The following is a 56019-nucleotide window of genomic DNA, read 5'->3' on the forward strand; positions in this document are numbered from 1 at the left end:
GCGCTGGCTGCGCGGCGACGCCGGCGGCGCGCTGCCGATCAGCCGCGCCAGGCTGGGCGCGCTGGGCTGGATGGTCGGCGTCGGCATCGCGGCCACGCTGGGCTACGGCCTGATGCTGCAGGCCTACACCAACGCCTACGCGCCGTTCATCGATTCGGCGGTGCTGATGTTCAGCATCGTGGCCCAGCTGCTGCTGATGGGGCGGCGCCTCGAGACCTGGCCGTTCTGGCTGCTGGTCAACACCATCTCGGTGCCGCTGTACGCCAGCCGCGGCCTGCACCTGACCGCCCTGCTGTACGCGGCCTACTGGATCAACGCGCTGGTGTCGTGGTTCTTCTGGCGGCGCCAGATGCGCCAGGACGACGCACTAGCCACATTGCGCGCATTGAAAGGGTGACATTCCCGGCCGCCCGACATATGATGATATTTCCATACGGAATGGCCTGAGGAGATACCATGCAATGGTTTTATGATTTAAGAATCGGCAAGAAGCTGATCGTTTCATTTGGCGTGGTGATCGCGCTGACCTGCGCGCTGGGGTTGTTCACGCTCAGCCAGCTCGCCAGGGTCAACCAGGCCTCGACCGACATCGCCACCAACTGGATGCCGGCGGTGCGCTACCTGGGGCAGATGCAGGCCTCGCTGTCGCGCTTCCGCATCTCCGAGGCCACCCACATCCTGCTGGCCGAGGATGCTGAAATGAGCGCCACCGACAAGTCGTTGGCGACCCGCCTGGAAACCTTGCGCAAACAGCAAGCGTCGTACGCGGCGCTGGTGTCCGAGCCGGAGGAGAAGCGCATCTACGCCGAGCTGCAGAAATCGCTGGACGACTACCTGGCCACCAGCGGCAAGCTGACCGCGCTGTCGCGCGAGGGCAAGAAGGACGACGCGCGCGCGCTGTTCCGCGGCGGCTCCAACAAGCTGTTCCGGCAGGTCAACGAGCAGCTCGACGCGCTGGTCAAGATCAACGACGACGGCAGCGCCGCCGCCGACAAGTCGGCCTCCGACACCTATTCGATGTCGCGCAAGATGGTGCTGGGCACGCTGGCGCTGCTGATCGTGGTCAGCGCGGTGCTGGCGACGGTGGTGGCGCGCATCGTCGCCGGGCCGCTGGAGGAGGCGGTGGCCATCGCCCAGCGCGTGGCCGACGGCGACCTGACCGGCCACATCGTCAGCCACGGCAACGACGAGACGGGCCAGCTGATGCAGTCGCTCAAGGCCATGAACGACAGCCTGCTGCGGGTGGTGGGCGAGGTGCGCGGCGGCACCGACACCATCGCCACGGCGTCGGCGGAAATCGCCAGCGGCAACCTGGACCTGTCGGCCCGCACCGAGGGCCAGGCCAGCTCGCTGGAGGAGACCGCGTCGGCGATGGAGGAGCTGACCTCGACCGTGAAGCAGAACGCCGACAACGCGCGCCAGGCCAACCAGCTGGCGCAGTCGGCGTCCGGCACGGCGGCCGACGGCGGCAAGGTGGTGGGCGAGGTGATCGCCACGATGGAATCGATCAGCGCCTCGTCGCGCAAGATCGTCGACATCATTTCCGTCATCGACGGCATCGCCTTCCAGACCAACATCCTGGCGCTGAACGCGGCGGTCGAGGCGGCGCGCGCGGGCGAGCAGGGCCGCGGCTTCGCGGTGGTGGCGTCCGAGGTGCGCAACCTGGCCCAGCGCTCGGCGGCGGCCGCCAAGGAGATCAAGGGCCTGATCGACGATTCGGTGCAGCAGGTGGACAACGGCACGGCGCTGGTGCAGCAGGCCGGCAGCACGATGGAGCAGGTGGTGGCCAGCGTGCGCCGGGTGACCGACGTGGTGGCGGAGATCTCGGCCGCCAGCAGCGAGCAGAGCACCGGCATCGAGGAGGTCAACAAGGCCATCACGCAGATGGACGAGGTGACCCAGCAGAACGCCGCGCTGGTCGAGCAGGCGGCGGCCGCGGCCGGTTCGCTGCAGGACCAGGCCGCCAAGCTGGCCGGCGTGGTGGCGGTGTTCCGCCTGCGCTGACGCGCCCCGCTCCGCCAGGGAACGCCGCCGGCATCAGCCGTGCGGCGTTTTTTTATGCTGGATGGCCTGGCGGAAGGCGCTCGGCGTCACGCCCAGGCGCTCGCGGAAGGCGGTGGCGAAATTGCCGGCGTTGTTAAAGCCGATCATCAGGGCGATGTCCTGCACGTCGATGTCGGTGTCGCGCAGCAGCTCCTCGCCGCGCCGGATGCGCGCCTCGCGGATGTAGGCGAACACGGTCATGCCGGTCTGCTCGCGGAACACCTGCGACAGCTTTTCGCGGTAGGTGCCGACGCTGCGGGCGATGTCGGCCAGGCCGGGCAGCGAGGCCAGGTTGTCGGCGATCAGGCGCTTGGCGGCGTTGACCAGCACCGCGTCGGGGTCGGCCTCGGCCGGACGGCCCTGCGCCGGCGCGGCGGCCGGCGCCGCGCGCTGCCGGTTGGCGCGGCGGGCCAGCTTCAGGTGGACCTGGATGCGCGCCGCCAGCTCGCCCGGCGAAAACGGCTTGGCGACGAAATCCACGCCGCCGATCGACAGGCCCATGATGCGCTCCTCGTCGGCGTCGGCGCCGCTGAGGAAGATGATGGGAATGTCCTCGGTGACGGGGTTGGCCTTGAGCAGGCGGCAGGCGGTGTAGCCGTCCATATTGGGCATGCGGACGTCGAGCAGGATCAGGTCGGGATGCTGGGCCAGCGCCAGCTGGTAGCCTTGCAGGCCGTTGACCGCCACCGACACCTTGTATGGCAGCTCGCTCAGCAGATCGACCAGCATGCGCTGTTCGAACGCGGAGTCGTCCACGATCAAGATGCTCTGTTGTGTGTCGCTGGCAGTCATGGGCTCCCACCTTCGATACCGGGTTGATAACGTTTTATCACGCCTGTGACTATTATGCCTATCTTTTGAAAATTTTTAATAGATTCGACCGCTGGCGAAACACGCTGGTTGGTACTGGATTGGTACGTCCGGCTTGCATGGCTGTTGCATATTCCTCCTATCCGCCAATTTTTTTTAATAGATTTCTACGCAATCAAAACTGTAGTCTCTTGTAGCAAAAGCGCATGTTTCTTGGATAGATAATAATGAATTCAGCCGTGACGCGAAGGCGGTCCGTCCGCCCTGAAGTGCTAACCCTGGAACAGAGGAGTCAAAAAAATGAAACATACCGATTTTGGCCGTATGCCTTGCCCCATCGCCCGCAGCCTGGGAAAAGTGGGGGAGTGGTGGAGTATCCTGATCCTGCGCGACGCGTTCTACGGCCTGTCGCGTTTCGACGAATTCGAGAAGAGCCTGAAGATCGCCCCCAATATGCTGACCCGCCGCCTGGCCGGCCTGGTCGAGGGCGGCCTGATGGAGCGCCGCCAGTACAGCGCCCGTCCGCCGCGCTACGAGTACGTGCTGACCAAGGCCGGCCGCGCCTTCAAGCCGGTGCTGCTGGCCTTCATCGCCTGGGGCAACGACCACCTGGCGCCGGAGGGGGCCAGCCTGCTGGTGGTCAGCCGCGAGACCGGCAAGCCGGCCGACCAGGTGCTGGTCGACGCCAACAGCGGCCTGGCCATCAACGACGAGGACTACATGTTCGCGCCCGGCCCCGCCGCCACCGACGTCATGCGCTCGCGCCTGATCGAGATCAGCAAGCACGCCTCGTAGGCGTTCACAGCGCCGGTTCCAGCTGCGCGTAGACGGCGCTGGCCAAGGTGGCCAGCGCCGCCTTGTCCAGGTTGCCGGACAGGGCGTAGCCGAAGCGCCCGTCGATCCAGTAAAACACCCCCACCTGTCCCTCCTGCGCGAAGCGGAAGCCGGTTTCCTGGTTGTGGGTCTGTTCGGTCGACACATACAGCGTCAGGCGCGCGCCGGCGCCGTCGCGGTACATGAACTGCGCCACCGGCCCGCTCTGGCCGGGCAGCAGCCTGCCTCCCTCCAGCGCATAGCCCAGCGACGCCAGTTGCGGCGGCTTCAATTGCGCCCCCAGCCGTTTCGACAGCCAGGCCACCAGGTGCGCCTGCTGGTCGGCGCCCACTTCGACCGGATGCCGGATTTCCGGCGTGTAGACCACGTGCGCCAGCGCGGCGCGGCGCGGCAGCGCGGCCAGGCTGGCGTTGCCGCCCAGGGCGCCGTCGTCGCCGGCCGCGCCGCGGCGGCCAGCCGGCGCCGCCGGCGGCCACGCGTCAGCGCCAGCATGGCGGCCAGGCGCAAGGGTCGGCGGCCGGTGGGCCGGAGCCCGGGGCCAGCCAGCCGCGCCAGCCGTGGGGTTGCGCGGGCGGCGTCACGCGGGCGGTCATGGCCGGCGGTACAGGCTGCTCCAGCACCGGCCGGTACAGCGCGCGTAAGGCGTCGTCGTGGTCGCGATAGGCTTGCAACCGCGCCGCGTCGGCCGGATGCAGCGCCAGGTGGGCGTCGACCGCGCCGCGCCGTTCGGGCGGCAGGCGGCCGTCGACCCAGGCTTGCAGTTCGGCTTCGGTAACAGGGGAGTTCATTTGACGACCTTCAGCGTGGAGGGCAGGGGCTGGCCCTGCAGGATCAGGCGCAGCCGCTCCCTGCCGCGGGACAGGCGCGACATCACCGTGCCGAGCGGAATATCGAGGGCGGCCGCCACCTCGTCGTAGCGCATCTCTTCCAGCGCCACCATCAGCAGCACCTCGCGCTGCTCCGGCGGCAGCTGTTGCAGCGCCTGGTCCATGTCGCGCAGGGCCAGGCCGTGGGAGGTGGTGTCGGCCATGGCCGGCTGCAGCGCGTCGTCGAGCGGCTCGGTGGCCAGCGACGGCCGGCGCTGCTGGTCCGCGTGCAGATTGTGCATGATGCCGAACAGCCAGGCGCGCATGTCGCCGCCGCGCCGCCAGCTGGCCAGCCTGTCCCAGCCGCGTTCGACCGTGTCCTGCACCAGGTCGTCGGCCTCGGCGCGGCCGCCCAGCAGCGCCCGCGCGTAGCGGCGCAGGCGTGGGATGCAGGCGATCAGGCGGTCGCGTTCGTCTTGCATGGACGGCGCTTAGTCCTTGACCACGTGCCAGATGTCCTTGAAGTTGTCGCCGTTGCGGTCGCCCGGCTTGAGGTCCTTCTTGAACAGGTACAGCGGCTTGCCCTTGTAGGCCAGCTGCTTGGCGCCGTCCTCGCGGGTGATCGCGGAATACGGCGCGGCCACGCTGGCCGCCGGCACCACGGCGGGCCAGTTCTCGCTGCAAGGGCCGTTGCAGGCGCTGGTGCCGCTGCCGGCCGCGTCCTTGTCGAAGGTGTACACGGTCATGCCGGCCGCGTTGACCAGGATGCCGTCTTTTTTCATGACGGAGTCGGCGTGGGCGGCGCCGGCCAGCAGCGCGGCGGCGAGCAGGAGGGACAGGCGGGGGGCGATCTTCATGGCTTGGGTCCTTTACGGTTGGGTTGAACGGCGACGCGAAGCGGCGCTGTCATCGGGTATACGTAAGGTACGACCGGATTATTCCCTCGACCGTAAAATAAATTTTCCGATCAATGAACGGGAGATGGCAATGAAAAAACAACTCATCATTGTCGCCGGCCTGGCCGTGGCGGCCATGTCGCCATCCTACGCCCAAACGTTGAACAAAGGCGACCAGCACAAGACCGCCCTGCAAAAGGCCAGCAAGCACGCGACCACCAAACAGTGAGCGATCGGCGGCGGAACATTTCTCTGGGTTAAAATAATTTCTCTTGGGAACTAAAATCTCTTTGATTTCAGGGACTTAAAAAGGGCTGCCTGGACAGTCCGTAAACTGTGGAATAATGCTGTAACAGCGCCTACATGCGCTAAGGCAATGGCGCCTGCCGCTCCGACCGGGAGCGGGTAGCACACAGTAAAGGGAAGTTATTTGGTGAATATGTTTGCGCACGATGTGGAGCTGGCGCGCTGGCAGGCGGAGTTGTCTGAAGCGCAAGGTTCGTCGCGTCTGCCCCTGTTGTCGGCGCTGGCCTGGCACCTGCGCCAGCGCGACCCGTCGCGTGCGCAAACCCTGGCCGCCGAGCTCACGCCGCTGCTGGCCGCGCTGCCCGACGCCGAGTCCGCCCTGCAGCGCGCCCGCCTGCTGCTGGTCGGCGCCGAGGCCGAATGGCTGAACGGGCGTCTGGACGCCGCCCAGCACCAGGCCGAGCAAGCCCTGCGGCAGCTGGAGCAGGCCGCCGCGCTGCCGGCCAGGGCCAACCGCGTGCGCGCGGACGCCTGCTGGGTGCTGGCCTGGGTCGCCAACGATCGCGGCAACAGCAGCGCCGGCGACCGCTGGCTGGAGCAGGCCGCGCTGGCCGCCCGCGCCGGTGGCGACCCGGTGCGCATCGACGTCATCGACGCCGCCTCCGGCATCTGCGACACCTTCCGCGACTGGAAGGCCGCGCAGGAGCGCTGGAGCGGCCGCTTCGGCACCGACCTGAGCGGCGTGGCGCCGGTCGCGGCCGGCTGGATCAGCGACTTCTTCGGCACCTGCGCCTTCCAGCGCAGCGACTACGGCCGCGCCATCGGCCACCTCATGCTCAGCTACGAAACCGCGCTGGCGACCGGACAGATACGGCGCGCCATCATCGTCGCCACCAACATCGGCAACGGCTTCACCAGCCTGAACGCGCACGAGGCGGCGCTGGACTGGATGCAGCGCGGCCTGGACCTGGCGCGCCCGACCGGCTGGCCGCTGAGCATCGGCATGTGTTTGATGCAGACGGCCGAGACCCTGCGCCAGCTGGGCCAGCGCGAGGCGGCGCAGACGCTGCTGCGCGAGGCGCTCAACACGCTGGCGTCCTTGTCCGGCTCGCGCGCCTACGCGGTGGCGCTGGAATACCAGGGCGACCTGGCGCTGGACCTGGGCAACCACGCGGCCGCGCTGGAGAGCTTCACCCGCCTGGCCTCGCGCGGCGACGCGCTGGGCCAGACCGACTTCCGCAGCAGCGCGCGGCGCGGCCAGGCGCACGCGCTGTCGCACCTGGCGCGGCCCGAGGAGGCGCTGGCCGCCGCGCAGGGCGCGCTGGCGCTGGCGCACGAACACGCCGACGCCTCCAGCCAGATCGCCGCGCTCAACGTGCTGGCCGACATCCACGCGCGCCACCAGCTGCCGCCGCCGGCCGACATGAAGGCGGCCAATCCGGTGCTGCACTACCTGCAGCTGGCGCTGGAGATCGCCGCCACCATCGAGGGCTACACCGTGCCCGGCGCGCTGCTCGACGCCACCGCGCGCGAGTACGCGGCCATCGGCGACCACGCGCGCGCCTACGCGATCGCGCTGCAGGCCAGCGCCGCGCGCGACCAGACCCACAGCCAGCAAGCCACCAACCGCGCCATCGCGATGCAGGTGCAGTATCAGACCGAGCGCGCGCAGACCGAGGGCGAGCATCACCGCCAGCTGGCCGCCGCCGAGGCGCAGCGCGCCGAGGTGCTGCAACAGACCAGCGCCACGCTGGAGCACCTGAGCGCCATCGGCCAGGAGATCACCGCCCACCTGGACGCGGCGGCGGTGTTCCGCGCGCTGGACCGCCACGTGCACGGCCTGCTCGACGCCACGCACTTCTCGGTGTTCCTGCTGGAGCCGGGCGGCGAGTGGCTGGCCTGCGCCTTCGGCGTGGAGGCCGGCAATCCGCTGCCGCCGGTGCGGGTGCCGCTGTCGGACCCCAACGCCAACTCGGCGCGCTGCGTGCGCGAGCGGCGCGAGATCCTGATCGAACTGGGCGAGGCCGATGTCACGCCCAACCTGATCCCCGGCACGTTGCCGACCCTGAGCCTGATCTTCGCGCCGCTGCGCGTGGGCGACCGCGTGCTGGGCGTGATGACGGTGCAGTCGCTGCATGAACGGGCCTACGGCGAGCGCGAACGGCTGATCTTCCGCACGCTGTGCGCCTACGGCGCCATCGCGCTCGACAACGCCAGCGCCTACCGCCAGGTGGCGGCCACGCTCAAGACACTGAGCGCGACCCAGGAGCAGCTGCTGGAGAAGAACCTGGAGCTGGAGCAGGCCTACAAGGCGCTGGAGGAGGTGAGCCTGACCGACCAGCTGACAGGCCTGCGCAACCGCCGCTTCTTCCTGCAGAACGTCGACGCCGACGTGGCCATGAGCCTGCGCGGCTACGACACCTGCCAGCACCGCGAGCTGACCGAGTGCGACCTGCTGGCGCCGAACGACCTGGTGTTCTTCATGGTCGACCTGGACCACTTCAAGGAGGTCAACGACCGTTACGGCCACGCGGCCGGCGATTCGATCCTGGTGCAGATGCAGGAGCGTTTGCGCGAAGTGTTCCGCGAATCGGACTATGTGATCCGCTGGGGTGGCGAGGAGTTCCTGGTGCTGGCGCGCGCCACGCATCGCGACGAGGCCCACGTGGTGGCGGAGCGCATGCGCCGCGCCGTGGCCGACCGCGATTTCCTGCTGCCGGACGGCGCGCGCTTGTCCAAGACCTGCTCGATCGGGTTTGCGTGCTTCCCCTTCCTGCCGGAGCAACCGCGCTTGCTGTCATGGTCGCAGGTGGTGGAGCTGGCCGACCAGGGCCTGTACATCGCCAAGCGCTCCGGCCGCAACGCCTGGGCGGCGCTGTACAGCACCGCGGCCACGCGCCCGGACGGCATCTTCCCGCGCCTGATGCAGCAGCTGGACCAGGCGGTGGCCGATGGCGAGGTGCGGCCGGTCAGCAATCTGACCGGGCCGCTGGTGCTGGGCGGCGAGCGCCGCCGCGTGGGCCTGTCCAGCGACCTCGAAACTTAGGGGACTTCGACCACCACCTCGCAATTGAGCGTATTGGCGATGTAGCACTTGTCGTGCGCCTCGTGGTGGATCGCCTCCAGTTCCTCGGCGCCCGGCGGCGCGGTGCCGGCGAAGGCGATCACCGGCCGCAGCGCGATGCGCGTCATCGCCATTTTTCCGGCGGCGTTCTTGCCCATCTCGCCGACGGCGTGGTCGAGGTAACTGTCGACCGTGTGGCCCCGTTTGGCGGCGATCGACAGGAAGAACAGCATATGGCAGCTGGAGGTGGCGGCCACCAGCGCCTCCTCGGGATCGACGGCGGAGGCGTCCGACATCGGCAGCGGCACCGACAGCGGCGACGACGAGGCGGGCACGGTGGCGCCGCCGTCGAACCGCCATGCGTGGGCGCGGCTGTAGCGCTGTCCCAGGAAGTCTTGCCCGTTGCGCGTCCATTCAATCTTCGCTTCGAATTGCATGCCAAGCTCCATCGAGGTGAGGGGCCTATATGATAGCCCACTGCTTGCTATACTGCTGTCTTCTCCCCGATCTCACTCCGCCATGACCAAGACGCGCTGCAGCTGGGCCAATCCCGCCAACCCTCTCTACCTCGAATACCACGACAAGGAATGGGGCGTGCCTTGCCACGACGAGCGCCGTTTATTCGAGATGCTGAACCTGGAGGGCGCGCAGGCTGGCCTGAGCTGGGAGACGATACTCAACAAGCGCGAGAACTACCGCGCCGCCTTCGACCAGTGGGATGCCGAGAAAATCGCCGCCTACGACGCCGACAAGGTCGCGTCGTTGCTGGCCGATGCCGGCATCGTGCGCAACCGCCTGAAGGTGGCGGCGGCCATCACCAACGCGCAGGCCTACATGCGCCTGCGCGCCAGCGGCACCACGCTGGATCAGTGGCTGTGGGCTTATGTCGGCGGCAAGCCGCTGGACGCCGCCGAGGGGCCGCGTCCGGCCAAGACCGAACTGTCGGACCGCATTTCCAAGGACCTGGCCAAGCTGGGTTTCAAGTTCGTCGGCTCGACCATTATCTACGCCTACATGCAGGGCATCGGCATGGTGAACGACCATGCGCCGGACTGCTTCTGCCGGGCGCGCAAGCGATGACGCGGCGCGTGGTGCTGGACACCGACTTCGGCCACGGCGAACGCTTCATGGCCGAGTGGCGCGCCTTGTCGCCGCAGGGCATGCTGCACTATCTGGCGGTGACGCCGCACGTTCCCAGCGTGGACGCGAGCGCCGACGAGCAGCTGCGCGCCCTGTGGCCGCTGGACGTGCCGGGCTTCCACCGCATCCTGCTCGACGACGGTCGCGTCACGCTGGACCTGCTGGTTGGCGCGCTCGATGCCGTGCTGCCGCAGATCGCCGCGCGGGTCGGCGCCTTCCATGTCGACGCATCGTTCCCCGCATCGCAGGCGCGCGGGCTGGCCAAGCTGGCAGTGCTGGGCGCCACCCTGCGCGCGCGGGCACCGGACGAAGCGCTGGCCTGGGCATTGACGGCGGCGGGCTTCGTTTGCAAAGCCATCGAGGGCACGCAGGACATCGGCGCCGTCTACCAAAGCCGCAAGCCGCAGCCTGCGCCGCCGCCGGAACCGGTGCGCCGCGCGATCGTGATCGGCGCCGGCGTGGCCGGATCGGCGGCCTGCCATCGCCTGTGCGCCGGCGGCTGGGACGTCACGCTGATCGAACGCCACGCGGCGCCGGCGCAGGAGGCGTCCGGCAACGTGGCCGGCATCTTCATGCCGCTGCTGTCGAAGGACGACAACATCCCTACGCGCCTGAGCCGCGCCGCCTACACCTTCGCGCTGCGCGAGTGGCGGCGGCTGGGCGGCGTCGGTCGCGTGTTCGACGGCGCCAGCTGCGGCGTGCTGCAACTGGCGCGCGATGCCGACCATGCGATCGTTCAGCAGGACGTGGTGGCGGCTTGGAACTACCCCGAGGAATACGTGCGCTGGCTGGATGCAGGCGCCGCCGGCGAACTGCTGGGCGGTGCCACGCCGCATGGCGGCTGGCTGTTCGGGCAGGGCGGCTGGGCGCGTCCCGCGTCGCTGTGCGCGGCGATGCTCGATGCCTGCGGTGAGCGTCTGCGGCGCGTGTTCACCACCGAGGCGCTGGAGCTGCGGCGCGTGGACGGCGAATGGCAGGTGCGCGGCGGCGACGGCGCCTTGATCGCGCAGGCGCCCACCGTGGTGCTGGCCAACGGCACCGGCGCGGTCAACATCGCGCAGGCGGCGGAACTGCCGCTGTCCCGCTTGCGCGGCCAGGTCACGCACCTGCCGGTGCGGATGCCGCCCGCGCCGCCGCCGCGCCGGTGCCGTCGATGTCCAATGCTGCCAGCGCCACGCCCGCACCCGCGCCGATGCCGCCGGTGCTGCCGCTGGTGGTCTGCCGCGAGGCCTACGTCACCCCGCCGTCCGGCGGCATCGTCTGCGCCGGCGCCACCTACGACAACGACGACGATCCCGAACTGCGCGCCGACAGCCAGCTGGAAAACCTCACCCGCCTCGCCGAGATCGTGCCCGGCGAGGCCGTCGCCGCGCTGGCCGCCACCGCGCCGCTGGCGGGCCGGGTCGGCTTCCGCTGCGCCGCGCCGGACCGCCTGCCGCTGGCCGGCGCGCTGCCCGACTATCCATCCGCCGGCCGCCTCGAACGCCTGCGCGACGTGCCGCGCCACCCCGGCCTGTATGGCCTGCTGGGCTACGCCTCGCGCGGCTTGATCTGGGCGCCGCTGATGGCCGAACTGCTGGTGTCGCAGCTGGAAAACGCACCGCCGCCGCTGGAGGCCATGCTGGTCGATGCGCTCGATCCCGGCCGCTTCCTGCTCAAACAGCGCCGTCGCAGCCAGTAGCCGGCGCCAGGCGCGCGTTGCGTGCGCGCCAACGCGGCGTTGGCGCTGCTATATCAACAGGCTATAATTGCGGCACAAATAACAATCCCAACCCGCGCCGTCCATGGAGAACCGAACGATGGATGAAGAAGATGCGCAGCACCACGAAGGTTCGCCGGAGCTGTTCATGTTCCTGGCGTCGACTGTGCACGACATGAAGAATTCGATCGGCGTCCTCAATGGCACGCTGGAGAATCTGCTGGCCGCCGCGCCCTCCACGCCGGAGCAGCCGGGCTACGGCCAGCTGGCGCAGATGCTGTACCAGACCAAGCGCCTCAACGACAACCTGATCCAGCTGCTGGCGCTCTACAAGGACGTCGGCAAGCCTGGCTACCCGTTCGACCCCGCAGCATGCCGCGTCAGCGAGTTGGTCGAGCAGGTGGCGGCGCAGGCGCGCATCCTGTTGCAATCGCGCGGCATCACGCTGGACCTGGACTTCCCGCCGGACGCCATCTGGACCCTGGACGAAGACCTGATCATCGGTGTGCTGGTCCACGCCATTAACAACGCCATCCGCTATACGCGCGACCGCCTGCGGCTGGCCGTCCGCGTGGACGGCGACTATCTCGAACTGCGCGTGGAGGACAACGGCGACGGCTTCCCGCCATCGCTGCTGGAGGCCGGCGTCAGCGCGATGAACAGCCAGCGCAGCGCGATCAACTTCCTCAACAACAGCAGCGGCCTCGGTCTCTACTTCTCCAGCGAAGTGGCGAAGATGCACAAGTACCGCCAGCGCAGCGGCGGCATCGCGCTGGAGAACGGCGGCACACTGGGCGGCGGCTGTTTCGTGCTGCGATTGCCATGAGCGGCGTCGAAGCGATAGCCGCCACCGCCGCCGAAGGCGCGGTCGACTGGGCGGAGAAGCGCTACCTGCTGGTGGACGATTTCGTCGGCATCCGCCAGCTGCTGCGCGAATCGCTGCGCAACCTCGGCGCCAAGCATATCGACCAGGCGGCCAGCGGCGGCGAGGCGATGATGCTGCTGTCGAAGACCCGCTACGACGTGGTGCTGTGCGATTACAACCTCGGCGACGGCAAGAACGGCCAGCAGGTGCTGGAGGAGGCGCGCATCCGCAACCTGATGCTGCCCAGCAGCGTGTGGCTGATGGTCTCCGCCGAGAAGAGCGTGGAGTCGGTGATGGGCGCGGCCGAGCACCAGCCGGACGCCTACATCATCAAACCGATCACCGAGGGCGTGCTGTTGACGCGCCTGAACCGTGTGTGGAACAAGAAGCAGATCTTCCGCGAAATCGACCAGGCCTTCGCCGACAAGGACTACCTGCGCGCGGCGCGTTTGTGCGACGAGCAGATCGCCCACGACCGGCTGCACGAGATCGACCTGCTGCGCATGAAGGCCACGCTGCTGCTCAAGAGCGGCGAGCCGGAACAGGCGCGCAAGGTGTACGAGCAGGTGCTGGAGGAGCGCGACTACAACTGGGCGCGCTGCGGCCTGGCCAAGATCCTGATGAACAACGGCGAGCTCGATGCGGCGCTAACGATGTTCCAGGCGGTGATCACCGACAACCGCTTCTACATCGACGCCTTCGACCAGCTGGCCAAGACCTACCAGCTGCAGGGCAAGACCGAGGAGGCCTTCGGCGTGCTGGAGAAGGCCGCCAAGCTGTCGCCCAATTCGGTGCCGCGCCAGCGCGCGCTGGGGCAGACGGCGCTCAAGCTGGGCAACATCCCGGTGGCGGAGAAGGCCTTCCGCAAGTGCATCGAGATCGGCGAGTATTCGGTGATGAAGACGGTGGACGCCTTCTTCGGCCTGGCACGCGTGTGCGCGCAGAAGAACGACACCAAGGAAGCCATACGCCTGTTGAACGCGGCGGTCCACCAGTTCGGCGGCGACCAGGTCGAGCTGCGCGCCAAGATCACCGAGGGCCTGGTCTACCACGAGACCGGCGACTACCGGCGCGCGCGCAAGTCCGGCGACGAGCTGGAGGCGATGCTGGCCGACGAGAGCAAGCAGCGCCCCGACACCGACACCTGCCTCGACATGGCGACGCTGCTGTTCGCGGTCGGCGTGAAGGAGGCGCCGGTGGGGCTGCTGTGCTACATCACCCGCAATAACCACGACAACGTGCCGCTGCTGGAGGACGTGCAGAAGATCTTCGACAAGGCGCGCATGACCGACGAGGGCGTGGAGCTGATCAAGGCCTCGCGCAAGGAGGCGGCGGACATGATGAACAAGGGCGTGCTGCTGTGGAAGACCGGTAAGCTGGTCGAGGCGGTCGAGTGGATGCGGGTGGCGCGCAAGGCGCTGCCGCACAATATGCGTATCCTGTTCAATTCCGCGCAGATCCTGATCTCTCAGCTGCAGCAGACCGGCTACGTGCGCGAGCTGGCCGACGAGGCGATCGCGGTGCTGATGCATGTCGACGCCATCGCGCCGGGGCAGCAGCGCTTCGCCCAGCTGATGGAGCAACTGGCGTTGCTGGCGCCGATGTCGGGCGTGGTGGCGGCGGCCGCCGCCAGCGAGTACGAAGCGGCCAACGGCGCCATACCGGAACGCTCCCAGGACATGCGCGGGTGACGGCTGGGCGCAACAGCGGGCGTCGTGGCAGCCTTGTTTCCGGTCCGGCAAATGATTACACTGAATCGCGGCGCAGCCCTGTCTGCGCCTTGAATCGCCGTCAATATTGAGGGCAAATAAAGGGCACCAATCTATGCGCGATATCGCAAAAGAAGTTTATACAAAAATGAAAGTCGGCAGCGTGGCCTGGATACGTCCGGTCGCCGCCAAGGGAGATACGCTGGACAGTTTTCAGTCTGCCCACGACAGCGCCAAGGTGCTGGAAGAGGAGGGCCTGATCGATATCGAGAAGGTGCAGCGCCAGGCCGATGGCCTGATCGACGCCATCCGCATCCAGCGGCTGGCGTGACCGGCGCGGCGCACCATTAGGCCTTGTCGGCGGCGGCCTTCTTGACCGGGGCGCGTTTTTTGGCCGGGGCCTTCTTCGGCGCGGCGCTGGCCGTGGCCGGGGTGGCGGCGGCCGCCGGCTTGGCCTTGGCGGCCGGCTGCGTGGCCGCCGCCGCGAACTTGGCCGCCGTATCGGTGGCGCGTGCGGCCGCCGTGGCCATCATCGATTCCGACGCCATCGCCGTCGACACGGCTTGCTTGAACTGATCCTGCAGCATATTCCACCAGATGGCCGGATTGGTCATCGGGGCGGCCGAAGGCTTGGCCGCTTCCTCGGCTGCCGGCTTCTCGGCGGCGGCTGCGGGGGCGGCCGGTGCTGCTGGTGCGGCGGCCGGCGCAGGGGCTTTGTCCTTGTCCTTGTCCGCCTCGCGGGCATGGTGGAAGAAGGCCGACGCGTAAGGGTTGGCGTCGAAGATGGATTTGTGGTCGTTGCTCTGCGGCTGGTTGACGGCCGCCGCCAGGCTGGCGCCGACCGATTTGAGCGTGGCGATGGTCCCGCGCTGCACTTCCAGCGCCTGGATGCTACCGCGCAGCATGCTCATGTTCAGGTTCAGCCAGGTCTCGACGGCTTTCAGGTCGTTGATCTTCTTGTCCAGCTCCTCCACCGACAGGGTGGGCGCCGTCAGGCCGGGCACGCTCATGCTGCCCCACAGGCTTTTGACGAAGTCCAGCGTATCGGTCATCACTGCTGCACCTGGTATGTTCGGCATTTGTGGGTGGGCCATGGTGGTCTCCTATTAGAATAACGTCCAGCGTAGCAGATAACAGCGCGTGCTTCAAAAGATTTTGACAACATTGCTGCGTGGGCGCAGGCTCGGGCCGAACACGTTAAACTAGCGGCATGCGCTTACCCACCCATCTATTCCCACGCCGACGCCTGCTGATTTTATGTGCAGCCACGCTGGCGCTGCATTATCTGGCGATCGATTGGGTGGGGGAGCGGCTCGCCGCGCAGTCGCACCGGCCGTCGCCGCTGCCGTCGTCGCTGATGACGGCCCAGCTGCGCCTGGCGCTGCCCAAGCATGTGGAGACGCCGCCCGCTGAAGAGGTCCAGCCCTTGCCGCCGGCCGCCAAGCCGCTCCGCAAGCGCAAGCCCGCGCCCGCGCCGGAGCCCGCGCCCGAACCGGCGCCGCCGCCGGTGGCCGACAGCGCGCCGGCCGAGGCGCCATCGACCGCACCGGCGACCGCGCCAGCGCCGGCCGCCGCCTCCCCTGCCGGCGCCAGCGCAAACGGCGCGCAGGCCGGCGCCGCGCAGGCGCAGACCGGCACGCCGTCGCCGCCGGACACCACCGGCCCCACTCCGGCCGCCGCGGTGCCGGTGGAGGCTCCGGCGCAGGGCGCGCGCCGCTACAAGGTCAACCTGCCGCCGTCGGCCAAACTTGACATGGACGTGGCCCGGGTCGACGCCGACGGCACCAAATGGACCGGCTCCGCCAACATGAGCTGGCAGACCGACGGCAGCACCTACCAGGCCTCGGCCGAAGCGGGCATCAGCCTGCTGGTGACGCGTTTGAACCTGCTGGTGATGCGCAGCGCCGGCACCATCGACGACTACGGCATCGCCCCGAACACCAGCACGCAGAAGCGCGCGCGCAGGGCCGAGACGGCGACCCATTTCAACCGCGACGCCGGCACCATCACGTTCTCGGCGTCCGAGCGCAGCTACCCGCTGATGGTCGGCGCGCAGGACATGACGACGGTGCCGTTCCAGCTGGGCGGCATCGGCCGCGCCGACGTCAATCAGTTCAGCAGCGATATCGACATGCAGGTCGGCGAGGATAAGGAGGCCAATATGTTCCGCTTCCAGCTGGTGGGCGAGGAGGAGCTGGAAACCAGGATGGGCAAGGTGGTGACCTGGCATCTGAGCCGGCCGCCGCGCCCCGGCAGCTACTCGTCGCGGCTGGACATCTGGCTGGCGCCGGGCCTGAACTGGTACCCGGTCCAGCTGCGCAATACCGAAGCAAGCGGCGCGCTGACCACGCAAACCGTCTCCAAAATCACGATGTCAGAATCAGGGAAATAATATGCACACTTCTTACACCGCGCGCCTGCTGGGCATGAGCGCCGCCGTTTTGCTGAGCTTTGCGGCCCGCGCCGCCGACGCCCCGGCCGGCGAGCATCCGAGCGTCAAGCGCCCATACAGCCTGCCGCCGTCGGCCGACCTCACCTACGTCATCAAGGCCAAGCAGCACGGCATGACCCTGGGCGGCACCGCCAGCGTGCAGTGGCGCGCCGGCGACGGAAAGTACTCGGTGGCCACCGAAAGCCGCGTCTCGCTGCTCGGTAAAATCCTCGACAACCGCAGCGAGGGCGTGGTCGACGACTACGGCCTGGCCCCGGCCACCTTTTACGAGAAGCGCTTCCGCAAGGATCCGACCACCACCACCTTCCAGCGCGACGCCAGGACCATCGCCTTCAGCGAAGGCGACGAGACCTACCCGATCAAGGGCGGCGAGCAGGATCGCACCAGCATCCAGTGGCAGCTGGCGGCGCAGGCGCACGCCGCGGCGGACAAGTTCAAGCCGGGCAGCGAGTGGAAGTACTTCGTGGCCGGCCGCCGCGACGCCGAGGTGTGGAGCTTCAAGGTGATGAAGAACGAGCCGGTGCAGATCGGCGCGAACGAGGTCAACGCGGTCCACCTGGTCAAGGCGCCGCCGCCGGACGCGCAGGGCCAGCAGGTCGACCTGTGGCTGGCGCCGTCGATGGACTGGTACCCGGTGCGCGTGCGCTTCAACGACGCCGACGGCGATTACGTCGACCAGACGCTGGAAAAGGCCGTGAAAAAGTGAGCTCCTGCTATACTGACGCCCCCGCAATCTAGTCGTTGCGATGCGTACAGAATGGCAAAGAATGATAGAAATTACAACAAGTGAGCTGGATCAGCAACAGCAGCAGGACAGCCTGCAAGCCCACTTCCAGCCGAATTTTTCGGCCGACGAGATCGAGCAGGTCTACCACCTGAAACGCGCGCAGCCGCTGCTGCAGGTGTTCACGGCGCTGTTCCACGGCGGCTTCGACGGCGTCCTGGTGCGCCTGCTGGTGCTGCGCGAGCTGGCTTCCGACGCTGCTTCGTCCACCTTCTCGCGCGCCGACATCAACACCCGCCTGGCCTACCTGCTGCCCGAATCGCTGGAGACGGTGCTGATGCGCCTGCGCACCAACCAGCTGCTGGCCTGGGACGCGCAGCAAGCCGTCTACCGCGTCACGCCGATGGCGCGCAACGTGCTGTCGGCCATCGACGGCCTGCTCGCGCTGGGCAAGGAAGAGGACAACGCCGACATGGGCTTCCTGCTGTCGCAGGTGGCCGGCGCCCAGGTGATGGGCGGCGTCACCGTCGAGCAGCTGAACCACCTGCTGGGCCGCCTGGTCGACCTGACCGAGGAATTCTCGGACGCCATCGCCTCCGGTTCCGAGTTCCGCCTGCGCGCCTCGCAGGCCAAGTGGCACACCGCCTGCGACTGGGTGGAGAAGGGCTCCGAGATCCTGCGCGCCATCCTGTCCGACGAAAACGCCGACGGCGCCACGCACAAGGCGGCGCAGGCCATCGGCCGCGCGCAATCGGCGCTGCTCAACATGCAGGGCATGTTCTCGCGCGCGCTCAACCAGATCGAACGCCAGCGCGTGCACCTGGGCCAGTCCGGCCTGTCCACCACCGACATCAAGCGCTGGCTGCTGCTGCACGAGGACCTGGCCTCGCTGGCCGAAGGCGCGATCGACCAGCCGGTGGTGCCGCTGTTTATCACGCCGGCCGAAATGATCGACGTGGCCGAGACGGAGCTGCTGCAGGACCGCGCCGTCAGCGCCGTTTCCAACGGCCTGCCGACCGGCACCGACGCCCCGACCACTATCAGCGACGGCCCGCAGATGCAGCGCGAGCTCGATGACTGGCTGGCGCGCCTGTCCGACTTCGCGGCGCTGGGCAACTTCCCCAGCATCGCCGCCGAGGGGCCGAAATCGATCCCGGTGCAGGATTCGCTGCTGCCGGCGTCGTTCGCCGTGGCCTCGTACCGCGCCTCGATGCTGCCGCTGCTGGGCGACGCCGACGAGGCCCGCCTGCAAGGCGCCACCGCCGAACTGGCGCGCCTGCCGGTCAAGTTCACCCCAACCGACGAAATGATACAGCTGCCCGATTTGCACGTGGCGGCGATGTCCCTGGCCTCCCTCTCACTGTCTTTGAATACGGAAGGCGACAAGTCAGATGAATGACGATTCCCAAATCCTGATCGCGCGCCTGCTGACGCATCAAACCCTGCGCCGCGACGATAAACTGGTCAAGCGCGTGCTGTCGGACGAGTTGTTCCGCGCCGAAGTGGACGCGCGCCTGCTGGCCACCGGCCTCAAACTGCTGGACAACGTCTACGCCGATCACGTGACGATCGCGCTGCACCGCGCCATCGAGCCGAAGATCTTCGGCGCGCGCGACGTCTGGCAAAACAATAACTTCGGCCTGTCGCGCGACGGCGTGGCGCTGCTGGTGGTGCTGTGGGCGCAGATCATCCTGCCCAAGCGCGAGCGCCAGGAGACCCACCAGCACGCGGACGACGACCAGAACGACATGTTCGGCGTGGAGAAGCCGCTGCCGCGCGCGGAGGACACCTCGATCGGCATCGCCTACAAGGCGCTGCTGGCCGACTTCGGCGACAAGTTGGGCAAGAAGACCCGCCTGGACATGAACCTCGGCATCCTGGCCAAGCTGGGTTTCATCGAGCGGCGCGGCGACGTGATCGTCGAGGGCCCGTTGCTGGACCTGATGATGGATACCGACCTGCTGAAGGAGCGCATCATCAACGGCGCGCTGGCCGACGTGTTCAAGCGCTCGCCGGCGCACATCATTCCGGTGCCGCGCAGCGCGCCGCCGGCCGCCGCCAACGACGAGGCATTGCCGGAGGAAGAGGCGCAGCCAGAGGAAGAAGAGATCATCCCGGCCTTCGAAGCACCGCCGCCGGCGCCGCTGCCCGAATCGCCCGACCCCGAACTTCCAGCCAAGGACTAAGCCATGTTTCACATTAAATCGTTAGAACTGGTCCATTGGGATTACTGGCAGCGCATCAAGAACATCCCGCTGGACGCCAAGATCATCACCATCGCGGGCCAGAACGGCTCCGGCAAGACCACCTTGCTCGACGCCCTGCGCACGCTGTTCGGCCTCGATTGCTCGATGGGCCGCACCTACAAGCACTACGCCCGCCACAGCGGCCAGCAGACCGCCTGGCTGCGCGCCGTGGTGGACAACAAGAACGTCGGCAAGCAGCTCTCCAACCGTCCGTTCCGCAGCTCCGGCTTCTTCAGCGACGACGAGGTCACGCTGTTCTGCCAGATCCAGAAGAACGGCGGCGACTGGAAGCGCCAGTACCTTATGCGTCCCGGTAACGTGCAGATCGAGGACATCGGCGAGGCCGGCAACGACTGGCTCGGCGTCGAGAACTATCGCAAGCGCCTGGCCAACGCCGGCCTGTCGCCGGCGATGGCGAAAGTGCTGGCCCTGGAGCAGGGCGAGACCGACAAGCTGTGCGAATACGCGCCGCGCCAGTTGCTGGACCTGGTGTTCCAGGTCTTCGGCGACAAGGAGGTGCTGGACGCCTACGATGAAGCCAAGCGCCATCAGCGCGATACCGAGATCGAGCTGAAACGCTTCGAGACCGAACTGGAAGCCTCCAAGACCAACCTGGAGGGCCTGCGCCTGCGCGTGGCCAACTACCACCAGTGGGAAGACCTGAACAAGGAGCGCCGCAACCTGCAGGAAGAAGTGCTGCCGACGCTGGAGTACCACGAGGCGCGCGAGAAGCACGCCAACATCAGCCGCCAGTTGCGCGACGCCCGCAAGCCGCTGATGCAGGCCGACCAGCAGCTGACCGACAAGCGCAACGCGCTGGCCGCGCAGGCCAAGGCGCTCTCCGACGCGCAACAGCACGAGACAGTGCTGGAGCAGGAATCGACCGCGCTGCAAAGCCGCCTGAATCAGATCAACGGCAAACTGAAGCCGCTCGACAGCCTGCTGGAACAGAAGGCGCGCCTGCAGAAGCTGGCCGCCGACGCCGGCGCCGACCTGGCCGAAGTGGCGCAGCAGTTGCAGGAAAAGGAAATCGAACTGGCGCGCCAGCGCATGGCGCGCGACGCCGTCGCCACCAAGATCGCCGGCGAGCTGTCGACCATCGCCGCCCTGCAGGGCAAGACTGCGATGCCGGAGCCGGAGGCGCAGCGCAGCATGCGCCGCGCGCTGAACGACGCCGGCATCGGCCACGCCATGCTGTCCGACATCGTCGAGGTGACGGATGCGCGCTGGCAGGGCGCGATCGAGGGCGTGCTGGGTGGCTATGCCTCCGTGGTGCTGCTGGATAAATCGTCCGACGCCTCGGCGGCCTACCGCCTGGCGGAGAAGGAGCGCTATCGCCACTTCATCGTGCCGGACCTGGTGCACGCGCCGACGGTCAAGGACGATTCGCTGATGTCGGTGGTGAAGTTCTCGGCCAAGGTGCCTGCGTGGCTGGTGGAGCAGCTGTCGCGCATCACCCGCGTGGACACCGTGGACGCCGGCGCCAAGCTGGGTAGCCACGACGAGTGGATCACGCCGGACGCCTACCACCGCGAACGTCGTGGTGGACGCTCGCTGTTCGTGGAAGCTTCGCGCTACCGCTTCGGTTCCGCCGGCCGCACGCAGCGTATGGAAGCGATCCAGAAATCGCTGCCGGCGCTGGAGGCGCAGGAGGATGGACTGACCTTGATCGTCTCCAAGCTGGCGACGGAAATCAGTTCTTTGAAATCGCGCCTGGCCGGTGTGGACGCCGCCAAGGAACTGGCCGCGCGCCAGGAGGAGTTCGACGAGGCGGCGCGCAACGCCGTGCCGCTGAAGGAAGAACGCACCGAAGTCGGCACCCGTCTGGGCGAGCTGCAAACGCTGATCAAGAACGCCGTGGTCACGCGCACCCGCGCCGACACGACGTGGCAGAACGCGCGCTTCGCGCTGTCGGAATCGGAAGCCGGTCTGCGCCTGAACAACAAGCGCCAGATCGAGCAGCGCGCCGACCATGCGCGCGCCTTGCTGGCGCTGCGCAAGAGCTGGCGCCATCTGCCCAAGAGCTGGCGCCGTCCGGCGCGCCGCACGGCGCTGGTCAGCGAGCACCAGAACTCGCACCAGGTGGTGTTGCGCGTCCACTCGCTGGAGGCCAGCCTGGCCCGCAGCGACTGGGAACTGGACGCCACCGTGATCGACCAGTACCAGCGCCTGAACGAGCAGCTGCACGGCCGCCAGTCGGAAACCGAGGAGCGCCGCTACCAGAACAACCGCGCCATCGAGGCCACCGGCAACGCGCGCGGCGCCTACATGGAGCGGCTGCGCTACACCATCAAGACCTACTCCAAGAACATCAAGGAGCTGGGCGAGCTGGCGGGCATCGAGGTGCACTCCGACCCGGTGCGGCTGGAGAACGACGATACGCAGTTGTCGCAGGCGGGCCTGCACGTGCGCTTCAAGTTCGACGGCAAGGGCATCATCGGCATGAACGACGGCGAAGCGTCCGGCGGCCAGCAGGTGATGAAATCGCTGGTGCTGCTGATTGGCTTGCTGAAGTCGGAGGATGGTTCCGGCGGCTTCGTGTTCATCGACGAACCGTTTGCCCACCTGGATATCCGCAACATCCAGCTGGTCGGCGAGTTCCTGAAGAACACCGAGGCGCAGTACCTGATGACGACGCCGCTGACGCACAACACCGACGTCTACGATCCTTCGGAGCTGACGCTCATCACGAGCAAGAAGAAGAAGGATACGGAATGGGCGCAGCCGATCTTCGTGCTGCAGCGCCGTCCGGCCGAAGCGGCAAAGGTGGCCTGAGGGTCGGGCGCCAGTCAGGCCGCAGGGGCTTGATTGGCGCTTAGCAGACGGTCCAGCTGTTGGGCGAGGGCGGCGGCGGTGTCGTTGCCCTTGGCTTTTTGGACGGCCTCCAGATAGGGCATGCGCAGCTCGCGGAAGTCGTCCACCGAGCTGGCTTTTTCCACCTTCAGCTGCAAGGTGAAGCCGCGCAGGCCTATTGTGCTCTTGATGGTCTTGTTGAAGAAATCGTAAAGCGACTGGAATTGCTGGACCTGTGCGGCCGCTGGCAGTTGCACCTGTTCGGGTTCCGGCTCGGGCGGTGCTTCCGCCGGCGCTTCCGCCAACGACACGTAGCTGGTCGACAGCACGATGAATTCCCCCGCCAGCAGCTCGGTCAGCGCGCCGGCGGTCAAGCCCAATCCCGCCACGTTGCGCAGCAGTTCCTCTTCGGTCTTGCGGCCGTCGATCAGTACCAGCAAGGTGCGCAGGCGCGGCGCCAGCTGATGCTTGCGTGTCGCGATCTCTTCCCGGCCCTTGGCGGTTTTGTCGTAGATGGACGTATTCATAACTGTGATTCCAGCGCAAGAAAATTGCACTGCGGATACATTCAGCATATCACCAAATGCGCTCCTTTCCACATGAAATACGATAGCACTGTCGCGAAAACGACGTCGCTCGTCTTGTGGTGAACAACAGGGTGCTGTTCCCGGTGGACTAATAGGCGACGTCTTCCAGCCGGTAGCGGAATTTTCTGCGCTCCGGTAAATCCCAGCCGGGCTCGCTGTTGGTGTCGCGCGGCGGCGTGCTGGCAGGCGGCGTGGCCTGCGGCGCGGGTGACGCTGGCGCTGATGCGGTAGACAATGGCGAGGCAGCGGCAGGGACAAGTGTGGTCGTGGTGGCAGGCGTTGCCTCAGGCGCCTTGGACGCGGCGATCAGCTCATCGCGTAGCCGGTACGCTGATTTATAAGTTTTGTCGCCGGGGCGGCGAATAAATAAATCGCGCCAGGCGTTGCGCGTCGAGCGCGCGAACGATTGCGCGAATTCGTTGGGCGAGACGGCGCGGCCGTTGTGGATGATCTGGTCGCCTTCAACGCGCGCGTAATTGTTCTCGCCGTAGCTCCATGATTTCAGCACGGTGCCTTCGGGAAGGAACAGTGATTTCCATTGGTAGCCGTGGATGCCCGACAGGTCCGCGCCCGGTTCGAATCTGGCCGGGTCCGACAGCCAGCATTCGATGGCTTGGGCCATGGCTTCCGACAGGTCTTGCGAACCGCCACGGCGGCGCAGTTTTTCGATCAGCTTGAGCAGGGTATCAGTGGGCAGTTGCACGCTCATTGTAGTATTCATTCGATTTTCTCCCCTATTTTCTTCGGCTTTCCCATGTTTAGACCGGGAGGCTCGGGAATAGTTCAATGCTTGAAAAAATCGAAGAAAATCGAAACGGAAATCGAAGCTTTGCTACAAGGAGCGCGGAGGAGCACCCCGTGTGCATACTCCCCACGGGGCGGCGGGCTCGGGTGCAAGGACGGTGGTGGTCCGGCTTATAGCAGCTCGCCGGCGTCGCCGTCCGTTTCGCCTTCGTCCTGCACCCAGCTCAGGATGTCGCCCGGCTGGCAGGCCAGGCGTTCGCAGATTTTCTCCAGCGTGGAGAAGCGGATGCCTTTCACCTTGCCGGATTTGAGCAGCGACAGATTCTGTTCGGTGATGCCGACATAAGCCGCCAGCTCGCGCGACTTGAGTTTGCGCTTGGCCAGCATCAGATCGAGGTTGATCAGGATCGCCATCAGACAAAGCCCTCGTTTTCTTCGCGCAGGCGGCGGCCTTCCTGCATCAGCCGCGTGATCAGGTAGAACATGCCGCACACCAGGATCAGCATCAGCTGCTCGGAATTGACGCCGACCGCGAAGTGCTGGCCGCCTTCGCCGGCCAGGCGCAGCGCCAGCGTGCGCAGCGGCGCTTCAACGATGGACAGCATGGTGGAAAGCAGCGTGGCGCCTGCGAAGGCGCGCAGGTGGCCGATCGACTGTGCGCTGAATAACTCCCGGCGGTGGAAGTTGAGCAGCAGCCGGTCCAGCCGCCACAGGCCATACACCAGCACCAGCGTGGTCGGCAGCGCCAGCGCGGCGCCCAGCAGGCGCGCGGACGGCGTCAGCGCATGGCGGGCGCCGAAGGGCATGCCGATGGCGGTCATGTCGATGGTCATGGAGCCGATGCTGGGCGCGTAGGTGGTCCACGCCAGCACGAAGAAGGCCGCTTGCGCGGCCACGCACAGCCACAGCAGCACGCGGATCAGGGTGATTTTCATATTTATCGTAATACAGTAAAAAATTATCGTTTTACATTAAAATTTTGTTGTTATATATTGTACCTTTATTGGAGGCGATAATGAAATTCATACTGGTACTGATGGTGGCGATGTTGTCCGGTTGCGCGGTGCAGATCGGCGAGGGCAACGTGGTGCATCCCGACCGCGCGGGCGAGGCGCGGCCCGCGGGGCGCATCGGCGATGGTGGCGCGGCGGACTACAAACTGGCGCCGGTGTCGCTGGCGGCGGACGATGGTCAACTCAACGGCGTGCAAGCCAGCGGCGGCAACGCGCTGACGGTGCTTTACTTCGGCGGCAACGGCTTCCACCTCGACCAGCATGGCGACCATGTGCTGGCCGCCATCGGCCCGTGCCGCGCGGACGTGGTGATGGTCGACTATCGCGGCTACGGCCGCAGCACCGGCGTGCCGACCATCGCCGCGCTGAAGGACGACGCGCTGCGCGAGTTCGACCTGGTCAACGCGCAGGCGCCGGGCAGGGTGATCGTGCATGGACAGTCGCTGGGCAGCTTCATCGCCGCCTACGTGGCGCAGCAGCGGCCGGCCGTGCGCGGGCTGGTGCTGGAATCGACCACCACCAACGCGCGCGACTGGGCCAACAATATGCTGCCGTGGTATGCGTGGCCGTTCGTGCGGGTGGAGTTGAGCGAGCCGCTGCGGGGGATAGACAATGTGCTGGCGGCGTCGGGCTACGCCGGGCCGGCGCTGGTGCTGGAGGGGAGCGAGGACAACGTCACGCCGCCACGCCTGGCGCGGCGGGTCTACGACGCCTTGCCGTCAGCCGAGAAGCGCATGGTGGTGGTGCCGGGCGCCGGACACAATGGCGTGCTGTCCAGCGCCGCGGTGCGGCCGGCCTACTGCGAGTTCGTGCGGCAGCTGGCGGCCAAATAGTTTATTTGATGTCGAAGATGTCGATCGGGCGCGGCACCGGCACCTGGGTGCGGCGCCAGCGGATCAGCAGCACGCTGTAGCAGCAGTAGAAGCCGGCCAGCAATCCAAACAGCACGGCCGTCAGCGGATTGCCGATGAAGTCCGGGTCCAGCGGCAGGCGGTCGTGCATGTGCAGGTAGGCTTCGAACAGGCGGTAGATCAGGCGGCTGATGAACAGCATCGCCACCAGCAGGCCCAGTCGGCGGTTGGGCGTGTAGAAGAAGCCCTCCTGCGTGTTCTCCAAGCGGGTCAGTTGCATGTTGCGGTAGCCCAGCGCGGCGCCGAACGCGGCGCCCACGGCTAGCGCGGCGAAGGCGTCCCACTTGCCCAGCAGCGTCGCGGCCAGCACGCCCAGCACCCCGGCCATCACCACGGCGGCCGTGTAGTGGCGCCACAGTTCGGACTTGGTGCGGCCCATCAGGCGTTTCAGGCGCGAGTAGATGCGCCAGATGGCCAGGGGCACCAGCAGCAACAGGACGATAGTAGGCATATCCATAGACGATTCCAACGGCGTGATTCGAAGAACCGCGATTGTACGCCACTCCGCCTTTGCGCCCCAGCGTTACAGATTGTCACGGAATATCCGGCATTGGTTGACATTCACGGATAGCATAAGCAAACTGGTCCGCAGCAGCCTCGCTTCTGGACCGAAAGGACATCCATGAACAAACCGTTAACCATGCTGCCGCTGAATCTGGGATTGATGGCCGCCTCGCCGCAGGCTGGCGCGCAGGAAGGCGGCTACCGTCTGCCGCCCGCCGCGCTGATGGACATCGTCGACGCGCCGCGCGCGCCGGGCCTCAGTCTGAGCCCGCAACGCAACCTGGCCGCCGTGGTGCAGACGCCGCCGCTGCCCGGCATCGCCGAGGTGGCGCAGCCGGAGCTCAAGCTGGCCGGCCTGCGCATCAATCCGCGCACCTGTTCGTCCTCCCGCTTCTCGTTCGGCACTGACCTCGGCCTGCTGGACATCGCCACGCAAAAGGAGAGCCGCATCAAGGGCCTGCCGCGCGCGCTGCGCCTGGCGGACCTGGCCTGGTCGCCCGACCAGCGCCACCTGGCGTTCTCGCACGTGGCCTACAAGGGCGAGCGCGGCGCGGTGGAGTTGTGGCTGGTCGATATCGAGGCGCGCAAGGCCAGGCGCTTGTCGGCGCAGCCGCTGTCGGCGGTGCTCACGCGCGGCTTCAACTGGCTGCCCGACAGCAGCGGCCTGCTGGTGCACTGGCGTCCCGCCGGCATCGGCAAGGCGCCGCAGCCGGACGGCGTGCCGGCCGGCCCGATGCTGCAGGATAGCGAGCCGGGAGGCGCGCCGCGCCAGCTGCGCACCTACCAGGACCTGCTGAAGAACGAGGACGACGCGCGCCTGTTCGAGTACTACGTCACGGTGCAGATGGTGCTCTTGGACCTGCACGGCAAGCCGCGCATGATCGGCGCGCCGGGGCAGTTCTCGCGCACCTCGATCGCGCCGGGCGGCCAGTACCTGCTGACGCAGAGCGTGACGCGGCCGTATTCCTACATCGTGCCGGCGTCCAGCTTCGGCGAGCGGATCGAGGTGCGCGACCTGGCGGGCGAGGTGCTGCACACGGTGGCCACGCTGCCGCTGGAGGAGGGCCTGCCGCCGGGGAACGACGCGGTGTCCGAGGGCGTGCGCCATGTGTCGTGGCGCGCCGACGTGCCGGCCACGCTGGTGTGGACCGAGGCGCAGGACGGCGGCGATCCGGCGCGCCCGGTGATCGACAATGTCCGCGACGTGGTCTACCTGCACGCGGCGCCGTTCCGCGAACCGCCGCTGGTGCTGGCGCGGCTGACGATGCGCTACGCCGGCGTGGCCTGGGGGCGCGGCGACGTCGCCCTGATCAACGAGCGCTGGCACAAGACGCGCGACTACAAGCAGTGGATGATCGAACCGGAGCACTTGTCCACGCCTCCGGAGCTGATCTACGCCGGCTCGTACGAGGACCGCTACAACAGCCCCGGCTCGCCGGTGATGCGGGCCGACGCCAGCGGCTTCCCGCGCCTGCTGATCGGTCCCGGCACCACGATCCTGCTGGACGGCGCCGGAGCCACGCCGGAGGGCGACCGTCCCTTCATCGACCGCCTGAGCCTGACCACGCGGCAGAAGGTGCGCCTGTTCCAGAGCGAGGCGCCGTATTTCGAGAACGTGGCGGCGGTGCTCAACGACGAGGGCACGCTGCTGCTGACGACACGCGAGTCGCCGACCGAGCGGCCCAACTACTACCTGCGCGACCTGACGCGGCCCGAGGGCCTGCAGCTCAAGGCGCTGACCCACTATCCGCATCCGACGCCGCAACTGAAGGATGTGCGCAAGGAGCAGATCCGCTACCCGCGCAACGACGGCGTCGAGCTGACGGCCACGCTGATGCTGCCGTCCGGGTACGACGCGGTGCGCGACGGTCCGCTGCCGCTGCTGATGTGGGCCTATCCGCAGGAGTTCAAGTCGGCCGGCGCGGCCAGCCAGACCACCGGCTCGCCGTACCGCTTCAACGCGGTCAGCTACTGGGGGCCGGCGGCCTTCCTGGCGATGGGCTACGCGGTGCTGGACAATCCGTCGTTCCCCATCATCGGCGCCGGCGACGCGGAGCCGAACGACAGCTATCTGCCGCAGCTGGTGGCGGACGCGCAGGCGGCGGTGGACGAGGTGGTGCGGCGCGGCGTGGCCGACCGCCACCGCATCGCCATCGGCGGCCATTCCTACGGCGCCTTCATGACCGGCAACCTGCTGGCGCACACGCGGCTGTTCCGCGCCGGGATCGCGCGCAGCGGCGCCTACAACCGCACGCTGACGCCGTTCGGCTTCCAGTCCGAGGAGCGGGCGTTCTGGCAGGCGCAGGAGGTGTACCAGGCCATGTCGCCGTTCAATAACGCCGACAAGATCAAGGATGCGATGCTGCTGATCCACGGCGCGGAGGACAGCAACTCCGGCACCTTCCCCTTGCAGAGCGAGCGCATGTTCCAGGCCATCAAAGGGCTGGGCGGCACGGCGCGGCTGGTGATGCTGCCGAACGAGTCGCACGCCTACCGCGCGCGCGAGTCCATCCTGCACATGCTGTACGAGACCAACGCGTGGCTGGATAAATACGTCAAGCACGCGAAACCGGGGTAGAGCGGCGTAGAATGGCGGTACGACTCAGCTCAAGGAGTACCGACCATGCATCTCACTCACCGCGCCCCCGATCCTGTTCCGGTGGATGATCCGGCGCCGCCGGCCATCCCCCATCCCGTGCCGCAGGACGATCCTGTGCCGGACCATAATCCGAGTTAGTCGAAGGCCCAGGTGTAGAGCACGTCCAGCGCGTTGTTGGTGCCGGTCTGGAACTGCAGCGAGATGCGCGGGTTCAGCTTGTACTTCAGCTTGACCAGGCTGGTCGCCGTGCCCGCCCCCTGCTCGAAGCTCAGGTAGGCGCGCGACGACAGCCGCTTGCCCACCGTGACCACCGTGGTCTGCAAGCCCGTGGCCGCGCCGGCCGCGGTGCCGGCCGCCTGACTCACGCCCAGTTCATCCACGCCCAGCGCGTTGGCCAGCTTGCCCTGGCCGCCGCCGAACAGCGCGCCCGCCGCCGCGCTGAGCAGCGCCATGTCGTTGCCGGCGGTGTTGTCGATGCCGTGGCCCAGCACCAGCCAGGCCAGCTTGTCGCTGTCCGACACGGCCGGCGTGGACACCAGCTTGGCCACCGGCGCCAGCGCCGTGCCGCGCACTTCCACGCCCGCTTCCACATTGGTCTCGCTGAGCGCCTCGCCCTCGGGCCGGCGGCGCACGGCCAGGATGCTCAGGCCCGGGTTGTCGTAGGCGCCGGTGAAGTTGATCACGCCGCGGTCGATCGCCAGCTTCTGTCCATACGCCGCATAGGTGCCGCTGACCACGCGGATACTGCCGTTGACGCGCGGCGGCCGGCGGTCGGCCACGTGGATGCGCAGCGCGCCGGCCAGCTGGGCGTCCAGGCCCTTGCCCTTGAGGTTGAAGGCGTCGCCCAGGTCGGCCTCCAGGTCGATGTTGAGCGGCTGGCCCTGCGGCGCCTTGGCCGGCGGCGCGCCCTTGCCGATGATGACCACGTCGTCGCTGAGCGTGGGCGTGTTCTCGCCGGCCAGTTCGATGCTGGCGCGGTCGGCGCGGAACTTGCCGTCCAGCTGGAAGCGCTTGGCGTCGCGCACCAGCGTGCTCTGGCCGCTGACGACCAGGATGCGGTCGGGGCGCGACAGCACTTCCAGCTTGTCGGCGCTGAGCTTGAGGCTCATGGTGGCCTCGTTGCCGGCGTAGCGTATCCAGCCGTCGGCCTGGGCGTGGCCCTCGTTGCCGTCGAAGGCCAGCTTTTGCAGCTGCAGCTGGTCGCCGGCGAGGCGCGCCTGCAGCTGGCCGTTGCGCAGCTTGATGCCCTGGTCGACCCAGTTCAGCACCAGCTTGTCGCCGCTGATGTCGCCGTCCAGCTGCGGCGCGGCTATGGTGCCGCCGCCGTTGACGGCCAGCTTGAGCGCGCCGTCGATCTCCAGTCCCGGCTGGCCTGTCAGCGGCGCCAGCCAGGCCAGCGAGCCCATATTGGCGTTGCCGCTCAACGTGATGGCGCTGCTGTCGGCCAGGCGGCCGTCGTGCAGCTGCGCCGTGGCGTCGAGGCGCGCCTGGCCGGCGCGGGTGCCGTCCACTTTCAGCTGCAGGCGCAGCGTGCCGTCGTTGACGTCGACCCGGCCGTCCAGCGTGCGCAGGCCGAGCGGCTGCGGCAGGTCGGCGCCGGTGATGGTCAGGTCGCCCTGTTCGCGGTAGACGTGCAGCAGGCCGCCCAGCACCGGCGGGCTGTCCTTGCCGGCCGCCTGTAGTTGCAGGCCCCATTCCGCGCCGACGGTCATGGTGCTGCGGACGTTGTCGCGCCAGGCGTCGGAGAACTGGGCCAGGTAGTTGACCGGCACGCCGGCCGCCATGCCCTTGCTGCGCCACGCGGGGCCGGTTTTTTCCAGGCTGTCGATGCGGATGCTGCCGTCGGGGAGCTTGATGGCGGTGCTGCCCAGGGCGATCTGTTCGGGGTGCAGCAGGCCGGCGACGCCGCTGCCGGCCGGCGCGGCCAGCTTCAGCGGCGCCGGGGCGGCCAAGGTGAAGGCGTAGCGGCCACGGTTTTGCAGGGTGTCGATGGCGCCGGTCCAGGTGTCGTTGGCCCAGCCGCCCTTGACGCGCACGGCGGCGTCGAAGTCGGCGTTGCTGGCGCTGAGCTGCAGCGTGTGGCTGCTGCGCGTGCCGCTGGTTTGCAGGCGCGCCTTGTCCAGCGTCAGGGACGGCGAGACGTAGCGGGTGATTTCGATGTCGCTCACCAGCGGCACGTCGGCGTAGGTGTCGGTGTCGCCGTTGGCGCTGCCGCCGCGTGCCGCGTTGGCGCGTGTCGTGGCGCGGGCGTTGGCGCCGGTGGCCGCGCGGCGGTCCTGCGTCGTGGCAGCTGGCGCGGCCGCCGAACTGGCCGCCGATGCTACGGCCGATTTGGCCGCCGACGTGACCGCCGAGATGGCCGACGCGATGGTTGGCGGCGTGCTGGCCGCCAGCGCGGCGGTGCTGCCCAGCGTGGCGCTGCCGCGTATCGTGCCGATCTGCTGCTGGCCTGGTGCGCGCAGGTTGGCGCCGTCCAGCGCGAGCGTCAACGCCGGCTTGGCGCGGGTGCCGGACAGGCTGCCGCTGGCCTGCAGCGTCCCCGCGAACTGCGGACCCAGCGCCGCCAGCTGCGGCGCGTTGAGCTTCCAATCGAGCTTGTCGCGCGGGCTGCCGAAGCTGCCCTTGGCCTGCAGGCTGTTGGACGCCAGCCGCAGGTCGATGTCGGCGTTGTCGATGCTGTCCTTGTCGGCGCTGAACCGGGCGTAGCCGCTCAGCGGCGCGTTGGCGAAGGTCGACGGTTGCAGGGTCAGGTTCACGCCGGCGCGCCAGTCGGCGGCCAGCCGCGCGTCGGCCGTGAACGTGGCGTTGACGGAGCCCGCCTGCGCCGCGCCGAAGGCTGCGGGATTGAGGCGCTGTATGGCGCCGTTCATTTTCAGCTCGGGTGTCTTCTTCGGCCCGGCCAGCGTGACGTCGCCGGCGGCGTGGATCAGGCTATCGGGCACGGGGCGCTTGGCGGAGGCGAGGCCCAGTCCCTTGGCGTCGGCTTCGAAGGTGGTGCGCGGCTCGGCCATGCTGCCGGTGACGATGCCGCTGGCGCCGACGGCGCCGATCAAGTCCGAGGCCAGCGCCGACAGCTGGCGCGCGTCGACTTTCCAGCGCAGCTGTTCGCCCGGCGCGCCGAAGCCGCCGCTGATGTCGGCGGTGTTCTGCGCCATCGCCAGGTGGGCGTCCACGCCGCTGATGTGCTGCGCGTCCGCATTCAGCTTGCCGTTGCCGGACAGCGTCTGGCCGGCGAGCTTGCTGGCCTTCAGGTCGAAGCTGGCCGCCACCTGCCATGCCGGCGCGACGTGGCCGCTGGCGTTGATGTCGGCATTGAGGTCGGCCACCGGATAGCCGGCGCCCAGCGCGGACGGATCGAAATGGTCGGCGCGCAGCTTGGCGCTGAATTCCCGCTTGTTTTTGAGGCTGGCCTGGCCGGTGGCGCTGATGCTGCCTTTCTTCGCCAGCAGGCGCGCTTCGTGCAGCTGCAGCAGGGCGTCGGCCAGCGAAGCTTGCAGGTCCAGGCGCAGGCCGTCCTGCGCCAGTTTGGCGCTCAGCGTTTGCATGCTTGGCGTGCTGCCCAGCGTGATGTCCCCGGCGACGCTGGTCTTGTTGATGCTGCTGTGGATGTGCTTCAGGTCGAGGCGGTCGGTGTGCAGCGCGAACTGCGCGGCGTCGACGCCGGCGTCGGGCGCGCTGCGCTTGACGTGGCCGCCGCCGGTGAAGCGTCCCGCCGCGCCCAGGTCGAGCAGCACGTTCTCCAGCTGGGAGGCGGTCAGCGTGCCGGCCAGCTTGCCGCTGAACGCTTGCAGCGGCAAGCCTTGCTGGTCGAGCGGCGCGGCCTTGCCTTGGTTGAGCAGGGCGAACTGGCCGGACAGCTTTTGATCGGCGCCGATGGCGGCGCTCACCTGCAGGCTGAATTTCGCCTGCGGCCAGCTTGGGTCGAAGCCGGCCGGATCGAGGTCGCGGGCGTTCAGGTCCAGCGCGCGCAGGATGACGGGGTCGAACGGCGCCAGCGTCACATTGGCCTTGCCGCTGGCGCCGTTGGCGCTGCCTTGGGCCTTGAGCGTCAACAGGGCCAGGTTGCCGCCGGCCTCCAGCGACAGACGCGCGCCGCCGGCGGTCTGCGCCGGCTGAGCGCCACCGGCGGTCTGCGTTGGCCGCGTGGCCCCGCCGGTCTGCGACGATTGCGCGGCGGCGCCGGTTTGCACCAGCGCGGCCTTGCCTTGCAGCGCGAACGGCTTGTTGGCGCCGATGGTCAGGTCGGCGGTGGCATCGCCGAACGCGGTGTGGGCGCTGGCCTCCTGCAGGTGCCAGCTGGTGCGGTCGCCGTACAGCTGGAAGCGCAGGCGCTCGATCACGTTGCTGCCGGTGGCGCTGGTCAAGGTCAGCTTGTCGAGCCGCGCGTCGGACAGGCTGAGACGGAAGGGCGCGGCCAGCGACTCGGGCATCTTGGCCGGCTCCGACGGGCCGAGGCTTTGCACCGTCAGCGCGGCCACATGCAGTTCGCTGATGGCCAGGCCTTCGGAAAAATACTGCAGCGGCGACCAGTTGATGTCGATGTCGTCCGCCGTGATGACGCTGTCCTTGCTGCGGTAGACCAGATGCCCGATGTGCATGCGGTGGTACAGCGATCCGGAGACGCCGCTAACGGCGACCTGTCCGCCGCTGGCGTTGGCGATGCGCTGCACCAGCTGCTGCAAGGTCGATTCGCGGCCCAGCAGCCAGAAGGCGCCGGCCAGCAGCGCTACCAGCACGCCCAGCGAAATGAACACGCGGCGCGGCCAGCGGCGGCGCGGCGGCGTGGCGGCGGTGGCCGGTGCGGTTTTGTCTTGGTTGTCGGCCATCAGAAGGTGAATCCCAGCGAGAAGTGCAATCGGTATTTATGGACCGCGTGGCCGTAGGCGACGTCCACGTTGATCGGCCCGACGGGGCTTTTCCAGCGGCCGCCGGCGCCGTAGCCGGATTTCGGATGCAGCGCGCTGAAGGTGTCGCCCGCGTTGCCGGCGTCGTAGAACACCGCCATGCCGTAGGCGGGCTTGAACCAGTACTGGAACTCGGCGCTGCCGGTGGCCAGGTAGCGGCCGCCGGTGATGGCGTCGCCTTCATGCACGCCCAGCTCCTGGAAGGCGTAGCCGCGCACCGACTGGTCGCCGCCGGCGCGGAACAGGTACACGGCCGGCACGCCGTTCTTGTCGCGCGAGGCCAGCGCGCCCATTTCCCCGCGCAGTATCAGGTTGGTGCTGGCGGTCAGCGGCCGGTACCACACGGCGCGCGCGTAGCCGCGCACGAAGGCCTCGTCGGTCAGGATGGGCAGCAGCGCGCCGCCCAGTTGCGCGTTGAGCGCGTAGCCCTTGGTCGGGAACAGCAGGTTGTCCAGCTTGCGCCAGGTGACGGCGTAGGTCAAAGGCAAACTCTTGCTGGTGCTGGACGGGATGCCGTCGATGGTCTTGGTCTCGGTCAGCAGCTCCAGCGACAGGCTGCGCTCGAGCAGCGGCGTGCCCCAGGCGCGCTTGCCGGCCACGCTGGCCACGCTGGTCACCTCGCCGGAAATGTCGCTGCGCTCGAACGAGGCGCCGAAGCTGTCGTTGTAGCCGTCGGCCGTGGTGGGGAAGTAGAAGTCGCTGCGCGCGGTCTGCTTCTTGGTCTCCAGCGTCAGCGCGCTTTTCATGCGCAGGCCGAACACCGACAGGTCGTCATACGCCAGCGAGGCGCGGTTGCCGGTGTTGGTGCTGAAACCCAGGCCGGCGCTGACGTTGCGGCGCTTGTTCTCGGTCACGCGTACCAGCAGCGGCAGCGGCGCCATCTCCGCCTCGGCGTTCTGCGCCGGCGTGGCGGCGCCGGCCTCCAGCTGTTCGTTGAGCACCGCGCCCATGTCGGCGCTCACCTCCACGCTGCTGAAGTAGCCGGTGTCCTGCAGGCGCGCCTGGTAGGACTGCAGCGCGGCCTCGCTGTAGTAGTCGCCCGGATGGATGGGGTTCAGGTTGCGCACGATGGCGGCCGGGTAGCGCTTCAGGCCCTCCACGCGCAGCTCGCCGAAGCGCAGCTCCGGGCCGCTGTCGAGCACCACGCGCAGCGCGGCCAGGTGGTTGTCCGGGTCCACCGTGGCCTGGCTGTCGGTCAGCTGCGCGCGCGGGTAGCGCGTCTGCACCACCTGGCGCAGCAGGCCGCGCTTGGCCTGCTCCCAGTCGGTCTGGCGGAACACCTGGCCTTTCTTGAGCGTCCAGCCGGCCTTCAGCGAGGCCGTGTCGAACTGTTTTTCGGGCGGCAGGCCGGGCACCGGCGCGAAGCCTTGCAGCACCAGGTCGATGTCGCCGACGCGCACCGGCTCGCCCGGCTGCACGCTGAGCTCGACCCGGGGCGTGTCGCCGTCGCGGTCGAGCCGGGCGTCGACCACCGGCGAGTAGTAGCCGTCCGTGGCCGCCAGCGTCTTGACCTGCGCCGGCGCGGCGCGCACCAGGCGCACCAGCTGCTCGCGGTCCATGCGCGGGTTGCCGCGAAAGCGCAGCAGGTCAAGGTTCTGTTCCAGCAGTTCCCGCAGCGGGGCGGGGGCGTCGATGTGGACGTCGTATTTCAGTCCCTGCGCGGCGGCGGGCTGCGCAATGGCCGCCAGGACGCCGGCCACGGCGAGGCGGCCGGATACTTTTGTCACAACTTGTGCCAAAATTCGTGATCCTGCCATTTTTTTTGCTGGCGATGCCGGTAACATGAGACTCCATCAGGGTGTACGCTGGCTGACATGTTACCGGATTGCCCTAAACGATGGCGTACTTATAACGTTGCAACGCCCTGCAAGTCCTTGAAAGAACATAGCAATGCTGCCTACCGATTCCGCCCTGGTCCTGTTTAGCGGTGGCCAAGACTCCACCACCTGCCTGGCCTGGGCGCTGAAGCACTACGCGCGCGTGGAAACCATCGGCTTCGACTACGGCCAGCGCCACGCCGTCGAGCTGACCGTGCGCCCCTCCGTGATCGAGCGCCTGCGCGCCCACTCGCCCGAGTGGAACGCCAAGCTGGGCGAGGACCACATGATCGACCTGTCGCTGATCTCCGAGATCTCGCAGACCGCGATGACCCACGACATCGCCATCGAGACCCAGGCCAACGGCCTGCCCAACACCTTCGTCCCGGGCCGCAACCTGCTGTTCATGACGGTGGCCGCCACCGTGGCCTACCGGCGCGGCCTGACGGTGCTGGTGGGCGGCATGTGCGAGACCGACTTCTCCGGCTACCCGGACTGCCGCGACGACACCATGAAGGCGCTGCAGGTGGCGCTCAACCTGGGCATGGACACCCGCCTCAAGCTGGAGACCCCGCTGATGTGGCGCGACAAGCGCCAGACCTGGGAGCTGGCGCAGGAGCTGGGCGGCCAGGCGCTGGTCGACCTGATCCGCGACGGCACCCACACCTGCTACCTGGGCGAGCGCGGCGCGCTGCACGACTGGGGCTATGGCTGCGGGACCTGCCCGGCCTGTGCGCTGCGCGCGCGCGGCTACCGCCAGTTCGCGGGCACCGAGGTGTAGATGCCCTCCGACCCCCAGGCGCGGCTGCGCCGGCTGCTGCAGGCATCGCTCTCGCCGGGCGTGCTGCCGGTGCTGGTGCTGGCCGGCTGCCTGGGGGCGACCGGCGCGTTGTGGCTGGGCGCCCGCGCGCAGGCCGGGCAGGAGCTCGAGGCGGACTTCAACAGCCGCGTGCGCGAGCTGCTCATCAATCTCGACCGCCGCATGCGGACCTACGAGCAGGTGCTGTACGGCGTGCAGGGCTTGTTCGCCAGCTCGGTCGCGGTGGACCGCGCCGAGTTCCGCACCTACCTGGCCGGGCAGAACCTGGACGCGCACTTCCCCGGCATCCACGGCGTCGGCTACATGGCGATGGTGACGCCGGAGCGGCGCGCCGACCACGAACGCCTGGTCAGGCTGGACGGCGATCCCAACTACCGCGTGCGGCCGGACGGCGCGCGCGCCTGGTATGCGCCGGTGGTGTACCTGGAGCCGTCCGGCGGCACCAACCGCCGCGCGTTCGGCTACGACGCCGCATCCGAGCCGGTGCGGCGCGCCGTGCTGGAGCAGGCGCGCGACTCCGGCCTGCCCGCCGTCAGCGGCCGGATACGGCTGGTGCAGGAGGAGGTCGAGCCGGTCCAGTCGGGCTTTTTGATGGTGCTGCCGGTGTACCGCCACGGCCAGGCCACCGGCACCCCGGCCGCGCGCCGCGCCGCCATCGAGGGCTGGGTGTACGCGCCGTTCCGCGTGGGCGATCTGATGGCCGGGCTGGGCGGGGCGCGCGCCGCCGCGCTGGCGGTCAAGATCTACGACGGCGACGCCGTGGCGCCGGCCGCGCTGATGTACGACAGCCATCCAGGCGGCGCCGGCGGCCAGCGCAGCAGCGTACGCCGGGTCGGCGCCGGCGGTCATTCGTGGACGCTGCTGATCGCCGCGCGGCCGGGCGCCGCGCCGGAGCGCGACCCGCGCGCCAGGTGGCGCTCGGCGGCACGCTGCAGGCGCCGTAAAGGCCGGTCTGATCTGGCTGCTGGCGCGCGGCCGGGGGCGGGCCCGCGCCGCGCAGGCGCGCGCCGAACAGCTGGCCGCCGAGCTGCGCGAGGGCCAGGCCACGCTGCGGGTGCTGGCCGACGGCGCCCAGCGCAGCCAGGCGATGTTGCGCAGCATTCTAGATTCCACCGTCGACGGCATCCTGGTCGACAACCACAAGGGCGGCGTGCTGAACGCCAACCGCCGCTTCCGCGAGCTGTGGAGCGTGCCCGAGCAGCTGGACTGGCAGGCCGACGGCGCCGCCCTGATGGCGCACATGGCGCGGCAGCTGCGCCATCCGGGCCAGGCGACGCCGCTGGCGCCGGCGGCGGGCGGGCCGCCGGCCGGCCAGCTGGAACTGCTGCACCTGAAGGACGGCCGCGTGATCGAGCAGCACACGCGCGGCCTGCTGCTGGGCAGCGAACCGGCGCGGCTGTGGTCGTTCCGCGACATCACCGGGCGCACCCAGGACGAGCAGCGCGAGCGCAACCGGCGCCACGTGCTGGAGCTGCTGGCCACCGGCGCGCCGCTGCCGGCCATCCTGGAGAGCGTGGTGCTGGGCGTCGAGGCCGGCAACGAGGAAATGTTGTGCAGCATCCTGCTGCTCGACGAGGCCGGCGAGCGCCTGCTGGTGGGCGCGGCGCCCAGCCTGCCGGCCTTCTTCAACGCCGCCGTGCACGGCCGCCCGGTCCAAGGCAGCCAGGGCGCCTGCGCGCAGGCGGTGCTCACGCGCAGCCGGGTGATCGTCGAGGACATCCGCCGCGCGTCGGGCTGGACCGAGTACCGCGACCTGGCACTGCGCGCCCGGCTGGGCTCGTGCTGGACCGACCCGATCTACGGCGCCGGCGGCAAGGTGCTGGGCACCTTCGCCATCTACCACCGCGAGGCCCGCCTGCCCGGCGCGGCCCACATCGCGCTGATCGAGCAGGCCGCGCGGCTGGCCGGCATCGCCATCGAGCAGGCCCAGGCGGCGGCCGCGCTGCGCGCCGGCGAGGCCCGCTTCCGCAGCCTGTACGACCACGCGCCGGTGGCGCTGTGGGAGCAGGACTGGTCGGCGGTGCGGGCCGCGCTGGCCGAGCTGGAGCTGTCCGGCGTCGACGACCTGGGCCGCTATCTGCAGGCCACCGCCAGCCAGCTGCGGCGCCTGGCCGGGCTGGTGCGCATCGTCGACGTCAACGCCGCCGCGCTGGCGCAGGTGGGCGCGGCGCCGGGCCGGCACGAGGCGCCGCGGCTGACGCTGGCCCAGAATTTCGATGCGGCCGCCATGCCCAGCTTCGCGCTGGCGCTGACCGCGCTGGCGCAGGGCCAGCACTTCTTCGCCTGCGAGGGCAGCTTCGAGCGGCTCGACGGCACGGTGCGGCTCAACGAGCTGACCTTGCTGGTGATGCCGGGCCACGCGCACAGCCTGGACTTCGTCATCGTCTCGACGCTGGACGTGACGGAGCGGCGCCGCCTGCACGACGAGCTGAGCGTGCTGGCCACCACCGACTTCCTGACCGGCCTGCCGAACCGGCGCGAGTTCATGCGCCGGCTGGAGGACGAGCACGCCCGGCTGCGGCGCGACGTCGGCGGCTGCGCCGCCGTGCTGCTGCTGGACGTCGACCACTTCAAGCGCATCAACGACGAGCACGGCCACGCGGCCGGCGACGCCGTGCTGCGCCAGCTGGGGGCGGCGCTGCGCGAGGGCCAGCGCCAGATCGACGTGCTGGGCCGCATCGGTGGCGAGGAGTTCGCGCTGCTGTTGCCGGGCACGGCGCCGGCGGAGGCGGCGGTGCTGGCCGAGCGCCTGCGCCAGCGCGTGGCGCAGACGCCGATGGGGCGCGGCGACGGCGCGGCGCTGGCGGTGACGGTGAGCATCGGGATCGCGGCGCTGGACGGCGGCGAGGGTGGCGGCGAGGCGGCCCTGCGGCGCGCCGACCAGGCGCTGTACTGCGCCAAGCGCGGCGGCCGCAACCGGGTGGCGCTGGCGGGGGAGGAGACGGTGTGCGAGGCGGGGAAAGAGGCGGATCGGCCGGGAGTTCAGGTCCCGGCCGCTTCCGGTTGAAACTGTGGGGACGGCTTAGACCGCGTGTTCCATGGTGGCGCGCAGCTGCTGGCGGCGCGAGCGCGAGCGGAACACCATGTACAGGCCGACCGGGATCAGCAGCGGCAGCAGCAGGGGCGAGACCGCCGCCGCCACCACCACGGCCAGCAGCACCAGGCCGCTGATCATCAGGATGCCTAGGCCGGCGAACAGCAGGCCGACGAACACCGCGCTGCAGGTGATGGCCACGGCGGCGATCAGCAGGCCGCCGCCGGCGAACACGGTGCCGAGCAGGAAGCCCAGCGGGCCGTCGATCTCGTCGCCGTCGATGTTGACGTGCATGCCGTCACCGAAGATCGACTGCCACGCGGCGGCGGCCAGCAGGGCGACGAAGGCGGCGAATACCAGTTTTTTTGCGGTGATTTTCATGGCGGACCTCGGTGGTTGGGTGGTTCTGTTTTATCCAATGCCGTTTGGCATGGTTGAACTGTACCGATCGCCCCCGGCGGCGGCCAGCGGATTGCGACAGACCGGCAAATCGGCGGGATGGAATGCCTGTCCGGCGCGACGAGCCGGAATCTTCCTTGATTTAAAGTTATGCCTGCCTATACTGATACTCTGAGTGCGACAATCGTGTCGCGTTTTTGCGGGCAGCTGGCCCCCGTAGTCTTGGCTAGCCCTTGAATGAGGCGAATTTTGCCTCTCCTGCAGAGCGCTCTGCTCTGCGATGCCTTGTCGTGCCGCTCCAGGTAGGCTTTGGAGCGTGCCGCGACCGGATGTACGACCATCTGTCACCTACCCAAGCATGCGTTGCCGGTAACGGCTCGGTATGAAGCCTTGGGAACAATGCACTCCCGTGTAACAACGGCATTGCCCCATGCGAATGAGGCGATGGACACTGCTAGCAGCAATGCGGTAGAGAGGCTAGGTGAGTGCTGCATGGGCAACATATGTGAACTATCGTTTGAACCCTCGTAATCAGTGATCGGCCCAAGCTGCTGGTGGCCGTAACCAAACGGTGTGGGATTGGTTGTGCTTGTTCAGATTAAGCACACGTCGTCATGCAATCTCCGGGGGAGAGATAGGCCCTAAACAGCCAGTCGTGAAACAAAGTTTCGTTTCACGTTCGGTATCGCAGGGAACTTGTTAAACCCGACGCTTCGCCGGATCATCGGCAGGGGACCCGCAAGGGGAACTGTGGAGGCAGCGGGCAGAGGATGGTGGAAAAAGCGAAGGCCGTGCTGTAATGGCGCGGATAGGGATTCAAGATTTGTCCCAGCCTGAAAGGGCGCCCACTTCCACCTGGTGTAATAGTCGTTCAGCGACTGTATCGACTCTAGTAGTTTTCTTTTCCGCCCCGAAGGGACGCGTTGCCCTTCGGGGACAACTGCGTCCTCGATGGGTATCACCTATACGAGGTACAGCATGAGAGTAACCGATAGCAGTTTCATCGGTTCTGCGTCCTCGCACGCCCCGACTGAATGGGCCGCCATCGATTGGCGACAGGTTCAGTTCAACGTGAGAGCCATGCAGATTCGATTAACGAAGGCGACACAGGATGGCAACTGGCGCAGGGTGAAAGCCCTGCAAAGGTGGCTGACCAACTCGTTTAGCGCCAAAGTACTGGCGGTTAAACGCGTGACCGAAAACCAAGGCAAACGGACGGCGGGAGTCGACCGTGAACTCTGGGACACACCGCAGCAGAAGATCGCGGCGGTGTCCCGGTTGAAGAAGCGAGGCTACAGGCCCCTGCCTTTACGGAGGGTATATATTCCCAAATCGAATGGCAAGATGCGCCCGCTGGGCATCCCGACCATGCGTGACAGGGCCATGCAGGCGCTATACCTGCTGGCACTTGATCCGGTTTTGGAATCGGTGAGCGATCCGAATTCCTATGGATTTCGCAAAAACCGCTCAACGGCCGACGCGATGTCGCAGATCTTTATCAGGATGTCGCAGAAGACCGCGGCAGGCTGGGTACTGGATGCGGATATCGAGGGCTTTTTCGACAACATCAACCATGACTGGATGCTCGATCACGTCTGTATGGACCGATCGATTTTTCGGAAGTGGCTGAAGTCTGGTGTTGTGGACCGGGCGCAATTGTTGGCTACAGAGGCAGGAACGCCACAGGGAGGCATCATTTCCCCGGCGGCGGCAAATTGGACGCTGAATGGACTGGAAACAGGCCTCATTGCTCACATGGGTGGGAAGTGTGGACAGTCCGCGATGAAGAAACTGAAAATCGGTGTGATCCGTTATGCGGATGACTTCGTGATCACCTGTGCTTCGAAAGAAGTGCTGGAGCATGAAGTCCGACCGTGGATAGAGTCATTCCTCAGTGAACGAGGTTTGAAGCTGTCTGCGGCGAAAACGAAGGTGGTTCATATCGATCAAGGTTTTGACTTCCTTGGATGGAATTTCCGCAAGTACTCCGGGAAATTGCTGATCAAGCCCAGTAAGAAAAATGTGAAAACATTCTATGACAAGCTTAGGGACGTCGTCGGCGCCAGTCTGGGCTGCAAGCAGGAGCAGTTGATCGGCCTGCTGAACCCCGTGCTGCGAGGGTGGGCGCAATATCACGCCCCCGTAGTAGCCAAAGCCGCGTTCTCGCGCATGGACTCGCTGCTGTACTGGCGGCTCGTGCGCTGGGCCAAGCGGCGTCACCCGACCAAGAGCAGCAACTGGATACGCCAGCGTTATTGGCGCTCGGTTGATGAACGCAATTGGGTGTTCGCTGCGGATGTCAACAAGGGCGATGGCGAGCAAGGTGTAATGGCGTTGTACTCGTTAGCGAGTACACCCATCAAGCGCCACGAGAAGGTCAAAGGGGAGTTCCATCCCTACGACCCGCGCTGGGAATTATATGGTGAAACTCTCTTGCAAAATCGTGTGTTAAAGACATTGCGATATCGTAAAGAATGGGCTAACTTATATATTCACCAGCATGGTTTGTGCGCGCATTGCGGGACTGCGATGGACTTGGACAGTGGATGGCATGACCACCATATTGTTCCTCGTGTACAAGGTGGATCCGATGTTCTCGGAAATCGCGTGCTCGTACATCCAAATTGCCATACTCAGATTCACAGCCTTGGATTGACGGTTGTGAAACCGGCTTTTGAATGAAAGTTTTTATTACGCTTGAGCCGTGTGCGGTGAAAGTCGCAAGCACGGTTCTTAGGGGGGAGGGTTCCGGTAACGGGGCCTTCCTACCCAACCCATTGCAGGGAGGGCTCTAACATGGCTTGGCTAGAATTGAGCGAGGGTCAATCGCTATCCTCGATTTGCAAGCGGACCTGGCGCCAGCGCAGCGCACAGCACCTTTCCGGCGGAGGCCCCAAGGGCCCGCCGTCGGCGCCGCCGACGATACCGCCCATCATCATCACGCCGTTCAGCTACCACACGCCTGATCCGGCCATCGACCCGCGCGTGACGCCGCTGCGCCCGCCCATCGTGCCGCCGCCGCGGCCGTGCATCTCGTGCTGAGCGCCGCCGGCTGAGCGCATCGCCGCCGGACGTAAAAAAAGCCCGCTGCAAGCGGGCTTTGGTGCTGGGCGGGACGGTTATGCCCGCGTCTTGCGGCGGCGTGCGATGAAGCCCACCAGGCCCAGGCCGGCCAGCATCATGGCGTAGGTTTCCGGTTCCGGCACCGGCGCGCCGATCTGGTACAGGCCGGCGTTGGAGGTGGCCTGGAGCGCGGTGAAGAACTTGTCGACGCCGCTGCCGGCGTTGAACGCATAGAAGTTGGTGACGTTGCCCGGTCCGCCCTGGCCGTTGCCGAAGTGCAGGCCGACGATGACGTTGCCGGTCAACAGCTGCGGGAAGTCGTAGGTCGTGACGTGGGTCAGCGGGTCGGCGCTGACGTTGAACGAGGTGATCGGCGCGCCGCTCTGGCCGAAGAAGGAGAACTGCGAGGCCAGCAGGTTGGAGACCGTCAGCTTGTCGGCTGGCGAGCTGTCGACCACGTTGCCGGCGGTGCTGTAGCATTTCGAGACCGTCACGCCGGGCAGGTCGAAGGTGAGGTCGGTCGTGGCGCAGCCGGCCGCCGAGGCCAGGCCGGAGGCGGACAGCAGGGCTGCCGCAACGAGTTTTGGAAGTAAATTTTTCATCATGGACCTATCTTAATAAAAGCGCGGATTGGATTGGTGGTGGCCGCGGCGGCTGGCGAGACCCAGCAGACCGAGGCCGGTCAATAGCATCGCGTAGGTGCGGGGCTCGGGGACCGCCGCGATGTACGAATGGTTGTCCGACTCGAAGGCGTTCTGGTTGGACGAGAACGTGACACGGGTGATGGTCGTGCCGCTGTCGGTGAAGAAATTCATGTAAAAGCCGGTCTGCTGGTTGCCGTTGGCCAGCAGGCTGGCGGCCGACGCCATGGCGTCGCCGTTGATCTGCAACACCATGGTGTTGCCGCTGTACAGGGTGACGATGTTGTAGTTGTCCGGCGAGCCCATGTAGTAGCCGAAGTAGCTCACGCCGACGCCGCCGAAGGTCACGCTGGACGACGAGGGCTGGCCGTTGCTCACGCCGACCGAGAAGAAGGCGGTGGCGTCGCCCGGAGGCTGCGCCGCGTAGCCGGGATTGCCCGGCGACGGGATCAGGGCGCCGGCCTGGTCGTAGGTGGCGAAGCCGGCCGGCAGCAGGCCGTCGTCGAAGGTGTTGGTGGTCACGCCGGCGACCGCGGAAGTGATGCCGCCGGTCGCGGTGTAGGTCACGGCGGCGCCGGCGTTCAGGGCCGCGCCGGCCAGGCCGAGGGCCAGCAGGGTTTTGGTGATCATTTGGACGTTCCTTATGCGGAAGCTCACGGGCGCTGGCGCCCTGCTTGCCATTGTTATTAGCAATTGGAAACTAGTGATTCAAGATTGATAATAATCATATTCCTATGACAATGCCTCATCAAATTTAGAATGTTTCTTCGGTTTTTGTGTCTGGCGCGGCCGGAGTGTGAACAATAGATGCCGAGGGGAATTGAGCATGTCGCCCGCCGCTGGGGGGCGCACCGGCCGCCGCCGCCAACTAGTCAAACGCATGCCAGTGCCGATGTAACAATTTCGTGTAGAAAAACAAACACGGCCGCGCCGGCCCGCTGCGGGCGATTTTGCGCTGGCGGCGCGACTTTCTATTGTTGTTGCGGGGCCGGCCGCTTATCATTTCACCCCCATCCATCTTTCCAGGCGAGCCCACAGCATGAGCGCAGACTATCCCGACACCGAACAGCAGCAGGACGACGACGCCCCGGTCCAGGAGGCGCGCGTATGGCAGGGGAACGGCTGGACCGCGCGCGTCATCAAGAACGACGACGACGAGGGCTGGGCGGTGGCGATGATCAAGGACGGCGAGCCGGAACCGGCGCTGGTCGGCCCGTGGACCATGGGGCGCGACAAGAAGAACCCCAAGCCGCTGGACGTGAACGCCTTCAACACGCTGGTCAAGACCGCCAACGAGGTGATCCGCCGCCACGAGCAGCAGCTGCACGCGCAGCTGCACAAGAACGTGTTCGTCAACGGCGAGGACGGCCAGGTCCGGGTCAACCTCGACATCGTGCCCGACGAGGACGACCCCTACGCCACGCTGAGCGCCTTCGACCCCTACGGCGAGGAGCTGGCGCGGGTGCGGGTGGCGCCGACTTTTAAGCTCAGCGTGAGCAGCGCCGCGGCATGGATAGACAGTGGCTATCGAAAGCCATAGTTACCTACGTCATTAGTTCTTTACTAGAATTAAGATTTCGTTAAATAAACGTGTAAGTGGATGTAACATTCAATTGTGCGGGGCCGGCTGGCGTGGACGAGGCTGCTACATTTTGAACTCCCTTTTTTTAGGAGTTAGAGATGATGAAAATCAAAGCCCTGGCTGGCGCCCTGGTCATGACCGGCGCCGGTTTCCTGTCGCAAGGCGCGCTGGCGGCCGACATCAGCAATCCCGACACCCCGCTCAACCTGAGCAGCGGCGCGGACTTCGTTGGCCACCTGATCGGCGGCAACCACCAAGGCGACACCTTCGCCGACAAGTACACCTTCACCCTGACCGGCGCGTCGACCATTTCGGCCGATGTCTACTCGCACACGGGCAACGCCAAGAACGGCCTGGACATCACCGGCCTGAGCCTGTACAACGCCGGCGGCCTGCTGATGGCGGGCACCCAGCTGTCGACCGGCGCCACCGACCAGTGGCAGCTCGACTCGGCCATCCTGGGCGCCGGCAGCTACTACCTGATGGTCAGCGGCAGCGCCGTGTCGCAGTCGGCCGGTTCGTACTCGTCCGGCGTGTCGGTGACGGCGGTGCCGGAACCGGAAACCTATGCCATGCTGCTCGGTGGCCTGGGCCTGGTCGGCGCGGTGGTCCGCCGCCGCAAGCAGTCCGGCAACGCGTAAGCTTTCGCCGCGCGTGCGAACAGCCAGGCCGTCGCAGGACGGCCTGGCTGTTTTGGTTTCGGTGGCCGGGGCGTGCTAGTATTTCCTATGCGCATTAGCTCACACTAGGAAAATCGATGGAAAGTCGCCTCACCCGCCTGGAAGCCGTCCAGACCATGTTGCTTGAAATCGGGCAGAAGTCGAGCAGCTGCACCGATATCAGCGAGTTCCTGCAGGCCGTGCATGCGGCGCTGGGACGCATCATGTACGCGGCCAACTTCTTCGTGGCGTTGAGCGACCGCGACGGGCCGGTCAACCAGGTGCGCTTCGTCTACTTCGTCGACGAAGTGGACGACCCGCCCAGCCGCGACGCCTTGTTCGAGCTGGTCGAGGGCGAGTCGCCGACGGCCACCGTGATCGCCACCCGCGAGCGCATGGTGATGACGGCGGCCGAGCACCTGTCGCGGCGCGAGGCGAACGCCGGCTTCGGCATCGGCACCATCGCCGAGCACTGGATGGGCTGCCCGCTGCTGGACCAGAACCACCAGGCGCTGGGCGCGATCGTGATCCAGAGCTACGACAAGCAGCACACCTTCAGCGAGGAGGACCAGGCGCTGTTCGCGCTGATCGCCAACCACGTGTCGAGCGCGCTGCAGGGCCTGCAGAGCATGGACCGGCTCGAGCGCGCGGTGCAGGAGCGCACCGCCCAGCTGTCGCACGAGGTAGCCGAGCGCCGGCGCGCCGAGGCCATCCAGCGCGCGCTGTACGAGCTGGCCAACCTGTCGGCCACCGCCACCGGCGGCAGCCGCCTGAACATGCGGCTGCACCAGATCATCAGCGAGCTGGTGCCGGCGCAGAACTTCCTGATGGCGCTGTACCACGCCGACACCAAGGAAATCAGCATCCCGTACTTCGTCGACCAGAAGGACGAGCACGCGCCGGTCAAGCGCTTCGACTACGGGGTCGGCATGTCCTCGTACATTTTGCAGCGCAAGCAGGCCATGCTGCTCGACCGCGCCGGCTTCCAGGCGCTGGTCGACAGCGGCGAGATGGAGCACCCGCTGGGCAACACCGACATCGCCAGCTGGATGGGCGCGCCGATGCTGCTGGGCGACGTGGCCTACGGCGTGATCATCGTGCAGAGCTACGACGAGACGGTGACCTACACCCAGGCCGACCTCGACATCCTGGCCTTCATGGCCAGCCACGTGGCGGTGGCGATCGCGCGCATGCAGGCCGACCGCGAAATCCGCCGCGCCAAGGAGGCGCTGGAGGAGCAGAACGCGGCGCTGGAGAACGCGCTGACCTCGCTCAAGGACGCGCAGGGCGAGCTGGTGCGGCAGGAGAAGCTGGCCTCGCTGGGCCGGCTGGTGGCCGGCGTGGCGCACGAGATCAACACGCCGCTGGGCATCTGCGTGACGGCCACCAGCCACCTGGTGGAGGAGCTCAAGCTCACGCGCGAGGACATGGCGGCCGGCACGCTGGACGAGGACGGCCTGAACCAGTTCTTCGACATCATCGCGCAATCGCTGCGCATCATGACCACCAACACCCAGCGCGCGGCGGCGCTGGTGCGCAGCTTCAAGCAGGTGGCGGTGGACCAGTCGTCCGACGACATCCGCAGCTTCAACCTGCGCAAGTACCTGGACGAGGTGCTGCTGTCGCTGCAGCCCAAGCTCAAGGGCAAGCCCATCGCCGTCGAGATCGATTGCGACGAGCACATCAACATGGCCAGCTTCCCCGGCGCGGTGTCGCAGATCGTCACCAACATGGTGGTCAATTCGCTGGTGCACGGCTTCGAGGAGGGGCAGTCCGGCAAGATCAAGATCAGCGGCAAGGTCGACGGCGACTTCGTCGACTTCCAGTTCAGCGACGACGGCGCCGGCATGGACAGCGCCACGCTGGCGCAGCTGTTCGACCCCTTCTTCACCACCAAGCGCGGCTCGGGCGGCAGCGGGCTGGGCGCGCACATCCTGTACAACCTGGTGACGGGCGCGCTGGGCGGCACCGTCAAGGTGGTCAGCGCGCCGGGCATGGGCTTGCACTACAAGCTGCGCTTCCCCAAGGTCAAGCGCAAGTAGGGGCTTACTTCGAGGCCTTGCTGATCTCCACTTCCCAGTCCACACCCGAATCGATGTGGTGCTGTTTGGCGTAGTTGCCCTGGCTGACGGCCACCGCCACGTCCAGCAGGCTGTTCAGGTAGACCAGCGGCTTGCCTTGCGCCACGCCGCCGAAGGTGTGCTCGAACGGCGCCACCACCTTGTCCACCTGCTTGCCCTTGTGCAGGATGCGTACCTGCACGCGGTCGTGCACGCCGATGCCCAGCTCGTCGAACAGCGCTTTCGGGATGTTGGTCCAGACGTTGCCGTACTTGATGTCCAGCACCGGGATGATGCCGCGCACCACCTTGCCCTGGCGGACCGCCTTCTGGTACGGGATCTTCACCACCGATTCGCTCGGCAGCACCGGGCCGACCTGCTCGTAGCTGATCGCGCCCGAGGCCAGCCGCGCGCCGACGTAGGCGTACACGTCGCGGCCGTGGAAGGTGTAGGACTCGCCGGAGCCGGCCAGGCGGTTGACGTTCTCGTCGATCTCGCGCAGCTCGGCCACGCCGTCGCGCTCGGCGATCAGCGTGAACAGGCCGTTGTCGGGACCGACGAAGTATCGGCCCTGCTTGGTCTTGAGCACCACCGACTTGCGCGTGGTGCCCACGCCCGGATCGACCACCGCCACGAACACGCTGCCCTGCGGCCAGTAGTTGGCGGTCTGGTACAGGCGGTAGGCGCCCAGCCAGATGTCGTAGTCGGGAATGTTGTGGGTCAGGTCGGAGACGTTCAGCTGCGGGTCGACGCCGTAGGCCACGCCGTGCATGGCGGAGACGGCGCCGTCCGAGGTGCCGAAGTCGGTCAGCAGGACCAGGGCGTTGCTGGCGTGGGCTTGCGCGGCCATCAAGGTGCTGAGGCAGACGGCGGCGAACAGGGCGGAAATGCGGTTGAGCTTCATGGAGTCCTCAGGTTAGAAAGTGTAGCGCAGGCGGCCGTAGAAGTACGCGCCGTTGACGCCGATCGGGTTGATGAAGTTGTACGGCAGCGCGCCGCCGTAGGTGGCGTTGTTGGTCTGGCGCACGCGCTCGGGATAGCGGTCGAGAATGTTGTCGCCGCCGACGGCCAGGGTCAGTTGCTTGCTCAGCTTGTACTGCGCCTCCAGGTCCACCGACCAGACCGCGCCGAACGATTGCGCGTGCACGCCGTCGTCGAGCGGCGCGTCGCTGTCGTACGAGAAGTCCTTGAGCGGGCCGAAGCGCGTGGCGCGCGCCAGCAGGCTCCAGCGCGCGGCCTGCCAGTCGGCGCTCAGCACCAGCTTGCTGGTGGGCGAGGCGTGGCGGATGCGGTACAGGCTGGTGTCGGTCAGCAAGGTCAGCGATGGATCGATCGCGGCCAGCGCGGCCGAGCCCTGGCGCACGCGGTCCAGGCGGGTCTTGTTCAGGTTGAGAGCGGCGTTCAGGTCCAGCTTGCCGCCGGCGAAGGACAGGTCGTGGTTCAGCACCGCGTCCAGGCCGGTGGTGCTGGTGTCGAGCAGGTTGGCCAGGTAGGCCACCGACTGGATGTCGCCGCGGCCGATCGAAGCCAGGTAGGCGGTGGCGGCGTCGCTCTGCAGGTCGCTGGTGCGGGTGATGCGGTCGCGGATCTTGATGCGGTAGGCGTCCAGCGTGAAGCTGGTGTTGCGCTGCGGGCGCCACGCCAGGCCCAGCGACAGGTTGGTGGATTTCTCGGGCTTCAGTGCCTCGGCGCCGAAGCTGCGCGCCAGCGGATCGCTGGCCGGCAGCAGCGAGGCGGTCTGCAGGCCGCTGCCGTCGCTGTTGAAGTTGAGCGTGGAGAAGCGGAAGCCAGTCTGCACCAGCGCCGGCGCGCGGAAGCTGTTGGACAGCGAACCGCGCAGCAGGAACGACTCGCTCAGCTTGTAGCGCGCGGACAGCTTGCCGGTGCTGGCGCTGCCGAAATCGCTGTAGTGCGAGTAGCGGGCCGCAGCGCCCAGCAGCAGGCGGCTGGTGAGGTCGGTTTCGGCGTCGGCGTACACCGAGCGGATCGAACGGCCGCCGTCGAAGGCGTCCTGCGGGCGCAGGCCGGGGCCGGCTTGCGCGCCCGGCGGCGCGTCCGTGACGGGGCCGGCCGCGTAGGAGGCGGCGTCGCCCGGCGAGCTGCGGTAGGTCTCGTGCATGACTTCGGCGCCCAGCGCGAGGTTGAGCGGCGCGCCCAGGCCCAGGTCGAGCTCGCGCGTGAGGTCGGCGTTGAGCGCGTTCTGGCGGAAGTCGAAGTCGGCCAGGTGGAAGCTGGTCGGGCTCTGCGCGCCCAGCGAGGCGTTGGCCGAATGGTCGAGGTCGTAGCGGAACAGGTTGGCGCCGTGGCGGGCGCTCAGGTCCCAGTTCCAGCCGGCGCGGGTGAAGCGCGCGCCAGCCACGACGCTGACGTCGCTCATGTCGCCCTTGGTCACCGGACGGTAGCCGGCCGGGTACAGCGCCGGCACGTTGGACGGGTCGCCAGGGTAGCGGAAGTAGGCGCTGCCGTCGGACTTGCGCTGGTTGACCGTGGCGAAGGAATAGGCGTCGACGCCGTCCGCCAGCGGCAGCAGGGCGTTGTAGAACAGGTAGTTGTTGTTCTGGTGCGAGTCGCCGGATTTGAACACCACCTTGCCGTCCAGCGCCAGGTCGGCCGGGGTCGAGTTCCATGAGGTCCAGCCGGCGTCGCTGAAGCCGGCGCGCTGGGTCGGCGCGCGGCTGCGGGTGTCGAAGCCGAAGCGCAGGAAGCCGGCGTCGCCCAGCGGCACGCCGTAGTCGGCGCTGGCGGTCTTGGTCTGGCCGTCGGTTTTGGTCTCGTTGGTGGGCTTGAAGTCGGTGTGGTTGGCGCCGTAGCCGAGCGAGGCCGAGCCGCCGCTGCGGGCGTTCTTCAGCACGATGTTGATGACGCCGGCCACGGCGTCGCTGCCGTATTGGGCGCCGGCGCCGTCGCGCAGGATCTCGATGTGGTCGATGGCGCCGGGCGGAATGGCGTTGATGTCGACCGGCACCGTGCCGGCGAAGCTGCTCTCGGTGTCGAGCACGGCGCTGGCGTGGCGGCGCTTGCCGTTGATCAGGACCAGCACCTGGTCCGGCGCCAGGCCGCGCAGCTGCACGCCGCGCACCGAGTCGGAGGCGCCGCTCGATTCGATGCGCGGGAAGTTGATCGACGGCGCCAGGTTCTGCAGGGCCGCGCCCAGTTCGCCGCTGGCCAGCGCGTTCTCCACCTCGCGCGCGCCGAAGCGGTCGATCGGCACGGCGCTGTCGTACACGGTGCGGTTGCGCGCGCGCGAGCCGACCACGGTGACCTGGTCGATGGCGGCGTCGGCGGCCGGCTGCTGCTGTGTCGGTTGCGTCTGCTGCGCGTGCAGTCCGGGCTGCGCGGCAAGCAGCAGCGCGCAGGCGAGTACGCTGCGGCGCAAAGGCAATGGGGGGAGGGCGTGCGGGCGGCTGTGCTGGGGCATTCTGGATTCCTTGCGTGGTCTGGACCGGACCACGATCTTAATGGCAAGGAATTCAGTTTAACAACAACCGATTGTGTATATGCTTATGTTGTCAGTCCGGGAAGCGCTCGTTGATGGCGACCGCCTTGTCGATGTTCTGGCACAACAGGTCGACGTACAGCGGGTCGAGGTGATGGCCGGCCACTTCGCGCAAATGCGCCACCACCTGGTCGATCGGCCAGGCTTCCTTGTAGCAGCGCTTGTGCATCAGCGCGTCGAACACGTCGGCCACGGCGACGATGCGCGCGTACAGGTGGATGTCGTGGCCCTTGAGGCCCTGCGGATAGCCGCTGCCGTCGAATTTTTCGTGGTGCTGGTGGGCGATCACGGCGGCCGCCTTCAGGATCGGGCGCTGCGAGCCGTCCAGGATGGACAGGCCGACGGTCGGGTGCTGCTTCATGATTTCCCATTCGGCCGCGTCGAGCTTGCCCGGCTTGAGCAGCACCGCGTCCGGCGTGGCGATCTTGCCGATGTCGTGCATCGGCGCGGCGTGGCGCAGCACGGCGGTCTCGTCCTCGGGCATGCCGGAGGCCTGGGCCAGCAGGTGGCACACCTCGGACATGCGGCGCACGTGGTTGCCCGCCTCGTTGGAGCGCGACTCGACCACGTCGCCCAGGCGCAGGATCAGCTCGGCCTGGGTGTCGGTGATCTCCTGGGTCAGCAAAATATTATCGAAGGCGATCGCGACGCCGGAGCAGAACACTTCCAGCAGCTTGGTGTCGATCTCGGAGATTTCGTCGACGCCCTTGAGCACCAGCAGCGAGGCCTTGCCGCTGCTGTTGGGGAAGTAGCCGATGTAGGTGTCGCCCTCGACGCGCGAAATCTTGTTGCTCTTGGCGGCGTCGAGCTGGGCCAGCACGTCGGGGCTGAGCAGGGCGCCGTCCTCGTCGCCGATCTGGGCCAGGATTTCGTAGTCGTTCTCGCCGGTGATGGCGGTGGCGCCGCGCAGGCGCAGCAGCATGCTGTGCTCCAGGCGCAGCAGCGCCACCACCTGCTGCAGCAGGCCGTTGGCGAAGTCCTTCAGGTTACGCTGCTGGAAGATGTGGGCCGAAGCGGCGATCACGCGCTCCAGGCCCTCGCGGTAGTTGAGCTGCTGGCGGCGGGCCTCCTCGACCTTCATGATGTCGCGGTAGGCGCGCAGCGCGGCGAAGGTGGTGGTGAACAGCTTGGTGCGGTCGAGCTCGGTCTTTTCCTTGTAGTCGTTGATGTCGTAGTTGACGATCACGCGTTCCTCGGGGGCCTGGCCGGGCTGGCCGGTGCGCAGCACGATGCGGGTGAACTGGTTGTCGAGGTCCTCGCGCATCCAGCGCGCGACCTCCAGGCCGCTGTCTTCCTTCTCCATCACGACGTCGAGGAACACCAGCGCCACGTCGGCCTCGCGCGCCAGCACCTCCTTGGCCTCGGCGCCGCTGTAGGCGTGCACGAAGCTCAGGGCGCGGCCGTCGAGACGGAAGCGGCTCAGGGTCAGCTTCGTGATGTCGTGGATGTCCGGTTCGTCGTCGACCAACAGGACTTTCCAGGGCGCTAGCTTAGGCGAGGCAGCAGACAAAAAAGACATAGGGACGAGTTCCGCAAAATGGCACTACTGAATGAGTTTTTCGATTGTAGTCTTACCCACTGATATTAACAACAGGCAACAAAAATTCCTGCTGCTTTGCACAACACTCCCGTGATGTCTGCGGGCGGTCTTATTGTACGGCGCGCTGTGGCGCGACGGCGCAGCGTTAGTCATCTGTAACGCCTTTGTGCAACCGAAACAATACTTCGTTTTTGGCAATATTGCTATCTCCGTGAGAAATATTTTATCGGGGTGTGCAACAAGGGGGCGGCGGGGGGCGTTGCGCTTACTTTGACGCGGGTCTAAGGGCGTGCCTCGCGCCGGGCTGCCGTGCGCGCAGCGTAAATGCGGTGATGACCGCTGCCTATTGGGAGATTGGCCGGCGGATTGTCGAGTGCGAACAGGAGGGAGCGGACCTTGCGGCGTATGGCGATGAACTGATGCAGCGCCTTTCGGCTGATTTGAGCAATCGCTTTGGTCGTGGATTCAGCAGGCAAAATTTGCAACAAATGCGTAATTTCTATCTATTCTGGCCGGAAATTCGCCAGACGGTGTCTGGCAAATTCACGTCGGAAATTCTCCAGACAGTGTCTGGCAAATTCACTTTGCCTTGGTCGGCAGGGGGCGCAGCCGCAAGCGGACGATGTCCTCACGCCGGAACAGGCGATCAAGGACCCCTTCGTGTTGGAGTTCCTCGATTTGAAGGACGAATATTCTGAGTCCGATCTGGAGGACGGAGGAAAATCCGCCCGTCGGCTTGATACTGTGCGCCGCCCGCAGCGCGCTATGCGCTCGACGCCTTGCCCAACAAGATTATCGCCGCCGAATACCAGATGCTGCTGCCCGACGAGCACCTGCTGGTCGCCCGGCTGGAGCGCTGGACGCAAAAAAGCCCGCAAGGCGCTTGACGCGCGTTGCGGGCCGGGACAGCTGGGGTGACTTTAGTTCAGCGTCGGGAAGCCGGTCAGGTAGCCGACGGCGGCGCCGAAGCGGTCGCGGTAGTTGGCGCGGATCAGCGGGTCCAGCGTCGGCTGCACCTTGCCGTGCAGCGCCGATTCCCAGTCGCCCGGATGCTGGAAGTTGCTCATGATGTAGGCGAAGCCGTTCATGTCATCGACCGCGTGCAGGCCGGTCGACTCCGCGCCGGCCGGCGTCGACAGCACGCGCGTCAGCGCCTTGGTGTCGACGTTGTAGGCCCACAGGAAGTTGTTGACGTGCAGGCCGCTGTCCTCGCCGATGAACAGGGTGCGCAGCTTTTCCGAGAACTTGATGTTGTCCGGATTGGCGATCTTGTCCGGATTGGCCAGGTTGCCCAGCGCATCCGGCGTGGCCAGGTCCTCGCCCACCAGCGCCGGCACGGCGGCCATGTCGACCGGCACCCATTCGCTGTTGATGGCGGCGCCGGTGTCGTCCACCTGGCCGGCCTTCAGGTTCAGCGCGTACACGATGCCGGCGCTCGGGCCCTGGATCTTGATGCCGCCCGAACCATCCTTCATGGCGCCGTTGATGTAGCTCATCGCCGAGTAGGCGATCTTGTCCTTGGCGTTGACGGTCGTGCCTTCCATCTTGGTGAAGCCCATGCTGCCGCCCTTGAACGCGGCGTAGCGGTGGGTCTCCAGGAAGGCCGCGGCCTTCTCCTTGCCCGGCACGATCTTGATCCAGTTGGTCTTGCCGCTGAACGGGATCTTGGTGTAGGTGGCGTCCGATGGATCGCTGGTCTTGACGCTGAGGATGTCGGCCGCCTTGAGCGAGTCGGCCAGGGCCTTGATCTCGGCGCTGGTGGCGCTGCCCAGCTTGATCCACGACAGCGTCGCCGAGCCGCCGTTCTCGGCCGTCTTCTGCGTCCACTTGGCCACGTACAGGGTGCCGCTCGACAGGTCCTGCGCCTTGTCGGCCACGAACATGAACAGGCCGCCGTTGGTGGCGTCGTCGCCCATCAGCGCGGTGCGCTCGTCCGGCATCACCTGCACCAGCTCGTGCGAGATGCGGCCCATGCAGTAGTGCTTCTTGATGCTGCCGGTGCCGTCCGGGTTGACGGTGATCTCCGGCATGTGGCCGTAGTGGTAGGGGTTGGCCTTGGTGGCGTCGCCGAACAGGTTGGTGCTGAAGTTGGCGAACTGGGTGTTGCTGGCGATGCTGGTCGCGTCCGGCTCGTATTCCTCGCTCGACAGGTGGGTGTTCCACGGCGAGCGGCTGGCGCCGCAGGTGATCCACAGGCCGTTGACGCCGGCGGTGTTGACGTTGTGGTACTTCACCAGCGACAGCGCGCCGGTGGTCTTGTCCTGGTCCAGCGTCAGCACGGCGATCGGCGACGGCAGCATGCCGTACATCGAGTCGCCCTTGACGTTGCGGGTGGCGTACTCGAACTGCACCACGGCGAACACGGTGTTGCCCTTGATGCCGGGCACGGTCGGCGCGGCCAGCTTGAGCAGCGAGGTGCCGTCCGGGCAGTCCGAGAAGAACTGGCGGCCGCCGGCGTCGGTCTTGTCGACGATGGGCTGGTTGTTGATGTTGTAGTAGCCTCCGGCCAGGATGGTGCCGCCGCTGCCGTTGGGCACGTTGGCGCCGGTGATGAAGAAGGTCTGGTAGGCCAGCGAGTAGGGCTGGGTCTTGCCGTCGGAGTAGGTCAGGTTCAGCGTCGAGCCGACCGTGGTGGTGGCCATGGCGGCGGCGTTGGCCAGCGATGGCGCGGCCATGCCGGTGAAGGTGACGGACAGCAGTTGCGGTGCTTGCGCGGCGGTGTCGCCGCCGCCGCAGGCCGACAGCAGGGCGGCGGTCGCGCTGCCGCCTGCCAGCGGCAGCAACGGCGCGCTGGACAGGAACTTGAGGATGCTGCGGCGGGACAGATCGAGGGACTCGGTCATGGGAAAATCCTGTTGTAGTTGTGGCCATTCCATGTGCCGGCGCCGGGCGCGGCATCATGCGAGGTGGTGGCTGCACCTCGACGGGCGTAATATTAAGGATTTGATATGACAGGGGCGTGACATCGGGCCCAGGTAAGTTCGGTAACAAAGCAATTCAGCGCGGGCCATCGCCGGCGAAAAGGGCTATATTGAAAGCATCAACCGTGAAGGAGAAGCAAATGCGAGCACTCACCCGTACCATGCTGGCCGCGTCGTTGGCGCTGCTGGCCGGCGCCGCCTGGGCCGACGTCAGCGTCAGCTACGTCAAGCCGGAGGACTTTGCCGACATGCCGCGCAACGCCATCGACCGCGAGCGCGTGCTGAAGGATTTCAGCGACTACTTCGCCACGCTGAACAAGAAGCTGCCGCCCGGCCAGAACCTGAAGATCGAAGTGCTGGACATCGACTTGGCCGGCCGCATGTGGCCGCGCCGCAAT

47 protein-coding genes and 3 pseudogenes (2 of these 50 running past the window's edge) are annotated in these 56019 nt (G+C 67.1%); 28 read left to right on the top strand and 22 right to left on the bottom strand.

Going from position 1 to position 56019, the window contains the following annotated elements:
• Both pnuC and HUX88_RS16850 read left to right on the top strand, forming a co-directional pair.
• Nucleotides 1–397: the 3' portion of a nicotinamide riboside transporter PnuC gene (gene pnuC, locus HUX88_RS16845; protein WP_176362511.1), read on the top strand. It extends 197 nt beyond the left edge of the window; the window shows 397 of its 594 coding nt (coding positions 198–594); the start codon falls outside the window, past its left edge; the stop codon is at nucleotides 395–397.
• A gap of 59 nt (nucleotides 398–456) precedes the next feature.
• A complete protein-coding gene (locus tag HUX88_RS16850; protein ID WP_176362512.1) occupies nucleotides 457–2004 on the top strand; it encodes a methyl-accepting chemotaxis protein in 1548 nt (515 codons plus the stop codon).
• Between the two features lie 33 nt (nucleotides 2005–2037).
• On the opposite strand, the gene HUX88_RS16855 is transcribed toward HUX88_RS16850, so the two are convergent.
• A complete protein-coding gene (locus tag HUX88_RS16855) occupies nucleotides 2038–2835 on the bottom strand; it encodes a response regulator (RefSeq protein ID WP_117014349.1) in 798 nt (265 codons plus the stop codon).
• Nucleotides 2836–3153: 318 nt separating this feature from the next.
• Here HUX88_RS16855 and HUX88_RS16860 point away from each other — a divergent pair, with 318 nt between their 5' ends.
• Nucleotides 3154–3648: a helix-turn-helix domain-containing protein gene (locus tag HUX88_RS16860; protein ID WP_117014348.1), complete on the top strand. Its 495-nt coding sequence runs from the start codon at nucleotides 3154–3156 to the stop codon at nucleotides 3646–3648.
• A 4-nt stretch (nucleotides 3649–3652) separates the two neighbouring features.
• On the opposite strand, the gene HUX88_RS33100 is transcribed toward HUX88_RS16860, so the two are convergent.
• From HUX88_RS33100 to HUX88_RS16875, 4 genes are all read right to left on the bottom strand, one after another.
• Nucleotides 3653–4054: an anti-sigma factor gene (locus HUX88_RS33100; protein ID WP_308937131.1), complete on the bottom strand. Its 402-nt coding sequence runs from the start codon at nucleotides 4052–4054 to the stop codon at nucleotides 3653–3655.
• Nucleotides 4055–4166: 112 nt separating this feature from the next.
• Nucleotides 4167–4475: a zf-HC2 domain-containing protein gene (locus HUX88_RS33105; protein WP_308937132.1), complete on the bottom strand. Its 309-nt coding sequence runs from the start codon at nucleotides 4473–4475 to the stop codon at nucleotides 4167–4169.
• Nucleotides 4472–4975: an RNA polymerase sigma factor gene (locus HUX88_RS16870; protein ID WP_117014346.1), complete on the bottom strand. Its 504-nt coding sequence runs from the start codon at nucleotides 4973–4975 to the stop codon at nucleotides 4472–4474. Before HUX88_RS16870 ends, HUX88_RS33105 begins: the two co-directional genes overlap by 4 nt.
• Before the next feature lie 9 nt (nucleotides 4976–4984).
• Nucleotides 4985–5350, bottom strand: a complete 366-nt coding sequence (locus HUX88_RS16875) for a hypothetical protein (protein WP_117014345.1) — start codon at nucleotides 5348–5350, stop codon at nucleotides 4985–4987.
• 130 nt (nucleotides 5351–5480) lie between these two features.
• Between HUX88_RS16875 and HUX88_RS16880 the strand changes: the two genes are divergently transcribed.
• Nucleotides 5481–5618, top strand: coding sequence for a hypothetical protein (locus tag HUX88_RS16880; protein WP_176362513.1), 138 nt, complete (start codon nucleotides 5481–5483; stop codon nucleotides 5616–5618).
• A 210-nt stretch (nucleotides 5619–5828) separates the two neighbouring features.
• The gene (locus HUX88_RS16885) at nucleotides 5829–8681 is read left to right on the top strand and encodes a diguanylate cyclase (protein ID WP_176362514.1); all 2853 of its coding nucleotides are present in this window, start codon (nucleotides 5829–5831) and stop codon (nucleotides 8679–8681) included.
• Here the strand turns inward: HUX88_RS16885 and HUX88_RS16890 are convergent.
• Entirely contained in the window at nucleotides 8678–9136 is a 459-nt protein-coding gene (locus HUX88_RS16890; protein WP_176362515.1) for an OsmC family protein, read from the bottom strand. The genes HUX88_RS16885 and HUX88_RS16890 overlap by 4 nt on opposite strands.
• An 82-nt stretch (nucleotides 9137–9218) precedes the next feature.
• On the opposite strand from HUX88_RS16890, the gene HUX88_RS16895 reads away from it, so the two are divergent.
• The 6 genes and pseudogenes from HUX88_RS16895 to HUX88_RS16915 all read left to right on the top strand — a co-directional run bounded on the left by HUX88_RS16895 (nucleotide 9219) and on the right by HUX88_RS16915 (nucleotide 14443).
• Nucleotides 9219–9779 carry a DNA-3-methyladenine glycosylase I gene (locus tag HUX88_RS16895; protein WP_176362516.1) on the top strand — a complete coding sequence of 187 codons (561 nt, stop codon included), beginning with the start codon at nucleotides 9219–9221 and terminating at the stop codon, nucleotides 9777–9779.
• Between the two features lie 80 nt (nucleotides 9780–9859).
• Nucleotides 9860–10894, top strand: a pseudogene (mnmC, locus tag HUX88_RS33110) (FAD-dependent 5-carboxymethylaminomethyl-2-thiouridine(34) oxidoreductase MnmC); the annotation flags it as partial.
• Nucleotides 10895–11031: 137 nt separating this feature from the next.
• A complete protein-coding gene (locus tag HUX88_RS33115; protein ID WP_308937133.1) occupies nucleotides 11032–11520 on the top strand; it encodes an FAD-dependent oxidoreductase in 489 nt (162 codons plus the stop codon).
• A gap of 118 nt (nucleotides 11521–11638) precedes the next feature.
• Complete coding sequence (locus HUX88_RS16905; RefSeq protein WP_117014340.1) at nucleotides 11639–12364, top strand: sensor histidine kinase KdpD; 726 nt, start codon at nucleotides 11639–11641, stop codon at nucleotides 12362–12364.
• Entirely contained in the window at nucleotides 12361–14094 is a 1734-nt protein-coding gene (locus HUX88_RS16910; protein WP_176362517.1) for a tetratricopeptide repeat-containing response regulator, read from the top strand. The genes HUX88_RS16905 and HUX88_RS16910 overlap by 4 nt, the downstream gene beginning before the upstream one ends.
• A gap of 166 nt (nucleotides 14095–14260) precedes the next feature.
• A complete protein-coding gene (locus tag HUX88_RS16915) occupies nucleotides 14261–14443 on the top strand; it encodes a hypothetical protein (RefSeq protein WP_229213338.1) in 183 nt (60 codons plus the stop codon).
• Between the two features lie 16 nt (nucleotides 14444–14459).
• On the opposite strand, the gene HUX88_RS16920 is transcribed toward HUX88_RS16915, so the two are convergent.
• The gene (locus HUX88_RS16920) at nucleotides 14460–15206 is read right to left on the bottom strand and encodes a PhaM family polyhydroxyalkanoate granule multifunctional regulatory protein (protein WP_176362518.1); all 747 of its coding nucleotides are present in this window, start codon (nucleotides 15204–15206) and stop codon (nucleotides 14460–14462) included.
• Between the two features lie 116 nt (nucleotides 15207–15322).
• Here HUX88_RS16920 and HUX88_RS16925 point away from each other — a divergent pair, with 116 nt between their 5' ends.
• The 5 genes from HUX88_RS16925 (at nucleotide 15323) to HUX88_RS16945 (ending at nucleotide 22309) form a co-directional block, all read left to right on the top strand.
• Nucleotides 15323–16504 carry a DUF3108 domain-containing protein gene (locus tag HUX88_RS16925; RefSeq protein WP_176362519.1) on the top strand — a complete coding sequence of 394 codons (1182 nt, stop codon included), beginning with the start codon at nucleotides 15323–15325 and terminating at the stop codon, nucleotides 16502–16504.
• Between the two features lies 1 nt (nucleotide 16505).
• Entirely contained in the window at nucleotides 16506–17270 is a 765-nt protein-coding gene (locus HUX88_RS16930; RefSeq protein WP_117014335.1) for a DUF3108 domain-containing protein, read from the top strand.
• Nucleotides 17271–17331: 61 nt separating this feature from the next.
• Nucleotides 17332–18687: a hypothetical protein gene (locus HUX88_RS16935; protein WP_176362520.1), complete on the top strand. Its 1356-nt coding sequence runs from the start codon at nucleotides 17332–17334 to the stop codon at nucleotides 18685–18687.
• The gene (locus HUX88_RS16940; protein ID WP_117014333.1) at nucleotides 18680–19474 is read left to right on the top strand and encodes a hypothetical protein; all 795 of its coding nucleotides are present in this window, start codon (nucleotides 18680–18682) and stop codon (nucleotides 19472–19474) included. Before HUX88_RS16935 ends, HUX88_RS16940 begins: the two co-directional genes overlap by 8 nt.
• Nucleotides 19475–19477: 3 nt before the next feature.
• Nucleotides 19478–22309, top strand: a complete 2832-nt coding sequence (locus HUX88_RS16945) for an ATP-binding protein (protein WP_176362521.1) — start codon at nucleotides 19478–19480, stop codon at nucleotides 22307–22309.
• Nucleotides 22310–22323: 14 nt separating this feature from the next.
• On the opposite strand, the gene HUX88_RS16950 is transcribed toward HUX88_RS16945, so the two are convergent.
• From HUX88_RS16950 to HUX88_RS16965, 4 genes are all read right to left on the bottom strand, one after another.
• Nucleotides 22324–22854, bottom strand: coding sequence for a hypothetical protein (locus tag HUX88_RS16950; protein ID WP_176362522.1), 531 nt, complete (start codon nucleotides 22852–22854; stop codon nucleotides 22324–22326).
• A gap of 148 nt (nucleotides 22855–23002) precedes the next feature.
• Nucleotides 23003–23623, bottom strand: coding sequence for a hypothetical protein (locus HUX88_RS16955; RefSeq protein WP_176362523.1), 621 nt, complete (start codon nucleotides 23621–23623; stop codon nucleotides 23003–23005).
• A gap of 206 nt (nucleotides 23624–23829) precedes the next feature.
• Nucleotides 23830–24072: a helix-turn-helix transcriptional regulator gene (locus tag HUX88_RS16960; protein WP_176362524.1), complete on the bottom strand. Its 243-nt coding sequence runs from the start codon at nucleotides 24070–24072 to the stop codon at nucleotides 23830–23832.
• Complete coding sequence (locus HUX88_RS16965) at nucleotides 24072–24593, bottom strand: DUF2975 domain-containing protein (RefSeq protein ID WP_176362525.1); 522 nt, start codon at nucleotides 24591–24593, stop codon at nucleotides 24072–24074. The genes HUX88_RS16960 and HUX88_RS16965 overlap by 1 nt, the downstream gene beginning before the upstream one ends.
• Before the next feature lie 80 nt (nucleotides 24594–24673).
• Here HUX88_RS16965 and HUX88_RS16970 point away from each other — a divergent pair, with 80 nt between their 5' ends.
• Nucleotides 24674–25504 (top strand): alpha/beta hydrolase, encoded by an 831-nt coding sequence (locus tag HUX88_RS16970; RefSeq protein WP_229219385.1) that lies wholly within the window; start codon nucleotides 24674–24676, stop codon nucleotides 25502–25504.
• 1 nt (nucleotide 25505) lies between these two features.
• Here the strand turns inward: HUX88_RS16970 and HUX88_RS16975 are convergent, their stop codons facing one another.
• A complete protein-coding gene (locus HUX88_RS16975) occupies nucleotides 25506–26039 on the bottom strand; it encodes a hypothetical protein (RefSeq protein ID WP_161099210.1) in 534 nt (177 codons plus the stop codon).
• A 165-nt stretch (nucleotides 26040–26204) separates the two neighbouring features.
• On the opposite strand from HUX88_RS16975, the gene HUX88_RS16980 reads away from it, so the two are divergent.
• Nucleotides 26205–28664, top strand: coding sequence for a S9 family peptidase (locus HUX88_RS16980; RefSeq protein WP_176362526.1), 2460 nt, complete (start codon nucleotides 26205–26207; stop codon nucleotides 28662–28664).
• A 155-nt stretch (nucleotides 28665–28819) separates the two neighbouring features.
• On the opposite strand, the gene HUX88_RS16985 is transcribed toward HUX88_RS16980, so the two are convergent.
• Nucleotides 28820–33511: a translocation/assembly module TamB domain-containing protein gene (locus HUX88_RS16985; RefSeq protein ID WP_176362527.1), complete on the bottom strand. Its 4692-nt coding sequence runs from the start codon at nucleotides 33509–33511 to the stop codon at nucleotides 28820–28822.
• Nucleotides 33511–35346, bottom strand: a complete 1836-nt coding sequence (locus HUX88_RS16990) for an autotransporter assembly complex family protein (protein ID WP_229219386.1) — start codon at nucleotides 35344–35346, stop codon at nucleotides 33511–33513. Before HUX88_RS16990 ends, HUX88_RS16985 begins: the two co-directional genes overlap by 1 nt.
• A 133-nt stretch (nucleotides 35347–35479) precedes the next feature.
• Here HUX88_RS16990 and queC point away from each other — a divergent pair, with 133 nt between their 5' ends.
• Nucleotides 35480–36187, top strand: coding sequence for a 7-cyano-7-deazaguanine synthase QueC (gene queC, locus HUX88_RS16995; RefSeq protein ID WP_176362529.1), 708 nt, complete (start codon nucleotides 35480–35482; stop codon nucleotides 36185–36187).
• Here the strand turns inward: queC and HUX88_RS32420 are convergent.
• Nucleotides 36157–36372, bottom strand: coding sequence for a hypothetical protein (locus HUX88_RS32420; RefSeq protein ID WP_229219387.1), 216 nt, complete (start codon nucleotides 36370–36372; stop codon nucleotides 36157–36159). The two genes, queC and HUX88_RS32420, sit on opposite strands and share 31 nt — an antisense overlap.
• A gap of 16 nt (nucleotides 36373–36388) precedes the next feature.
• On the opposite strand from HUX88_RS32420, the pseudogene HUX88_RS32425 reads away from it, so the two are divergent.
• Both HUX88_RS32425 and HUX88_RS32430 read left to right on the top strand, forming a co-directional pair.
• A pseudogene (locus tag HUX88_RS32425) lies at nucleotides 36389–36949 on the top strand (CHASE domain-containing protein); the annotation flags it as partial.
• 331 nt (nucleotides 36950–37280) lie between these two features.
• Complete coding sequence (locus HUX88_RS32430) at nucleotides 37281–39233, top strand: diguanylate cyclase (protein WP_373886806.1); 1953 nt, start codon at nucleotides 37281–37283, stop codon at nucleotides 39231–39233.
• Between the two features lie 15 nt (nucleotides 39234–39248).
• On the opposite strand, the gene HUX88_RS17005 is transcribed toward HUX88_RS32430, so the two are convergent.
• Nucleotides 39249–39641 carry a hypothetical protein gene (locus HUX88_RS17005; protein WP_117014323.1) on the bottom strand — a complete coding sequence of 131 codons (393 nt, stop codon included), beginning with the start codon at nucleotides 39639–39641 and terminating at the stop codon, nucleotides 39249–39251.
• Nucleotides 39642–40637: 996 nt separating this feature from the next.
• Between HUX88_RS17005 and ltrA the strand changes: the two genes are divergently transcribed.
• Complete coding sequence (gene ltrA / locus HUX88_RS17010; protein WP_176362530.1) at nucleotides 40638–42341, top strand: group II intron reverse transcriptase/maturase; 1704 nt, start codon at nucleotides 40638–40640, stop codon at nucleotides 42339–42341.
• 114 nt (nucleotides 42342–42455) lie between these two features.
• Nucleotides 42456–42701, top strand: a complete 246-nt coding sequence (locus tag HUX88_RS17015) for a hypothetical protein (protein ID WP_147330477.1) — start codon at nucleotides 42456–42458, stop codon at nucleotides 42699–42701.
• Between the two features lie 77 nt (nucleotides 42702–42778).
• Here HUX88_RS17015 and HUX88_RS32435 read toward each other — a convergent pair whose 3' ends face one another.
• Nucleotides 42779–43327, bottom strand: coding sequence for a PEP-CTERM sorting domain-containing protein (locus tag HUX88_RS32435; protein ID WP_229213336.1), 549 nt, complete (start codon nucleotides 43325–43327; stop codon nucleotides 42779–42781).
• A 9-nt stretch (nucleotides 43328–43336) separates the two neighbouring features.
• The gene (locus HUX88_RS17025) at nucleotides 43337–43993 is read right to left on the bottom strand and encodes a PEP-CTERM sorting domain-containing protein (protein WP_117014321.1); all 657 of its coding nucleotides are present in this window, start codon (nucleotides 43991–43993) and stop codon (nucleotides 43337–43339) included.
• A gap of 409 nt (nucleotides 43994–44402) precedes the next feature.
• Here HUX88_RS17025 and HUX88_RS17030 point away from each other — a divergent pair, with 409 nt between their 5' ends.
• The 3 genes from HUX88_RS17030 to HUX88_RS17040 all read left to right on the top strand — a co-directional run bounded on the left by HUX88_RS17030 (nucleotide 44403) and on the right by HUX88_RS17040 (nucleotide 47646).
• Nucleotides 44403–44903 carry a hypothetical protein gene (locus HUX88_RS17030; RefSeq protein WP_117014320.1) on the top strand — a complete coding sequence of 167 codons (501 nt, stop codon included), beginning with the start codon at nucleotides 44403–44405 and terminating at the stop codon, nucleotides 44901–44903.
• Between the two features lie 140 nt (nucleotides 44904–45043).
• Nucleotides 45044–45586, top strand: coding sequence for an FxDxF family PEP-CTERM protein (locus HUX88_RS17035; protein WP_176362531.1), 543 nt, complete (start codon nucleotides 45044–45046; stop codon nucleotides 45584–45586).
• Nucleotides 45587–45702: 116 nt separating this feature from the next.
• Entirely contained in the window at nucleotides 45703–47646 is a 1944-nt protein-coding gene (locus tag HUX88_RS17040) for a GAF domain-containing sensor histidine kinase (protein WP_176362532.1), read from the top strand.
• A gap of 4 nt (nucleotides 47647–47650) precedes the next feature.
• Here HUX88_RS17040 and HUX88_RS17045 read toward each other — a convergent pair whose 3' ends face one another.
• The 3 genes from HUX88_RS17045 to HUX88_RS17055 form a co-directional block, all read right to left on the bottom strand.
• Nucleotides 47651–48568 carry an S-adenosyl-l-methionine hydroxide adenosyltransferase family protein gene (locus HUX88_RS17045; RefSeq protein WP_176362533.1) on the bottom strand — a complete coding sequence of 306 codons (918 nt, stop codon included), beginning with the start codon at nucleotides 48566–48568 and terminating at the stop codon, nucleotides 47651–47653.
• Between the two features lie 12 nt (nucleotides 48569–48580).
• Nucleotides 48581–51082: a TonB-dependent siderophore receptor gene (locus HUX88_RS17050; RefSeq protein ID WP_176362534.1), complete on the bottom strand. Its 2502-nt coding sequence runs from the start codon at nucleotides 51080–51082 to the stop codon at nucleotides 48581–48583.
• Nucleotides 51083–51173: 91 nt separating this feature from the next.
• Complete coding sequence (locus HUX88_RS17055) at nucleotides 51174–52679, bottom strand: DUF3369 domain-containing protein (protein WP_176362535.1); 1506 nt, start codon at nucleotides 52677–52679, stop codon at nucleotides 51174–51176.
• A gap of 239 nt (nucleotides 52680–52918) precedes the next feature.
• Between HUX88_RS17055 and HUX88_RS17060 the strand changes: the two are divergent.
• Nucleotides 52919–53587: pseudogene (locus HUX88_RS17060) on the top strand (DUF1016 N-terminal domain-containing protein).
• Nucleotides 53588–53620: 33 nt separating this feature from the next.
• On the opposite strand, the gene HUX88_RS17065 reads toward HUX88_RS17060, so the two are convergent.
• A complete protein-coding gene (locus HUX88_RS17065; protein WP_117014314.1) occupies nucleotides 53621–55543 on the bottom strand; it encodes a PhoX family phosphatase in 1923 nt (640 codons plus the stop codon).
• A gap of 218 nt (nucleotides 55544–55761) precedes the next feature.
• Here HUX88_RS17065 and HUX88_RS17070 point away from each other — a divergent pair, with 218 nt between their 5' ends.
• Nucleotides 55762–56019, top strand: partial view of a DUF3016 domain-containing protein gene (locus HUX88_RS17070; RefSeq protein WP_176362536.1) — the 5' portion only. It continues 234 nt past the right edge of the window; 258 of the gene's 492 nt are visible here — the first part of the coding sequence; its start codon is at nucleotides 55762–55764; its stop codon lies beyond the right edge, outside the window.

Source organism: Duganella sp. BJB1802 (assembly GCF_013369445.1).
Lineage (GTDB): Bacteria > Pseudomonadota > Gammaproteobacteria > Burkholderiales > Burkholderiaceae_D > Rugamonas > Rugamonas vulcania_A.

What these genes read in the sequence shown, in the direction of transcription:
- HUX88_RS16910 (WP_176362517.1), top strand. Translation starts at nt 12,361, where the DNA reads ATGAGCGGCGTCGAAGCGATAGCCGCCACCGCCGCCGAAGGCGCGGTC.
- HUX88_RS16890 (WP_176362515.1), bottom strand. Translation starts at nt 9,136, where the DNA reads ATGCAATTCGAAGCGAAGATTGAATGGACGCGCAACGGGCAAGACTTC.
- HUX88_RS17025 (WP_117014321.1), bottom strand. Translation starts at nt 43,993, where the DNA reads ATGATCACCAAAACCCTGCTGGCCCTCGGCCTGGCCGGCGCGGCCCTG.
- HUX88_RS33105 (WP_308937132.1), bottom strand. Translation starts at nt 4,475, where the DNA reads ATGAACTCCCCTGTTACCGAAGCCGAACTGCAAGCCTGGGTCGACGGC.
- HUX88_RS16880 (WP_176362513.1), top strand. Translation starts at nt 5,481, where the DNA reads ATGAAAAAACAACTCATCATTGTCGCCGGCCTGGCCGTGGCGGCCATG.
- HUX88_RS16940 (WP_117014333.1), top strand. Translation starts at nt 18,680, where the DNA reads ATGAATGACGATTCCCAAATCCTGATCGCGCGCCTGCTGACGCATCAA.
- HUX88_RS17005 (WP_117014323.1), bottom strand. Translation starts at nt 39,641, where the DNA reads ATGAAAATCACCGCAAAAAAACTGGTATTCGCCGCCTTCGTCGCCCTG.
- HUX88_RS32435 (WP_229213336.1), bottom strand. Translation starts at nt 43,327, where the DNA reads ATGATGAAAAATTTACTTCCAAAACTCGTTGCGGCAGCCCTGCTGTCC.
- HUX88_RS16925 (WP_176362519.1), top strand. Translation starts at nt 15,323, where the DNA reads ATGCGCTTACCCACCCATCTATTCCCACGCCGACGCCTGCTGATTTTA.
- HUX88_RS16870 (WP_117014346.1), bottom strand. Translation starts at nt 4,975, where the DNA reads ATGCAAGACGAACGCGACCGCCTGATCGCCTGCATCCCACGCCTGCGC.
- ltrA (WP_176362530.1), top strand. Translation starts at nt 40,638, where the DNA reads ATGAGAGTAACCGATAGCAGTTTCATCGGTTCTGCGTCCTCGCACGCC.
- HUX88_RS17065 (WP_117014314.1), bottom strand. Translation starts at nt 55,543, where the DNA reads ATGACCGAGTCCCTCGATCTGTCCCGCCGCAGCATCCTCAAGTTCCTG.
- HUX88_RS33115 (WP_308937133.1), top strand. Translation starts at nt 11,032, where the DNA reads ATGCCGCCGGTGCTGCCGCTGGTGGTCTGCCGCGAGGCCTACGTCACC.
- HUX88_RS16955 (WP_176362523.1), bottom strand. Translation starts at nt 23,623, where the DNA reads ATGAGCGTGCAACTGCCCACTGATACCCTGCTCAAGCTGATCGAAAAA.
- HUX88_RS17035 (WP_176362531.1), top strand. Translation starts at nt 45,044, where the DNA reads ATGATGAAAATCAAAGCCCTGGCTGGCGCCCTGGTCATGACCGGCGCC.
- HUX88_RS16980 (WP_176362526.1), top strand. Translation starts at nt 26,205, where the DNA reads ATGAACAAACCGTTAACCATGCTGCCGCTGAATCTGGGATTGATGGCC.
- HUX88_RS17040 (WP_176362532.1), top strand. Translation starts at nt 45,703, where the DNA reads ATGGAAAGTCGCCTCACCCGCCTGGAAGCCGTCCAGACCATGTTGCTT.
- HUX88_RS16945 (WP_176362521.1), top strand. Translation starts at nt 19,478, where the DNA reads ATGTTTCACATTAAATCGTTAGAACTGGTCCATTGGGATTACTGGCAG.
- HUX88_RS16960 (WP_176362524.1), bottom strand. Translation starts at nt 24,072, where the DNA reads ATGGCGATCCTGATCAACCTCGATCTGATGCTGGCCAAGCGCAAACTC.
- HUX88_RS16855 (WP_117014349.1), bottom strand. Translation starts at nt 2,835, where the DNA reads ATGACTGCCAGCGACACACAACAGAGCATCTTGATCGTGGACGACTCC.
- HUX88_RS16985 (WP_176362527.1), bottom strand. Translation starts at nt 33,511, where the DNA reads ATGGCCGACAACCAAGACAAAACCGCACCGGCCACCGCCGCCACGCCG.
- HUX88_RS16905 (WP_117014340.1), top strand. Translation starts at nt 11,639, where the DNA reads ATGGATGAAGAAGATGCGCAGCACCACGAAGGTTCGCCGGAGCTGTTC.
- HUX88_RS16970 (WP_229219385.1), top strand. Translation starts at nt 24,674, where the DNA reads ATGAAATTCATACTGGTACTGATGGTGGCGATGTTGTCCGGTTGCGCG.
- queC (WP_176362529.1), top strand. Translation starts at nt 35,480, where the DNA reads ATGCTGCCTACCGATTCCGCCCTGGTCCTGTTTAGCGGTGGCCAAGAC.
- HUX88_RS16950 (WP_176362522.1), bottom strand. Translation starts at nt 22,854, where the DNA reads ATGAATACGTCCATCTACGACAAAACCGCCAAGGGCCGGGAAGAGATC.
- HUX88_RS32420 (WP_229219387.1), bottom strand. Translation starts at nt 36,372, where the DNA reads ATGAGCAGCTCGCGCACGCGGCTGTTGAAGTCCGCCTCGAGCTCCTGC.
- HUX88_RS17045 (WP_176362533.1), bottom strand. Translation starts at nt 48,568, where the DNA reads ATGAAGCTCAACCGCATTTCCGCCCTGTTCGCCGCCGTCTGCCTCAGC.
- HUX88_RS16965 (WP_176362525.1), bottom strand. Translation starts at nt 24,593, where the DNA reads ATGAAAATCACCCTGATCCGCGTGCTGCTGTGGCTGTGCGTGGCCGCG.
- HUX88_RS16975 (WP_161099210.1), bottom strand. Translation starts at nt 26,039, where the DNA reads ATGGATATGCCTACTATCGTCCTGTTGCTGCTGGTGCCCCTGGCCATC.
- HUX88_RS16990 (WP_229219386.1), bottom strand. Translation starts at nt 35,346, where the DNA reads ATGGCAGGATCACGAATTTTGGCACAAGTTGTGACAAAAGTATCCGGC.
- HUX88_RS16895 (WP_176362516.1), top strand. Translation starts at nt 9,219, where the DNA reads ATGACCAAGACGCGCTGCAGCTGGGCCAATCCCGCCAACCCTCTCTAC.
- HUX88_RS16860 (WP_117014348.1), top strand. Translation starts at nt 3,154, where the DNA reads ATGAAACATACCGATTTTGGCCGTATGCCTTGCCCCATCGCCCGCAGC.
- HUX88_RS16930 (WP_117014335.1), top strand. Translation starts at nt 16,506, where the DNA reads ATGCACACTTCTTACACCGCGCGCCTGCTGGGCATGAGCGCCGCCGTT.
- HUX88_RS17015 (WP_147330477.1), top strand. Translation starts at nt 42,456, where the DNA reads ATGGCTTGGCTAGAATTGAGCGAGGGTCAATCGCTATCCTCGATTTGC.
- HUX88_RS16915 (WP_229213338.1), top strand. Translation starts at nt 14,261, where the DNA reads ATGAAAGTCGGCAGCGTGGCCTGGATACGTCCGGTCGCCGCCAAGGGA.
- HUX88_RS16850 (WP_176362512.1), top strand. Translation starts at nt 457, where the DNA reads ATGCAATGGTTTTATGATTTAAGAATCGGCAAGAAGCTGATCGTTTCA.
- HUX88_RS17050 (WP_176362534.1), bottom strand. Translation starts at nt 51,082, where the DNA reads ATGCCCCAGCACAGCCGCCCGCACGCCCTCCCCCCATTGCCTTTGCGC.
- HUX88_RS16885 (WP_176362514.1), top strand. Translation starts at nt 5,829, where the DNA reads ATGTTTGCGCACGATGTGGAGCTGGCGCGCTGGCAGGCGGAGTTGTCT.
- HUX88_RS17030 (WP_117014320.1), top strand. Translation starts at nt 44,403, where the DNA reads ATGAGCGCAGACTATCCCGACACCGAACAGCAGCAGGACGACGACGCC.
- HUX88_RS16935 (WP_176362520.1), top strand. Translation starts at nt 17,332, where the DNA reads ATGATAGAAATTACAACAAGTGAGCTGGATCAGCAACAGCAGCAGGAC.
- HUX88_RS16875 (WP_117014345.1), bottom strand. Translation starts at nt 5,350, where the DNA reads ATGAAGATCGCCCCCCGCCTGTCCCTCCTGCTCGCCGCCGCGCTGCTG.
- HUX88_RS17055 (WP_176362535.1), bottom strand. Translation starts at nt 52,679, where the DNA reads ATGTCTTTTTTGTCTGCTGCCTCGCCTAAGCTAGCGCCCTGGAAAGTC.
- HUX88_RS16920 (WP_176362518.1), bottom strand. Translation starts at nt 15,206, where the DNA reads ATGGCCCACCCACAAATGCCGAACATACCAGGTGCAGCAGTGATGACC.